The sequence below is a fragment of the Streptococcus sanguinis genome (genome assembly GCF_900475275.1).
In the GTDB taxonomy this organism is placed as follows: Bacteria; Bacillota; Bacilli; order Lactobacillales; family Streptococcaceae; genus Streptococcus; species Streptococcus sanguinis_N.
Genome location: NZ_LS483364.1, coordinates 1,787,476 through 1,845,146, shown reverse-complemented (window position 1 = coordinate 1,845,146; position 57,671 = coordinate 1,787,476). Strand labels below are relative to the sequence as shown.

Sequence of the window (57,671 nt, the reverse complement as noted above, 5' to 3'; positions counted from 1 at the left end):
GTGCAGGAAAAGGGCAGCATGCGAGAGGTCGTCTCTGCTCCCAAGAGTGACTATACCAAGCTCTTGCTCAGTCAGTACAGGGAGGATAAAGATGAGGATTAAGCAAGAACTAGACTCTATGGCCCCCTGCAGCAGCTACCAAGGTAGTCTGTCCATCACGGATAATCTGGCTATCCAGTACACTCTGCTCAAAGGACAGGCCTCCCAGCCCTTGCTGACTATCTGTGCGGCAGTCCATGGCTGCGAGTATGTCGGTGTCAAGGCACTGATGGATTTGGCGCATGAGTGGGACTTTAACTTTCAGGGCTCTGTCCTCCTCCTGCATGCAGTCAATATCAGTGGCTTCTGGGCTCGGGAGACGACGCTTGTACCTGAGGATGGCCTTAATCTAAACAGGATTTTTCAAGACCAGGAGCCAGTTTCCAGCCTCAGCTATCAGATTCGGTCTGTGATTGAGAGTCAGGTCTTTAGCGTCAGTGATTTCCTGATTGACCTGCACAGTGGCAATCGGGAAGAACTGCTGACACCGCATGGTTACTACTCTCTACGGGCCAATCCCGAGGTGGTCGAAAAGTCCTATCAGATGCTGCAGGCTTCTGGGACACCGATTATCTACCAATCTCAGGACTGTGGCAATCTTTATCACGCTGCCTCGGTAGATTATGGACTGCCTAGTATCCTGCTGGAGCGGGGAGAAAACGGCACCTGTCTGCCAGAGGATGTACTGGCCATGAAAGAGTCAGTCAAGCAAGTCGCCCGCTATCTTTTTGAAGGGACCATGCCCTATTATAAGCAGGCGCCACTGATCTTTGACGACAGCTACTATCTGACCTGTCAGAGGTCGGGCTGCTGGATGTGCTTTGTTCGGCCTAATCAAACAGTACAGGCTGGTCAGGTCATCGGCGAAATCTGTGATATTTATGGCAATATTTTAGAAAAGGTGACTGCCAAGGAAGACGGTCTGGTCCTCTACCAGAAGGCGACCTTGGTCGTCCACCAAGGCGAAGTGCTGCTGGCCGTAGCTAGCAAGAAGCCTGAAAGCTACCAGACATCTGAAAGGGAGGCGCATGATTAAATTTATTATCAAAACTATTCTGCAATTCGTCCTCATCCTGCTCTGCGTCAGCTTTATCTCCTTTTTACTGGTTTATCTAGCACCGGGAGATCCGGCTGAGAGCATTCTCAACGCTCAGGGTATTCCTTTTACCAAGGAACTGCTGGAAATCAAGCGGGCAGAGATGGGTCTGAATGGCAGCTTTATGGAGCAATATCTGGCCTGGCTGGGCAGGATTGTCCATGGCGACTTTGGTGTGACCTATAATTCCGGAGCTTCGGTCTGGGAGCAGCTGATTTTCTATTTTCCCAATACAGTCTACCTAGCTTTTTATACCCTGCTAGCGACTCTGGGAATTTCCCTGCCGACAGCTCTCTACACATCCTACCATGCTGGAAAGCCGGTTGACCGCTTCTTGATGGCAGGTCTGGCTTTTCTGAATGCCATTCCTAGCTTTGTTATGGGGATTATCCTGATTCTGATCTTTTCTGTTCAGCTGCACTGGCTTCCCATTCAGGCAACGGCTAATGAGCTGGGTCTAGTCTTGCCAGTCATGACACTGGCCATGATCATGTCCACTCGCTATATCCCACAGCTGCGGACTGCTTTGATTGAAGTGCTGCATTCGCCAGAAGTCGAAGGTGCGCGTGGTCGGGGGATTCGAGAGGGGCATATCCTGTTGCATGACGTGATTTACAATGTCCTGCCCTTTCTTCTGACCTTGGTCAGCCTTTCTCTGGGCTCGCTCTTGGGCGGTGTGGCTATTATTGAGCATCTCTTTTCCTGGCCGGGCATCGGCAAGATGCTGATAGGAGTCGTCGCCAAGCGGGATTATCCCCTCATTCAGGGGGCGGTCCTCTTTATCACAGCGGGAGTCTTGACTGTAAATCTAGTCTTTCAGCTGCTTACGATTTGGCTCAATCCTCGCGTCCGACTGGCTCAGGAAAATCCCAAACTGCTGCCGCGCACGAAGAAATTAAAAGCAAGCAAGGAGGGTTCGTATGGATAAGAAAATCAATCGAAAACTCCTGGCCTTGGGCGGCCTCATCGTCCTGGCTCTGATCCTATCCTCCTTGGCCCCTCATCTCTTGGGTGATAGTTTAACCAAGGTCAATTTGGGCCAAGCCCTGCAAGGGCCGAGCAGCAGTGAGTGGTTCGGAACGGACGCTCTAGGACGGTCTGTCTTTGCGCGTGCAGTGAGCGGAGGTGCGGAAACAGTCCTGCCAGCCCTGATGATTCTGATGCTAATTGCGACGGTAGGCTCCTTTATTGGGGTAACCAGCGCCTTCATCGGCGGGAAATTCGACCAGTTCATCTTGCTGGTTATCACGGCTTTTCAGTCTTTCCCCTCTATCATTTTGGTCATTGCCATCGTCAGTATCTTGGGCATCGGTCTCCAGCAAACCCTCATCGCTATCTGCTTGACGGCCTGGACCAAGTATGCCTACCTGATGCGCTCTATGACCATGCAGCTGAAAAATGAACCCTATATCCAGTCCTCGAAAATGTATGGCAATAGTTTTTGGACGACTCTGAAAAACTATTATTTCCCCAGTCTTTTTCCTCAGATTCTGACAACCATGAGCTTTGATATTAGCACCATTATCATGGAAATCGCTGGCCTCAGCTTTGTCGGGTTGGGAGCTCAGGCACCATCGCCTGAGTGGGGAGCCATGATCAATGACGGCCGAATTTACATCCAAGAAGCCCCTTGGATTGTGGTCTTCCCTTGTCTTTTGCTGATTCTGACCATTCTCCTCTTTACCAAGTTTGGAGATGCTCTCAACAGCAAGTACAACCGCATGAATTGATCATCAAAAAAATATAAACTGCAGCCTCTATCTCTTGGGACTGAAATCATAAAAAATATGAATACAAGAAAGTGATTCAATAAAAATGAGAAAAAAACTATTTTTATTAGTTGTCCTCTTGCTGCCTTTATTCTTGGTAGCCTGCCAGCAAAACTCAAATTCTTCCAAACAAGCCAATGAGAAAGACAAACTCACTATGGTCTGGGGAGAAGACTTTGGGGATGTCAATCCTCACCGCTACAATCCAGATCAATTTGTCATTCAGGATATGGTCTATGAAGGCCTAGTCCGCTACGGTGACAATGGTAAAATCGAGCCAGCCTTGGCTGAAAGCTGGGATATCAGCGAAGATGGTAAAACCTATACCTTCAAGCTGAGAAAGGCAAAATTCTCAGACGACTCTGACTTTAACGCAGAAAATGTCAAACGGAATTTCGATACCGTATTTTCAGAGGAAAATAAGAAAAACCACACTTGGTTTGACTTCACCAATCAGCTGGAAAGCTATCGAGTTGTAGATGACCATACCTTTGAGATTAAACTCAAACAAGCCTACAGTGCGACTCTCTATGATTTATCAATGATTCGTCCAATCCGCTTCATAGCTGATGCTGCCTTCCCTGACGGAGATGACACGACCAAGGACAACCTCAAAAAACCAATCGGAACCGGTCAATGGGTTGTCAAAGACAAGAAGCAAAACGAGTACATCACCTTTACCCGTAACGAAAATTACTGGGGTGAAAAGCCTAAACTGAAAGAAGTAACAGTCAAGATTATTCCAGACCCACAAACCCGTGCTCTTGAGTTTGAGTCTGGCAATGTTGACTTGATCTATGGGAATGGCGTTATCGGTTTGGATAACTTTGCTAAGTATGCCAAGGATGACAAGTACACGACAGACGTATCTCAGCCAATGTCCAGCCGCCTCATGCTCTTGAATGCCAAGCAGGAAATTTTCAAAGACAAGACTGTCCGTCAGGCGATGAACCATGCAGTTGATAAGAAGTCTATCGCGAAAGACATTTTCCGCGGCACAGAAACACCAGCTGATACCATCTTCTCTAAGTCTACCCCACACTCTGATGCCAATCTAACTCCCTATGACTACGACATCAAGCAGGCTGAAAAGATGCTGGATCAAGCAGGCTGGAAGAAAGGTTCTGACGGTATCCGTGAAAAAGATGGCAAGAAATTAAGCCTAAATGTTCCTTATATCTCTTCTAAGGCGACAGACAAGGACTTGGTTGAGTACTTCCAGGGCGAATGGAAGAAAATCGGAATCGACGTTCAGCTTAAAGCTATGGAAGAAGATGACTACTGGGAAAATATTAAGACGGGCGACTTTGATTTGATGTTGACCTTCTCTTGGGGGGCACCTTGGGATCCGCATGCTTGGATGACAGCTCTGACTTCACCAGCAGACCATGGCCACCCAGAAAATGTTTCCCTAGAAGCTCTGCCATCTAAGCCAGAAATTGATAAAATTATCAAGGCGACTCTGGTCGAACCAGATGAGGCAAAAGTCGATGAAGGCTACAAGAAAGTCCTCACCATGCTCCACGATGAAGCTATCTATATTCCAATCACTTACCAATCCGTTGTTTCCGTCTACCGCAAGGGAGAACTCGATGGTATGCGCTTTGCCCCAGAAGAAAATGCTTTCCCACTGCGCTATATTGAGAAAAAATAAAAGCTGGCTTCATAACTGCAAATTTTAATATAAAGGGAGTAGTGCTGCTAAGTTGAAAAGCTTAGCAGCCGCCCCTTTTCTTTTAAGGACTATGAAAAAAGATTTATTTAAAAAAATAGTTTCTTTCTTAGCTGCTCTGTTGATGATATCAGTATTGACCTTTCTCTTGGCCAAGCTATCCTCGGCGGATCAAGCAGAAAATTATTTAAGGGTATCTAAGATTCAAGTGACTCCTCAATCCTTGGAAAAAGCCAGAGACTATCTGGGCCTCAATCAACCTTGGCCCCAGCAGTATCTAGCTTGGCTGACTAAGGCCCTTGGTGGGGATTTTGGGACGTCTTATCTATTAAAGGTTCCTGTCCTGCCCTTGGTGCTGGAGCGTTTCCAGTCGACCCTTTCTCTGGGCTTGACATCCTTTGCTCTTATTTTGCTTACGTCCATTCCTTTGGGGATTTTTAGTGCAGTCTACAAAGGTTCTCTCTTTGATAAGGTCACTCGCTTTCTATCCTTTTCCAGCGTTTCCATGCCCAGCTTTTGGCTAGGCTACATGCTGATTGTGATTTTTGCTGTTCAGCTCAGATGGCTGCCCGTTTCGGGCAAGCAGGACCTTAGCAGCTTGATTCTTCCTAGTCTGACCCTAAGCATGTCATTGATTGGCCAATATACCGCTTTGATCCGTAAGGCTGTGCTGGAGCAGATGAACAGTGTCCATGTCGAAAATGCCCTCCTGCGCGGAGTCAGTAAGTTCTTCCTGGTCAAGAATCATCTCTTGAGAAATTCCCTGCCAGCCATTGCGACAGGTCTGAGCCTGACCTTGGTCTATCTCCTGACAGGCTCCTTGATTGTCGAAGAAGTCTTCTCCTGGAATGGTGTCGGCTCCCTCTTTGTAGATGCGCTCCAGTCTGTGGACCTGCCCATCATCCAGTGCTGTATGCTTTTATTTGGCCTATTATTCTTGGGAAATAATATTCTAACCCAGCAGCTGCCGCTCTGGATAGACCCTAGAGTCAGAAAAAGGAGGAGCAATGTCTAAACGATTTATTTTTTCAAGTGTCATTTTGCTGGCCCTCTTCATCTGCGCTCTCTTTGCTCCCTATCTATCGAGTTTCGACCCCCAGCACGTGGAGATTTCAAATAAACTAATGGCACCTGACGCTGTTCATCTATTGGGAACCGATCAGTTAGGCAGAGACGTTTTGTCTCGTCTGCTGCACGGGGCTCGTTATTCTCTCTTTTTATCCCTGACCATCAGTCTGCTAGAAGTGGTCATCGGTGTCACAGTTGGCTTGCTGATCGGATGGTACCAAGGAAAGGCTGAAGCGACCTTCTTATGGTTTGCAAATGTTATTTCCGCCTTTCCTAGCTTCCTGCTATCGCTAGCTACTGTTGGGATATTGGGACAGGGAATGACCAATATGATTCTAGCCATTGTCATCATAGAGTGGGTCTACTATGCAAGGGTAACAGCCAATCTGGTCAAGAGTGCCAAGGAGGAAGCCTATGTCATTTCTGCCCAGACCATGGGACTCTCCCAGATTCATATCCTCAAAACCCATATCCTGCCCTTTATCTACAAGCCCATTTTGATTATTGTGCTGATGAATATTGGGAATATCATTCTCATGATTTCTGGCTTTTCCTTTCTGGGAATCGGTGTCCAGCCCAACATTACCGAGTGGGGCATGATGCTGCATGATGCTAGAAGCCATTTTCAAACGGCAACTTGGATGATGCTGGCGCCCGGACTGGCTATCTTTCTGACTGTGGTCGCCTTTAATCTATTTGCCGAATGCTTTGAAGAGAAAGGCTGGAAACAGATATGGAAAAAATAGCTGTAAAGAAACTGACAGCCCAGATTGAGGGAAAGACCATACTGCAGGACATCAGCTTTGAAGTGGAGGCGGGGCAGTCTCTGGTCATCATTGGAGAGAGTGGTTCTGGTAAAAGCCTCTTAACCAAGATATTGATTGGCCAGCTGCCTTCATCCTTGAGCATGCAAGGTGAAGTTCACTATGGCTCCATGTCTCTAGAGCGCAATTCTCTCAAGGACTGGCAGCAGCTGCGGGGGAGACGAGTGGCCTATATGTCTCAAAATCCGATGGCTATGTTCAATCCTTTTCAGACCATTCAAAGTCATTTTTGGGAAACCCTGCGCAGCCATAGCAAGATTTCAAAGAGCGCTTGTCTGACTAAGGCAGTAGCTTCTATGAAAGAAGTCAGACTGGGAGAGCCGGAAGAGCTTTTGAAGAAATATCCTTTTGAGCTCAGCGGCGGTATGCTGCAGCGGGTCATGCTGGCTATCTTGCTTTGCCTGGAGCCAGAGACCATCATTTTGGACGAGCCTACTTCGGCGCTGGATATCCATAATCGCGAGCAGATTATTCTCATCTTAAAGGAGCAGTTGGCTAAAGGCAAGACCCTCATCACAGTGACCCATGATTATCATTTGGCGCGGGAGCTGGGAGGCAAGATGCTTGTCATGTATCAGGGGGCTATCATGGAGGAAGGGCCGGTTGCTAAGCTCCTCGAAAGTCCTTCGCAGGCCTATAGCCAAGACCTTATCTTAGGAAATCCATACGAACGGTTGGTGAGACAAGATGCTGGAATGTAGACATGTTTTTAAAAAATTCGAGGACAAAATGGTTGTCAAAGACTGTAACTTCACCGTCCAGAAGGGTGAAATGATCGGTCTGATGGGCGAGAGCGGCAGTGGCAAGAGCACGCTGGCTAAATTGCTGATCGGTCTAGAAAAGCCCAGTCAAGGCCAGGTCTTACTGGATGGCCTGCCCTACTCAGTCAAAAAGTCTGGCGTGAGAATTTTACTGGTCTTTCAAGACTCACTCCATTCGGTCAATCCGCATTTTACAGTCGAGCAGGTCTTGACAGAGGCCCTGCCAAAAGATGTGGCTAGAGAAGAGGTAGAATCCATTCTAGAAGACGTCGGTCTGGATAAAAGCTATCTAAATCAGCCTGCGCGCCAGCTCAGTGGCGGCCAGCTCCAACGGATTTGCATCGCCCGTGGCCTGCTCTTAAAGCCAGATATTCTCATCTTTGATGAGGCTCTGAGCGGTTTGGATCCCATTGTTCAGGGAAGGTTGTTACGCCTCTTATATGATTTGTGGGAGAAATACCAGCTGACCTATCTTTTCATCTCGCATGACTTCAAGCTGAGCTATGCTCTCTGCCATCGGATTTTGGTCATGGCAGACGGGGAAATCGTTGATGAGATAAAGGACTTTGAGCTTCCTATCCAGGCTCATCACCACGTGACAGAGAAGTTGATAGGCGACAAGGGACATTTTAGCTGACACATGCCCCAGCCAGCTAAACTATTTTAAAATTAAAAATAAAGGAACATATATGAAACGTACTTTTGAAACGAGAAAACTTTACTTCGGCTTTCCAGTCTTCTTTTTAGGCTATAAGGACGATGTGCACGGCTATAATATTTCGACTTCAAGCTCGGTTTATTCCTTGGGCAGCATGATGGTTATTGCCATGCGTACCAAGGGAAATGCCATTACAGAGATTACCAAGCACCAGCAATTCACAGTCAATGTCCCAGAGAAGGATCTGACCAAAGAGTCTGAAATTGCTGGCTTCAACAGCCGCAAGGACAAGTTTGCCCTGACTGGTCTTAGCTACACAATCGGCGAGACCGTGGATGCTCCGCTTGTAGACCAATGCCCTGTATCCATTGAGTGTCAAGTGCTGGATATGGTAGAATGCGGTGCCTTGACCAATGTCATCGCCCGTGTCACTCGGCGCGTGGTTGATGAGGATTTGATTGATGAAAATGACGCTTTCCGCAGTGACCGTTTTTCTCCTATCAGCTACATGGGAGACGGTGATGGACGGCTTTACCGCTATTTCAGCGACGAGTCAGTCAAGATGGGCTCTATTATCAAAGAAATCCGCAAACAGGAAGAAAAATAAAGAAACCGCTGGGATATTTAGGTCTCAGCGGTTTAGTTTTCTATCACAATTTTTTCTTCTAGGCCAAATTTCTTTAGGAAACGGCCTTGCTCTTCTTGGATTTGCGGCGTTGGATTTTTGACGTTCATGACCAGTTCTATCATTTCTGGATGGACCTCACGCACCAGCTGACGCAGAGCCCAGATAGCTGTAGTGACATGAATCGGATTTTGCCCCTTGTCGATAATTTCCAGCATTTTGGGAATGGCAGAGCGATCATTGGCATTTGCCAGAGCGATAATGGCATTGCGCTGCAGGATGTTTTTTCCCCGCCAGCTGCCGGCTACATGACCGAATTTCTCCTTAAACTGACCGTTGGAAAGCTCCAAGAAAGGCAGGAGCTCGGGATGAGAAAGGTCGGGATCAATCTCTGTTGCGAGCGGATTATCCAAGCCTTTATTGTAAGGGCAGCAGATTTGGCAGATATCGCAGCCATAGATGACCGTTTTAATCTTCTTGCGAAATTCCAGATCCATGACGCCCTTGTCCTGAGTCTGAAAGGATAGACAGCGCTTGGCATTCATGCTGCCGTCACCAATCAGGCAGGAAGTGGGGCAGGCTGTCACACAGCGGTTGCAGTCTCCGCAGCCGTAGTCGACGGGCTGATCAGGCTCGATGTCCAGATTGGTGATGAGCTCTCCCAAAAACATATAGGAGCCAAATTCCTTGGAGATGACCAAGCCGTTCTTCCCGATAAAGCCGATTCCTGCTCTTTGAGCTACGGCGGTATCAACCAAGGCACCTGTGTCCACCATGCCCTTGTACTCAAAATCAGCGGTCAGTTCCTCAATTCCCTTGGCAAGCCGGTCCAGCTTGTCCTGCAGGACATAGTGGTAGTCCAGCCCCCAGCTATTAGGGGTGAATTTCCCTCGCTTGTAGGCCGTTTTCTGAGGTTGCTGCTTGAGCTTGTGGGGGTAGGCGACTGCGATAGAGATAATGGTCTTGGCCGAGGCTAGACTGAGCTTGGGCTTGATCCGCTCCTCGATGCTTTTATGCTCAAATCCAGAATTTCGTCCTTCTTCTACAGCCAAGCGCAGCGACTTCTCCAGATAGTCAAAATCATCCGCTGTTGTAAAGCCAATCTTAGAAATCCCAATGTCTTTTGCTAAGTTAATAATTTCTTCTTTGATGTTCATCCTTACTATTATAGCGGAAAAATGCCAACTTGGCGAATGATTGAGAAAGGGAATTATCCTATAGAACTATACCTATAGTTTTATAAGACTTCCTTAGCCTATATACTGTATGATATAATGAAATGTGGAATTTTTTTATAGAAAATTTCGCAAAGTTTAGGGGAAATTTTATAAAGTTAAACAATGGGAGTTTACAAAATGAAAAAGAGATATTATGAATTTTTGAATGTTCTTGTTACGGATTGTAATCCAATCAAAAACTTAGATTTTTATAAGGCTGGTTTAGTTGAGTTATTTTTCATCTCACTGGTATTTATCGTTGCTATTTTCTTACGTGGTGAGATGCATCATCTGAGCATGATAGTCATGAATTTTACTATCGTTCACACGCTTATTTTGTTCCTGGCCTTTTTACTCTTCCAAAAGTTTTTTGATATTAAAGCCTTGCAGCTCATTCCGACCAGCTCTTACCTATTTCTGCATTTTGAATTGCTTTTTTGGGGCTCCATCTTTTTTGGTGAGAACCACTTAGCATTTTTTATGATTTTTATCATACTCAGCTTGTCTTATCAGTTGATTAATTTGCTCTATCAGATGGTGATCGTTTCAAAATTGAGATATTTTGAACAGAAACAAAAGATCAACATTTTGCAGATTCACGCCATCGTCCTGTGCTGCTTGTCAGCTGCAGTAGCAGTCATCACTCGCTTGTTTATGCTGTCAGGACTTTATATGATTATTGCCTTGGTAGGCTTGAGCATCGCATTGACGCCCTTGTATCTATTGGGCTATGCACAAGTTTTCACAGGCTGGAGAAATCAAGTGCCTGAAAAATGGTAGAATTAAAGGGGATTGTCGAAGAAACGATTTCCCTTTTTTTATTAAGAGGGAAGCTGGAAATATGAACGTATCCTCTAGAACTAGATTGTTTATCAAGAATGATTTAAAATGGATAAGAGTAATTAATGCTGAGAAGTTTAGAAGAAACAAAAATATCAATACAGGAGTTGCGAAATGAATAAAAGATAATACGACTTTTTAAATATGATTATTATAGACTATTCAAGTTGCCAACAGCTTATGCTATAATTTCTTTATTGGGTATCAATATTGTATTTTTTCAGCCGCTTTTGTTAAACTATACTAGAGTTTTCACAGGCTGGAGAAAACAAGAAGTAGATATAAAGAAGAGTGGAGTAGAATAAATGAAGACCAATATCATGCTTTTTCACGAAAATGGTAAAGTCTATTATTATGATATGGAAACCAATAAAATTGCTATAAGAAATATAGAGAATATGCCAAGTGAAGGGGCAGAAAAGACTAATAAGATAGCTGCAAAGATCTCGAAATATACAGTTGCGATTTCTTTAGTAGGTATCTCAATTGATAGATTGTATAGAAGCCATACGACACAAGGGATAAATATGATTGCAGTTATTTCCTTGCTCTCCTTATCAATTTATATTATCTTTTTAGTGAGTCGTTTTTTTGGAAAAAAGCAAAAGTACATTGATAGTCTTGAAGCTCAGACAATCGAACTCAACCAGAAAGAGTTGGAAGAAATGTGTCAGAAAGTTCAAAAAGCAATTAAAATGGCTATCATTTTCTTACTGCTTATAATTGCGGCAACTGTGTTTTCTTTCTTCTGGTTTGTCAAATTTTCTTCCATAGGACTTTTAATCGCTGGCTGTTTGTTCTTGATATTTGGTTCAATAATGATTCCTAATTTGAAAATCTTTGAAAAAAGAAAGGCTTTGAAAGAAATGAGAAGAAAATTAAGGGAGTCGGCTGATGAATAATTTTAAAAAATACAATTAGTAAAATACGGGAAAATCACTCTTATATTTCAATTTCTGACTTACTGACAATGGCTTTAATATGAGTTGATAATCTCATTAAGAGTATTGCAGACGTTGGAAAAGCTTTTAATTCAGGTATCAAATCAGTTCAAAAAGTGTTTGGGTGGTAATTTGGAATTAAAATTTAAATATTCGAATATAGCGGTGTTCCGTATTGTTAACTTTGAAAATAAACAATATATCTTAGATCCTACTTCTATAAGAGGCAAGTCATATTTTTTTGGATTGCTTCCTAAAGAAGTTACAGTGGATATGATTGAGTTATCTTCATCTAATGAGAGTTTTGAAATAAAATCTAAGACACCATTAGGAATTTCTACTGTAGCCATCTTAGTTCAGCCACTTGTGGGTATCTCTTATAGACTCATGAAAGAGGCATTTATTGGTTTGGGTATAATTCAACAACTTTCTTTGAAATTAGGTGTATTTGCTTTCTCTATGATTTTGTCATATCTTATGGCTATCTGTTATGAAAAAGTTGCAATACGAAAGTATAAATCAAGAATCCCTAAAAATAGCAGACGTTATAGGTTCGTTTTTGAACCAAAAGGCAAACGAATGATTGTTTGGTATTTCATATTTGTAATTAATATTATTTGTTTAGCTTTTTTTATGGGAACTGATAATGGCTCAGAAGGAGCTTTGTTGGTTATTAATGGAATAATATCTTGGTTCTATTTTGTAATGATGAGAATGCCACAAGTTCCCTCGTATTATAAGACACTATCATTAAATAAAATTGAAGAGTTGTAATAGAAGTGTAGAGTAGGGAGAAGAATATATAAAGACGTAGGGAAAGATTTTGATTCAGTAATTGAGTTAATCCAGAAAGTGTTTGGATGGTGAGCATGGAACTAAAATTTAAAGAAACAAATAAAACTTTTCATAAAATTGTGGAAGTAGAGGGCGAAAAATATCTTTTGGATATGACGACCGTTAGTCCTAAAACTTATTTCTGGGGCTCTCTTCCTAATGAAATCACTGCGAAAATGTTAAAGTTAGATAAAAGAGATACGAGTTTTGAGGGTTTGTCTCCAACTATGAGTAAAACGCTTGGTATAGCAATAGGTGGAGCTGGTTATAGGCTCGTGACTAATTCTTTTATAAGTTATGACATTAGTCATAATTTTCCCTTTAAATTAGGATTATTTGTCCTATTTATCGTTTTAGCTTATGTTATTTTTTGGTTCATTGTTTTAGGGGGTCGTTATAGGGTTTATCAAAAGCTTTCAAATAAAGAATCAAAGTATCAAATAACATTCAAACGCTCAAGGTCACGGCGTCAGTTAAAACTGTACAGACTTCTCCCTTTTGTTTTCGCTGTGTTTTTAGGATGTTTTGGATTTTATACATTCATTGATAATGGAACAGAGGGTTCCATTCTAATCATTAGCTGTCTCTTGTTATTGGGCTTCTTTTCGTTGATTTTAGGTATGTTGCCGCTCAGAGAAAGTTACGAAAAGCAAGATATTATTTTTGAAAAAATAGAAAAATTATAAACTGGAAGGTGATAAGATAAATGTCTATGTCTTTGAAAGAATTTAGGAAATTAAATGAATTCCTTGATTCATACATTAAATTACGTCAGAAAGTGTTTAGTTGGTTTCTTTAATGGTAAAGATAAATAGAAAAGATAAAGTAAATATCACTAATATAGAAAGAGAAAGATACCATGGTCCTTTGATTACAGATGGTGTCAGTTTAGGATACATTAAGATTTATCCATGGATAAATTTACCATTTTGCTCATTCTTCTTTTACTGGGCCCTTATAGGTGAAACAGGAAGTCGTCAGGGATGGATTAAAATTCTATTTTTGACTTGCATCATTCTTAATGTGGTAAGTATTTTATTTGCTTTTTCTAAGTTTCTAATCAATCGATTTAAATTTTTAACCTATATTCTGATTGCTTTGCTTACTTGGAGCGCATTAGTTTGGATCAATTTTATCGGAATGTTGATGTTTGCAATAGTAGGAGATTCAAAAAGTATAGAGGGAATATATCAATCCCCTCTCACTCCATTTTATGTAATATTGATGATGTTCCTTTTTATCTTTGCTTGTGGCCTCTATGCTTGGTATTATCTCCCAAAAAATCAGGGGAAAGTCTGGGCTTTTAATCAAGTAAAAGAGGGAGATAGAAAGAAAACATGGTGGAATAATTTTGCTATAGCTTTTGCTGGGGCAACAATCATTCCCTCCCTCCTAACGGGTTATATTCAGATTGCTTTTGGTGTTTTATTGGGAATTTTGTTGACCTTGACTTTGCCAGCTGTCATGGTAGATGCGGTTTATGCAGCTATTTATATAAGGAAGCATCCGAAAAGTGATGAACTGATTTGAGGTGTTTTTAGTAACTGACAAAAAGTTGAGTGGTGTTCCGAATATCTCCTATGTAGTTAAACAGTTATAGCGTTTATATTCTAGAAGTTTGCTAAGGTAGAGAAATAATTTTTCTCTGCCTTTATTTTTTTATAAATCTGAAAGCGCTTCATTGACAAAGTCTGCCAGATAGTTTATAATATAATAACAGTATAGAAAATGGCAAGGAAGCCTGATTTGATCGCAATGAAGCGAGTGTTTCAGAATCAAAGGGGTTTTCTATGCCATTTTTTTGCGCACTATTATTTTTTATGGAGGATTGTTTCTATGCGGACAAAAGGAATTGTGCTGCTTTGTAGTTTGGCTTTGCTTCTGGGAGCTTGTCAAGCGGGGAAGAATAAGACGACAACGGAGTCATCCTCGGCTAAGACAGAGACAACGGATAAGGACAAGGCTAAGACTTTGGATAAGGGCGTCTGGGAAGACAAGCTTTATGCCCGCCTGACTAAGCTCATCAAGGAGAATGGGAACACCAGCTCTAGCTATGATAAAAATAAAAAACCTTATGCCGTCTTTGACTGGGACAATACGACAGTCATCAACGACATTGGCGAAGCAACCTTTACCTATCAAATTGAAAATCTGGCCTTTAAGATGACGCCGGAAGAATTTGACCAAGCAGTGCGGACCAATATACCGAGCGACGATTTTGTTGAAGATTTCCATAACAAAGATGGTGAACCAGTGAACATTGACAAGATTGCGGCTGACCTGCTTTCTGACTACACGGTTATTTACAATAGCTATAAGGGAATGCAAGGAGACAAGTCTCTGGAAGAAGTCAAAAAGACCGATGAATACCAAGACTTTGCTGCTAAACTCCGCTATCTTTACGAAGCGATTGGTGACACCTTCAGCTCTGACATCAGCTATCCATGGGTGACCTACCTCTATGCAGGTATGACTTCTGAAGAAGTTCAAGCTCTATCTGAAAAGTCTATTGACCAAGCTCTCCAAGACAAGCTGACTTCTGAAACTTGGGAAAGTCCAGAAGGCTTGAAAGGTGAGTCAGGCCAAATCACTGTGACCTTCAAGCGCGGTGTTCGCTCGGTCAAGGAAATGCAAAATCTCTACAAGACTCTGATGGCTAACGGCATTGATGTCTATATCTGCTCAGCGTCTTATATCGATGTGATTATCCCTTATGCTAGCAATTCTAAGTATGGCTACAATATTCCTAAAGAAAATGTTACTGGTATGCGCCTGAAAAAGGATGATAAGGGTGTGATTCGGCCGGAATACGATACCAACTATGCTCAGACTCAGGGTGAGGGCAAGACAGAGACTATTAAGAAACTGATTGCTGTCAATCATGACAATCAAGAACCAATCCTGATTGCCGGTGACAGTAATGGCGACTATGCTATGCTCAAGGACTTCCCTAAACTGCAAATGGGGATCATCTTTAATCTCTTGAGAGATCCTAGCAAGGGAATCGGTCTTTTGCAAACTAAGGCAATTGAAACTTATGGCCAGGAAGATGCACTTTACTACCTGCAAGGCCGCGATGAAAATAAAGGTGTACTGCTCAACGGCAGGGAAACTATCAAACTAGATAGTAAGGAAGCCCAGCTAAGCAGATAGCAGGCAGTTCCCTGTCATAGAGAGGAATGGATGCAAAATATGAAAAAAATCATGTTTGTCGGTCCAGTCGGAGTGGGTAAGACTACTCTGACCCAGCGACTGAAAGGCTTGGAGCTAAGCTACTTTAAGACTCAGGCTATTGAGTTCTATGATGCCATCATTGACACGCCTGGAGAATTTCTCCAGCATCGTAAGTATTATAATGCTCTGAACGTGACAGCAACAGAAGCTGATGTGATTGGTCTCTTGGTGGCGGCTTCCAATCAGATGCAGACCTTTCCTCAAGGCTTTTCTTCCCTCTTCAATAAAGAAGTGATTGGCATTGTCACCAAGATTGATATGGCTAAACAGCCAGAGCAAATCGAAAAAGCACGGCGGCAGCTGAAAGCGGCTGGAGCCAAGGAAATTTTTGAAATATCAGCGACGGAAAACGAAGGAATTGACCGTCTCCAGGCTTATCTGGAGGCAGACTAGGGACGAAAAGCCGAATATGGTATACTAGATTCTAACAAGGAAACGAGGAAGGAATGTCTATTTATGAAAGTAGAGCACGGTGGAAATGCGGCAGCTTTGGCTGAGGAATTTGGTTTTTCTCTAGAAGACTGTCTGGATTTCAGTGCCAATATCAACCCTTTGGGGATTTCTCCGCGGCTGAAGGCTTGTTTGACCGAGTCCATTGATTGGCTGGTTCATTATCCAGACATCAGCTACAGTCGCTCCAGAGAGCTTTTGGCACATCATCATGGCCTAGAAAAGGACAATGTCCTGCTGGCAAATGGTGCGGTAGAAGTCTTTTATGAGCTGGCCCGCTTCTTGCGCCCAAAGACTGTCCTGACTCTGAGCCCTACTTTCATGGAATATGAAAAAGCCTTTTGGCAAGTACAGGCCAAGGTGGAGCGCTTTAGCCTCCCTTTCCCATCCTATGAATGGAATCTAGCTGATATGATGCCAGCCTTGGATTCACTGACTGCAGGAGACGCTGTACTCATCTGCAATCCTAATAATCCAACGGGTACCTTGATTCGGCGCACTGATCTAGAAAAGCTAGCTGAGAAGCTGCAGGAGCGGCAAATCTTTTTGATACTGGATGAGGCTTTTATGGACTTTCTGGACGATGAGGAGGACTATAGCTTTGTCTCCTGTCTAGCTACCTATCCAAATGCAGTAGTGGTGCGGTCTCTGACTAAGTTTTATGCTATTCCTGGTCTGAGATTGGGCTATGCTCTCAGCTGTCATCCAACTTGCTTTGATGAGATAGAGGGGAGCCGCGCTCCTTGGTCGGTCAATGCTATGGCGGATCACGCCCTGCCTGTCCTTTTGGAGGATCAGGCCTATCAGCAAGCTACCAAGCAGTGGCTTCGAGTAGAAAGAGATTTCCTTTTTCAAGGACTGACTGCATTTTCACAGATTCGGCTGGTCAAGCCTAGTGTCAATTATATCTTCTTTGAGTATCTAGGTCGGCTGGACCTGCGTCAGGAGCTTCGGCAGAGAAAGATTTTTATCCGTTCCTGTCAAAATTATCATGATCTGACAGACCGACATTACCGCATAGCTATCCGCAGCCATCAGGAAAATGAACAGCTTCTGGCTTGCCTGACAGAGGTCTTGGCGAAAGAGGCTCCTTATGACTAAGGCAATCGTGTCTTGTCCAGGTTCCTGTGGTGAGTTATTTCAAGGTTTAGTAGGAGAGCAGGAGGTTCTGCTCTCCTATGGGATTGAGAAGCGCAGTCGAGTGAGATTGGACGGAACTTCTTCTCTCGCAAGGCAAGCCCAAGGTGAAAAGGTACAGCGAGCTTTGGAGCTCCTGCCTGCGGCCAATGTTTTCTCTTTTGTTCAGGAGTCAGACCTGCCTATCAGCAAGGGCTATTCCAGCAGCACGGCTGATATGATTAGCTGCCTGCAGGCGGCCTCTCTGGGGCAGAAGCAGCTTCTAAAAGCAGCGGATTTGACGCGTCTCTGTGCCAAGATTGAGCCTACTGACTCGGTGGCTTTTGCGGACTGGACGGTCATTAATCCCCTGACTGGTCAAGTGGTCTGGCAGACAGACTGGCGACCGGAGCTCTATGTTTATATCTTGGAGCCTGTGGAGATGGTGACAACTCTTGACTTGGTTCGGATGAAGGACAGTCCTAGCTATCCGGCTGAGGAGTCTAAGCACTTGCTTCCTCTCTTTCAGGCGGCTTGTAAGGAGAAAAGCATAGAAAAGATTGGCCATTTGGCTAGCTACAGTGCTTTGTTGAACAACCAACGGCTGCCCAAGCCCTATCTGAAAGAATTACTGGCTTTGGTAAAAAAATACCAATGCTTAGGGCTCAATGTTGCCCATAGTGGCACATTAGTTGGTCTGCTGCTGAGCAGGGAACAGCTAGAAGTCTTGCCCAAGCTAGAGGCTGAACTAGCTCGCTCAGCTAGTGGGGCTTATTATCAGACTCGGACCTTGAGCAGGATTATTTTTGAAGGGGTGCAGCCGGTCAGGGAGGAGACAGACTAGTTTGAAAGACTTAGAAAAAATTATTGAGCAGATTCTTCCGATAGATAAAGACAAGCTTCAAGAAGGCCAGCGCTACTGTGATCAGCTAGGAAAGCCGCCAGGCTCCTTAGGGAAGCTCGAGACCATCTATGCTCGCTTGCATGCCATGTTTTCTGGTCCCATTGATTTGGAGAAGAAGATTGTCCTTGTCTACGTAGCGGATAATGGCATCGTGGCTGAAGGCGTTTCTGCCAATCCTCAGGAAACGACCTATACTGTTGCTCGCAATATTCTAGCAGGGAAATCAGGCTTGTGTGCTATTTCCAAACATGCTGGTTCAGACATCTGCCTGGTAGACATTGGCTGCAAGAAGGATATCTTTGAGGAAAATAAGGACAAGGTCTGTCATGGGACGCGCAATATGCTTGAGGAGCAGGCCATGACTCGCGAGCAGGCCATAACGGCAATTCTAGTCGGCTACAAGAAGACAGAGGCCTTGATCAAAGACGGCTACCGTCTCTTTGGAACTGGAGAAATGGGGATTGGCAACACCACCACCTCAGCTGCTGTTATTGCTGCAGTTCTCGGTCTTAAAGCAGAAGACGTCACAGGCTATGGAGCTGGTCTGACTCAGGATATGAAGGCTCATAAAACTGCCGTTATCCAGCAGTGTCTGGATTGTCACGCTCCTTATGGAGATATTCTGGATCTGACCGCTAAGCTTGGTGGGCTAGATATGCTGGCTATGGCAGGCACTCATCTCGCCTGTGCCAGCTATCAGCTGCCATGTGTAGTGGACGGTCTTATTTCTCTGACGGGGCTGCTGATTGCCCATCAGCTGACTCCTCATGTCTTGGACTATACCTTTGCTTCCCATGCTTCGACGGAGCCTGCTTACAAACTGGTTAGTGACTTTCTAGGACTGGAGCCTATGCTTTTGCTGGATATGCGGCTAGGTGAAGGCTCGGGCTGTCCTTTGGCTTTCTTTCTGCTGGAAAATGCTGTCTATACCATGGAGCACATGCCAACCTTTGCTGAAGGCAGCTTGAAAGAAGAAGATTATGTTGATATTCGCAAAAATGTGACTTAAAGGAGGAAAAATATGCAACTCTATACAAAAACAGGTGACAAGGGCTTGACCAAGCTAGTTGGCGGTCAAAGTGTCGCCAAGGATGCAGAACGGGTTAATGCTTACGGAACCATTGATGAGCTTAACTCTTGGATTGGTTATACTATTACCAAGCTGGACAAGGATGATAAGCTGAGAGATGAGTTGCTCCAGCTGCAGCATTATCTCTTTGACTGTGGTTCAGACCTCTCTACACCAAAGGGAGTTTACCCTTATAAGGTCGATCAGCAGCTGATTGACTGGATTGAGGAGAGGATTGATACCTACGCAGAAATTCCACCAGCTCTGGAAAGATTTATCCTGCCAGGCGGTGACGAGATTGCTTCCATGATTCATGTGGCTCGGACCATTGCAAGACGGGCAGAGCGTCATATCGTAGGAGCCATGTGGACTACAGAAATTAACAATAATGTCCTGATTTTTGTCAACCGTTTATCAGATTACTTCTTTGCCTTGGCTCGAGTAATCAACTTTACTAAAAACCAAGAAGACATCGCCTATGAAAGAGGTGCCAAGGTCTTCCACAATATCACCAAGGCGGATGTTGAGCGTTGGGCAAGCAAACGCCAGTGACAAAAAGAAACAGAAAAAGTTCTGTCTTTCCAAATAGACTCCTACTGAGTCTTGGAAGGACAGAACTTATTTTAATCTTCTAAAAAAGAAAGCCGCCTATACATCATTGTATCTTTATGCTAAGCTTCGTTGATTAGCACTAGCTTTCCAATTATTGACTCTGCTCCTTTGCAGAAAGACAAGTGAAATCTCATCTTTAGAAAATTAACGTACTTAAACGTAGAGTCAATAATGGAAACTAAGCTAAAGTGTTTGTTCCAAACTGACATCACTACCTTACATCGAGGCATGAAATCTACTAAAATTTAAGAATAAAGACCTGACTTAAAGCTGAAAAGCTTATCACAGTGGCGGGACCGCGCTGGATTTGCACCAGACTTCCATATCCTTAAAAGTACTAAAATCAATTTCCTAGTAACTAGATTGTAACACCTTTCACAGGGAATTACAAGGAAAATGAACTAAATTTTAATAAAAATTTAATTCTTCAAATAAGCTTGGCTTTGTAAGGAGAAGCGGCACTAAAAACTTCTTATATTAATGACTTTTTTATTGCCATGAAAGCGCTTTTGTGTTATAATTCAATATAGTACAAAGGGGTACTGAAGATAAATAAGCAATGAAGCTATATGAAAATGCTGTGACGTGTGTAGGAGAGCAGTCTTATTTTCATATAGTTTCTTTTTGTTTAAAAATAGATATAACAGAAAGGAGAAAAGATGTATAAGATTTCCTATAAGACTGAATTGCATGTGGGCAAGGGCGCTCTGCAGCAATTAAGCCATTATAAAAACGAGCATATTCTAGTCGTTGCCGATCCTTTTTTGAAGACATCTGGCACGTTGGATGCCATTTTAGCCAACTTTGATGACAGCAATGATATTGTTGTTTTCACGGATATTGTGCCTGATCCGCCAATCGAAACGGTTGTGGCTGGTATCAAGAGTGCAGGAGACAAGCCAATCAGCATTGTGCTTTCTATTGGTGGCGGCTCTGCTATTGATGCTTCCAAGGCTATGTATTATTTTGCCAAGAAACAGGGTGCTTTCTCAGAGGCCATTCTCATCGCCATTCCGACGACAAGCGGAACTGGATCTGAAGTAACGTCCTTTTCTGTCATCACGGATGCAGAGAGAGGTACCAAATATCCTTTAGTGACCAAAGAAATCCTTCCGGATGTTGCGATCTTAGATGCGGATTTGGTTCTGTCACTTCCTGGTAACATCACGGCTGACACTGGAATGGATGTACTGACCCATGCCATTGAAGCTTATGTATCGACCAAGGCTACGGACTTCTCTGATGCCTTGGCTGAAAAGGCAATCAAGCTGGTCTTTGAATACCTGCCTAAAGCCTACAAAAATGGTCAGGATGTAGAAGCGCGTGAAAAGATGCATGCAGCATCCACTCTGGCTGGTATGGCCTTTAACACAGCTTCTTTGGGTATCAATCACAGTCTGGCACATGCGGCAGGAGCTAAGTTTCATGTGCCTCATGGTCGTTTAAACAGTATTTTAATGCCCCATGTCATTCAATATAATGCTGGTATCGAATTCAACAACCGGAACCGGCAGGCGATAGACAAGACTGTAGCAAGCCGCTATCAGGATATTGCCAAACTACTGGGATGCAGTGCTTCAAGCCCTGTATCAGGAGTAAGACAGCTGGTTGAAGCCATCAAGAAACTGCAAAGAAAGCTGGAGATGCCAACTTCTCTAAGAGAATATGGTGTGAAAGCAGATGCTTTTGCTCAGTACAAGGTAGAAATTTCAGAAGCTGCTCTACATGATGGCTGTACTCCGACTAACCCTCGCGTCCCTACGGCAGAAGAACTGCTTAAAGTATTAGAGAAAGCGTTTTAATCCTCTGAATTGCTGTTATGCCAAAATTATTGTATAATGTTTAAGAGCATGCAGTACACTTCTGAAGGTTTAAAATCATGAAGAAGGTTTACTAAATTGGAAGAAAAACAAAGAATGATACAGGAATACGTTCCTGGGAAACAAGTGACCTTGGCGCACCTTATCGCCAATCCTGATGAAGTCATTTTTGAAAAATTAGGATTGCAGGCAGAAATCAAGGATGCGATTGGAATCTTGACGATCACTCCGAGTGAAGCGGCTATCATTGCGGTTGATATTGCGACCAAGGCTGCGGATGTTCAAGTTGGTTTTGTGGATCGTTTCAGCGGCTCTGTCGTGATGACAGGTGACGTTTCTTCTGTTGAGGCAGCTCTCATTGCCGTTTTACAAGGTCTGGAAGAGATTTTGGGCTTCTCCAGCACTGTCGTAACACGGACATAAAAAATCAAACTGTCGAGGGGAAGTATGAAAGGCAGAATACTAATTGTTGATGATGATCCAATTGTAAGATTAGATATCCGAAATATATTAGAGGCAGCTGATTATGAAGTGGTGGCTGAGGCATCCGATGGCTTTGAGGCTATTGATTTGTGTCAGAAATATCGTTGTGACTTGGTCATGATGGACATCAAGCTTCCGCTTCTGGATGGCCTGACAGCGGGTAAAAAGATACTCGAAGACGCTTTAGCCTACAGTGTGATTCTACTGTCAGCCTACAGCGATGAACACTATGTTCAAAAAGCTAAAACCAATGGGATTAGTGCTTACTTGGTTAAACCTTTGGATGCCAAGTCCTTGATTCCAATGGTAGAGATCTGCATTGAGAAGGGCCGCCAGCTTCAGCAGATGTCCAATGAAATGGTCAAACTGTCTAAAAAAATAGACGATCGGATTGTGATTGAAAAGGCTAAAGGCTTGCTGATGGCTCGTGATCATTTGTCAGAGCCAGAAGCTTTCAAGCGCATTCGGACAATTAGTATGCAAAAGAGAGTGCCGATGATTGAGATTGCCAAATTGCTGGTGCTCCAAGATGATGTGTAATGATGTATAAAGATAAGATAAAGCAGCTTTGTCGGGAACAGACAAATTTGGATGAGGCTGATATCGAGCATCTTGTCCAACAGGCTGACGAATTATTGAAAAACTCAGCTTATGCTAATGAAGATGTCTTCATTGACGTAAAGAATATCTTTTCGGAACATGCCATTGTCATCTTTCACAAAAAACCGGAAAGCAAGCTCAGCTTGTACGAAAACTCGGTCGTAGGTGCTATGGCTTATCTGGAAAATGAGCCAGGTGTTATCCGAACCTTGGAGACGGGCGCTCCCTCGATTGGGCTTTCGGCCAGATCGCAGGAGGGCTTAGCCATTCACCAGACGGTCTTTCCGATAGTGAGAGAAGAGCGCGTCATCGGAACGCTGATTATCGAAAAAAATGCTCCTCAGACTTTACCGGACCACTTTTCTTTGGATAAAGAGGACGACGGTTTTGGGTTGCGAAGCACTCCTGAGATTTCAGCGCAAGAGCAGTTTGTTTTATTTGATCATATTGACGAAGCTTGTCTGGTCTTTGACCAGCAGGGCTATCTCAAGTATTTCAATCAAGCAGCTGCCGATTCTTATCGCCATAAGCTGGGCTATATGGACTCGATTGAGGGAATGCACTACAGCAATCTGGTCTTAGACAGTCTGACTTTTGAAGAAATCCAGCAACTGGGACCGCAAGCCCCTCAAGAAAAACCTCACCAAGTTGAGGTACATTATGGAACATATTGCTTTTTGGTCAAACGCTATTTGCTGGCTGAAAGTGAAAATGTGGTCATGATCTGTAAGGATATTACAGACATCAAGGAAAAGGAAGCGCAGCTCTTAACCCATACAACTACCATTCGTGAAATGAACCATCGGGTAAAGAATAACTTGCAAACCGTTGTTTCCTTGCTGCGACTACAGGCTCAGCAAAGTTTAGGAGCAGACACCAAAAAAGCTCTTAATGACAGTATGAATCGTGTGCTCTCTATAGCGGCGACCCACGAACTCCTGTCTTCTCAGCAGGATGACAGCATTCAGATTGAGCATCTGCTGAAGAGAGTTATCGATAATGTTCAGCGCTGTTTTTCCGGGCATAGGGAAATAACCCTGACCTACAGCCTGGAACCGGAACTCTGTCTCGACAGCAGCCGAGCCACTTCACTGGCGCTAATCGTCAATGAATTACTGCAGAACAGCTATGAACATGCTTTTAAGGACAAAAAAATCCAGAAAAACCGCAAATCCGTTTGCAGGTTGGATTTAAAAATGATATAATAACTTTAAAAGTACTGGATAATGGTAGCGGTTACAATCGAGAGCACACCTTTGAAAATCATCTGGGTCTACTCTTGGTGGAGCGTTTTGTCCAAGGAAAGTTGTTTGGAACCTTGTCTATCCACTCAGACTGTGAGGGGACGACAACGACCATTCGTTTTAAAAAATAAATACTACCAGACTAACAATGATGTCAGTCGAAAAAAGCAATGACGCTTGAAGAATGTAAATGAACTCCGTTTGTTTGCATTGCTTTGAGCGTCTTTTTTTGGAGGTTTTTAGTATGTCAGATAAAATTTTGAGTGTGGGGCTCGATATCGGGACAGCCACTACACAGCTGATCTTGTCAGAGCTTACCATCGAGAATATTGCTTCTGTGTTTACTATTCCTCGTGTCTATATTACAGATAAAAAAGTTCTTTATAAAAGTGAAATTATCTTCACACCAATTTCGGATCAACTTTTGATCGAGGTGGATAAGATCAAAAACTTTGTTCTGAATGAGTATGCGAAAGCAGGCATTCAGAAAAAAGATATTCAGATGGGGGCAGTCATCATTACTGGTGAGACGGCTCGCAAGGAAAATGCCAGTCAGGTGCTTCAAGCACTGAGTGGCTATGCTGGTGACTTTGTCGTTGCGACGGCCGGTCCAGACCTTGAGAGCATCATTGCTGGTAAAGGGGCCTGCAGCCATCAGTATTCTCAAGAGCATCATACATCAGTAGTCAATATTGATATTGGTGGGGGGACTTCCAATCTGGCAGTCTTCCGAGAAGGAGATGTGATTGATACAGGGTGTTTTGATATCGGAGGTCGGCTGATAAAGATGGATCCGCAGACCCAGCGGATTAGCTATATTGCTCCAAAACTGCAGACTATCATTGCAGAGCAGGGGCTTCAGCTGGCAGTTGGTGAAACGGTCCATCGAGCTGATTTGGATCGACTGATTCAAGAAATGGTCTCCGTATTAGAACAGTCTGTAGGAATTGACAATCACAGTCCTTACTATGAGCTTCTACAGACCAACCACGGTCTCAAGTTGAACTATGATCTCCACTGCGTATCTTTCTCTGGTGGTGTAGCTGATGGAATATACTTGGAAACGACCTCGGCGGATGATTTCCGCTATGGGGATATCGGTATCTTGCTAGGCAGGGCGCTGAGCAAATCCAAGATTTTTGATCAAAAGAAAGTCATCCAGTCAGCTGAGACCATCCGGGCAACCGTTGTTGGAGCGGGCAGCCATACGACCGATGTCAGCGGCAGCACCATTACCTACATCTCCGATATCCTTCCTATTAAGAACATTCCAGTTCTCAAGCTGGCAGCTTCTGATGAGCATGAGGACAAGGAGGGGCTGCAGCAGATTATCAAGGACAAGGTGGCCTGGTTCACACTGGAAAATGAAGTCCAGCAGGTGGCTTTGGCAATCAATGGAGAAAAAAGCCCAAGCTTCGCCCGGGTTTTGGAATACGCAGAGGCTATTGTCAAGGGAATGAGAGAAAGCATTGAAAAGAAAATTCCGTTGCTAGTGGTGGTCAGAGAAGATATGGCCAAGGTTCTAGGTCAATGTCTCTTTGCTCAGTTGCCTAAGGATTATCCATTTGTTTGCATTGACTCAGTGGATGTTCAAAATGGCGACTATATCGATATTGGTAATCCAGTCATTGAAGGATCGGTCTTACCGATTGTCGTGAAAACATTGGTGTTTAATTAAACTTTTATTTACACAAAGGAGGAAGTAATCCATGATTTTGAAAACAAAATTGTTTGGTCGGCTTTACGAATTTAAATCCGTAAAAGAAGTGCTGGCCAAAGCCAATGAGTACAAATCCGGGGATCAGCTAGCCGGAGTAGCAGCAGAATCTGCCGAAGAGCGTGTCGCTGCTAAGGTTGTACTAGCTCAGCTAAAACTGTCTGATTTGTTCAATAATCCGGTAGTGCCTTATGAAGAAGATGAGGTAACACGGATTATCATCGACGACGTCAATCTTCGTACTTACGAAAAGATTAAGAACTGGACAGTAGAAGAGCTGCGTGAATGGATCTTGGATAACAAGACTAAGAACGTAGATATTCAGTGGCTGTCTCGTGGGTTGACTTCTGAAATGGTAGCAGCAGTTGCTAAGTTGATGACCAACTTGGACTTGATTGTAGCTGCCAATAAGATTGTCATTACCAAACATGCCAATACAACGATTGGTATGCCGGGAACCTTCTCTTCTCGTCTTCAACCAAACCATACCACAGATGATCCAGACGGTATCATGGCTTCTACTATGGAAGGTTTTGCTTATGGATGTGGGGATGCTCTCTTAGGATTGAACCCAGTGGATGACTCAGTAGAAAGTACCAAACGTGTCTTGCATAAGTTTAACGACTTCATCGAAGAGTACAAGATTCCAACTCAGCACTGTGTGCTGGCTCACGTTACTACTCAGATCGAAGCCATGAATCAAGGTGCTCCGACAGGATTGGTCTTCCAATCTATCGCCGGATCTGAAAAAGGAAATGAAGCTTTTGGTTTTGATGCTAAAATCATTCAAGAAGCTTGGGATACAGCTCTGAAAGTGGGAACAGCTGCTGGACCGAATGTCATGTACTTTGAAACAGGTCAAGGTTCTGAACTTTCATCTGATGCTCACCATGGAGCAGACCAAGTGACTATGGAAGCTCGTTGTTATGGTTTTGCTAAACGCTTCGATCCATTCTTGGTAAATACCGTTGTTGGATTCATCGGACCTGAGTATCTCTACGATTCTAAGCAGGTTATCCGTGCTGGTTTGGAAGACCACTTCATGGGCAAACTGACTGGTATCTCAATGGGTTGTGATATCTGCTACACTAATCACATGAAGGCTGACCAAAACGACGCTGAAAATCTCTTGGTTCTTCTCGGAGCAGCCAATGTTAACTACATCATGGCGATTCCTCATGGTGACGATATCATGCTTAACTATCAAACAACTGGTTACCATGAAACAGCAACCATGCGTTCACTTCTCAATAAACGTCCGATCAAGGAATTTGAAGAGTGGATGGAAAAAATGGGCTTGATGGAAGATGGTCACCTGACAGAAATCGGCGGAGACGGCTCCATCTTTATGAAATCAAATTAGCAAGGAGGAAATCATTGTGGATGAATTGCAATTAAAAGAAATGATTCGCTCATTGTTAAATGAGATGGGCGGCGACTCAGCTTTTAAAGAAACAGCAGCGACTGACCAGAACAAAGCAGAAAAACCTGTGGTTTCTCTGCAGGAAGAAGTCAAACAAGACACTTCAGTAATTGAAGATGGCATTATTCCGGATATAACAGAAGTAGATATTCAGGAGCAGTTCTTGGTTCCAAATGCCATCAATGAAGAAGCTTACCGGAAGATTAAGAAATTTACTCCGGCACGTCTGGGATTATGGCGGGCAGGTGATCGCTACAAGACACAAAGTGTTTTGCGTTTCCGTGCAGACCATGCGGCAGCTCAGGATGCGGTCTTCTCCTATGTCTCAGATGACTTTATCAAGGAAATGGGCTTCATTCCTGTACAGACTAAGGCGACTACTAAAGATGAATACTTGACACGTCCAGATTTTGGCCGGGTCTTCCCTGAAGATCAGCAGGCGATTATCAAAGAAAAATGCAAACCTAATGCCAAGGTTCAGATTGTCGTTGGTGACGGTCTTAGCTCATCAGCTATCGAGGCTAATGTCAAAGACTTCTTGCCAGCTCTGAAGCAAGGTCTGAAAATGTTCGGACTGGAATTTGGTGAAGTGCTCTTTATCAAGCATGCTCGGGTTGCAGCTATGGACCAAATCGCAGAGCTGACTGGTGCAGAAGTTATCTGTATGCTGGTCGGTGAGCGTCCGGGTCTGGTAACAGCTGAGTCTATGAGTGCTTATCTGGCTTACAAGCCAACAGTTGGTATGCCAGAAGCGAAACGGACCGTTGTTTCCAATATTCATAAAGGCGGAACACCAGCCGTTGAAGCTGGAGCCTATGTAGCAGAAATCATTAAGAAGATTCTTGATAATAAGAAATCAGGAATTGATTTGAAATAATAGGAGGTAGTGGCTTTGAAAAATGATCGATTAGGCGCAAATGTATTAAGTGCCCTTCTGATTTCAAACGTGGATGCAGGTTTGGCAGCTTCTTTGGAGCTTAAACCACATCACAGAAGCCTGGGAATTATCACTTCTGACTGTGATGATGTCACTTATGTAGCCTTGGATGAAGCTACCAAGGCTGCAGATGTCGAAGTAGTCTATGCTCGCAGTATGTATGCTGGTGCAGGAAACGCTTCAACTAAGCTGGCTGGTGAAGTCATCGGTATCTTGGCTGGTCCAAACCCAGAAGAAGTTCGCAGCGGTCTGGATGTAGCAGTCTATGAAATCGAAAATGGGGCTAGCTTCTACAGTGCCAATGATGATGACAGCATTCCTTATTTTGCTCATTGTATCTCTCGTGCGGGCTCTTACCTGTCAGAGGGTGCTAATGCAGAAGAAGGAACAGCAATTGCTTACTTGATTGCTCCACCGGGTGAAGCTATGGTGGCACTGGATGCGGCTTTGAAAGCGGCAGATGTGCAAGTTGGTGCCTTCTATGGACCACCGAGTGAAACCAACTTTGCCGGCGGACTTCTAGTCGGATCACAGTCAGCATGCCGAGCTGCCTGCGACGCATTTGCGAATGCAGTCATCGCAGTAGCAAATGATCCTAAAAGTTATTGATTAGGAGTTGATTAAATGGCAGATAGAGCACTAGGTTTAATTGAAGTAAAAGGTTATCTAGGTGCTGTAGTTGCGGCAGATGCGGCTTTGAAGGCTGCCAATGTATCATTGCTTAATATTGAAACGGTCAAAGCTGGTTTGAACACGGTTCAATTGATAGGCGATGTCAGTGCAGTCCGCTCAGCGGTTGATGCGGCAGTTGAGTTGGTACAGGATAAACCTTACTATCTGGCCAGCCATGTAATTTCTAGGTTGGATAACCAGACAGACCTTCTCTTTGTACCAAAGAGAAACAGCAAAACAGCTAAAAAAGAGATTGCTTCTACGGCGGAAACAATCCCTTCAGAAAAAATCGAAGAAAAGCCTCAGCCTGTAAAGGAAACTAAGGCTAAACCAGCAGAGAAGCTTGAAGGAGAGACAAGGACCTACACCAGAGAAGAACTGGAAAAACTAAAAGTCGTCGAACTACGCAGCCTTGCCTATCATCAAGAAGGTATCCGTCTCAGCAAGAAAGAAATCAAATTTGCCAACAAGAAACTTCTAGTTGAGACTTTGATGGAAACAATAGGAGAGGAGTAATTGCGGATGTTTTTAGAAGATAAAGATTTGGTATCGATTCAGGAAGTAAGGAATTTGATTCGGGATGCAAAGAAAGCCCAAGCAGAACTTGCTAAAATGAGCCAAGAGCAAATTGATACCATTGTAAAAGTAGTAGCGAAAGCTTGTTATGATGAGCGTGAACGCCTAGCTAAAATGGCGGCTCAGGAAACTGGCTTTGGCCGCTGGGAAGACAAGGTGTTGAAAAATGCTCTTGCTTCCAAAGGTATTCTTGAAGAAATCAAGGATATGAAAACTGTCGGGGTTCTTCGCGAAGACAAGGAAAAGAAAGTCTTGGAAGTTGGAGTTCCAGTCGGCGTCATCGCTGGCTTGATTCCATCAACCAACCCGACATCAACAGTTATGTATAAGGCTTTGATCGCTTTGAAGGCAGGAAACAGTATCGTCTTCTCTCCTCACCCAAATGCTCTTAAGAGTATTGAGGAAACAGTGGAAATCATCAAGAAAGCTGCTAAATCAGCTGGATGTCCGGATGGAGCCATCAGTGCGATTCATCGGGTATCCATCGCTGCTACAAATGAGTTGATGCGACACAAGGATACAAATCTGATTTTAGCGACTGGCGGAAATGCCATGGTCAAAGCAGCATACTCATCTGGTACACCAGCAATCGGTGTAGGTCCTGGTAATGGTCCAGCCTTCATCGAAAGAACAGCAGATGTGCCAAAAGCAGTTCGTCAGATTTTGGATTCTAAGACTTTTGACAATGGTGTGATTTGTGCATCTGAGCAGTCTATCATCGTCGAAGAAGATATGAAGGAAAAGGTTGTAGCAGAGTTCAAGAAACAAGGTGCTTACTTTGTTCCAGCAGAAGATGCTAAGAAACTGGGTGCCTTCATTATCCAACCGAGTGGTGCGATGAATCCGAAGATGGTTGGTAAAACACCGCAAGTGATTGCTGAGTTAGCTGGTATTTCAGTTCCAGCTGATGCTCGGGTTTTGATTGCAGAAGAAACAGGCGTCGGCAAGCAGTATCCATATTCTATGGAAAAACTGGCTCCAGTCTTAGGCTTCTACACTGTCAAGGACTGGTTGGAAGCTTGTGAGCTGAGTATTAAGATCTTGCATCATGAAGGTGCAGGCCACACTCTTGCTATCCACAGTCAAAACGAAGAAATTATTCGTGAATTTGCACTGAAAAAACCAGTATCTCGTCTGCTGATCAATACGCCAGCAGCTCTGGGTGGTGTCGGTGCAACGACTGGTCTCTTCCCAGCCTTTACTTTGGGTTGTGGAGCAGTGGGTGGCAGCGCGACATCTGATAATGTCAGCCCGCTCAATCTCTTCAATATCCGTCGTGTAGCTTACGGTACATCAGAACTGTCAGACCTGCGACAAGCAGAAAATATGGCAGTGGAAGAACCAAAATCAGTAGCAGTTGACGGATCAAACGAAGAAGAACTGGTAACCTTGTTGGTTCAACGCGTATTGGAAAAACTAAAATAGTCAATATTAAACATTATAATTGGAGGATACAATCATGGCAAACGCAAATGCATTAGGAATGGTAGAAACAAGAGGACTTGTCGGCGCAATTGAAGCAGCTGATGCAATGGTCAAAGCCGCTAACGTAACTTTAGTTGGTAAAGAACAAGTCGGCGCTGGATTGGTAACAGTCTTGGTTCGTGGTGATGTCGGCGCAGTAAAAGCAGCGACAGATGCTGGAGCAGCTGCAGCTGAAAACGTTGGTGAATTGATTTCAGTTCACGTAATCCCACGTCCACATGCTGAAGTAGAAGTAATCTTGCCTCATCAAGAATAAGATTACAGACTTTTGTATAAATTTAAAAATAAGAAAATAATTGGAGGAAATAAACATGGCAAACGCAAATGCATTAGGAATGGTAGAAACAAAAGGACTCGTCGGCGCAATTGAAGCAGCTGATGCAATGGTCAAAGCCGCTAACGTAACTTTGATTGGTAAAGAACAAGTCGGCGCTGGATTGGTAACAGTTTTAGTTCGTGGTGATGTCGGCGCAGTCAAAGCAGCGACAGATGCTGGAGCAGCTGCAGCTGAAAATGTTGGTGAATTGATTTCAGTTCACGTAATTCCACGTCCACATGCTGAAGTGGAAGTCATTCTGCCCAAATAATCTGGGACAGATAAATATTTGCTGAAAGGGCCTGTATTGTAGTGTTCAGGCTTGATACAGGCCTCTGATGCAAATAGAATACTCAGTGAAAATGAAGCTTATGAGCAGCAGCTCGATACTAGACAGAAATGTTGATTTTCGGAGAGTATCAGATTGATTTTCACAGAGTATCAACGGAGTAGAAGGATGTGAATACATGTCAGTTTTTACAGAAGCTAAGATTAGAAAGCTTTATAGAGAATCCGTTCTCGCTGATAACGGTGTCTTTGAATTAAACAAAGATGAAAAACTGACGCCAGCAGCCAGAGGTTTTCTCAATGATCACCATATTCGAATTATCTGTTCAGGTCAGACCAAAGGGAAAACAGCTTCAGCTGCTGATGCTATCAGGGTGCCGATTACAAACCTTGAGGACTCTGCTGTGTATCCACGACTATTTAGACTGACTAAACTTTATACTTGCTTTTTGAAGAACCAGAGAGAACTGCATCAGGCATTTCAGTATGAAAAGTGTGAGCAAGTTGGCCAACTATTGAACATAGTAGAACAAATCGTTGGCCAGCATATTCTGGATGATATTTCTGATTACCAGACAGACCTGCCTAGCAATGCAGAATTGCAGGCCATTCGGGTCAGTCGACAGCTCGATCAAGAGACGGTTATGATGAGTTACCAAGAACCGACTTGGCAGTTGAATTGCTATGAAACATATATCGAAACGACCCTCCTGCGCAAAGAATTGGAGCAGGCTGCTGATGGTGACAGAGATCAATTTGCTTGTAAGGTTTCTCAATTATTAAAATCAATTGAAGTCTTGCTCTGGTTGATAGCAAGCTAATAACAAGAGAAAGAAGAACAGCAATGACTTTAGAAAATTTGGTAAATAAAGTAATTGATAAAGTTCAGGAAGAATTGCAGGGGTCATTTGAGGTAGAAGCGAGCGGACGTCATGTCCATTTGAGTCAGGAAGATTTGGAAGCCTTGTTTGGTCCCAACTATCAATTAACAAAAGCAAAAGACCTATCACAGCCAGGCCAGTTCGCTAGTCAAGAAAGACTGACAGTTGTCGGTCCAAAAGGCGCTTTTCACAATGTGGTTATTCTGGGACCTGTTCGCAAACATTCTCAGGTAGAAGTTTCCCTGACCGATTGTTTGCAGCTGGGCACCAAGGCTCCCATTCGCGAAAGCGGCGATATCGAAGGAACACCGGGTGTCATCTTGGCTCATGGGGACAAGGCAGTTTGTCTGGATAAGGGCCTGATTGTAGCTAAGCGTCATGTTCATATGACACCGGAAGATGCCGAACGTCTGAATGTAAAAAATCACGAGATTGTACAAGTCAGAGTAGAAGGAGCTCGTCCGCTGATATTTGATGATGTGGTCATCCGTGTTAGTCCTAAATTTGCGACCTATATGCATATTGACTACGATGAAGCCAATGCTTGTGGTTTCAAAAAAGGAACACGCGGACGGATTATTAAAAAATAAGTCCTATGAGCAAATAAAAGGTAGGTAAAGAATGGAAAATCTAGATCATTTAGTAGATTTGATTACAGACCGCCTGATGGAAAAGTTGAAGAAAAAGCCTCAGAAACCCTCAGTATACGTCATTGGAGGCGATAAGATTCCTGACTTATTAGAAGGGGAAGGCTTTCAAATTGTAAAAGATTCTTGCACAGCAGAGATTGTTGTTGTCGAGACACTTGGCTTTGATGCTTTTCTGAGACTCTCATCCCTTTGCCCTTTAGCGGTAGAGGAAGCAGTCATTTTAAAGAGTCTTTTGAAAGGCAAAAAAGTCCTCGTATCAGACAGCGTCTTTGCTATTCAGCAGTACAAGCAATCTTCTAAAGTGTACTTGTATCAGGAACTGCAGGGACAGCGAGAAAAGCTGATTCGCTACGGTCTGCAATTTTATAAAGAAGGCCAACTCTTAGCACTCCTAGAAAGCGATCAGGCTGAAGAGCCTCGCCCGGAAGTAAAACGGGCGGTGGCAGAAGAAGTCAGCCAGAAGACTAAGGCTCCGAGCAAGCCGGTTTTGCTTACAGAGAAGAGGCTGAGAGAAATGGGCTTACCTGAAAATGGAAGCTTTAAGATAGAAAAAGGAATGATTGTGACAGCCTTGGCGAGAGATTATCTAAAACGTCAAAAAATAGAAATCATAGAATAAAGGAGTGGGTAGAGATGTTTGTTGGTAAAGTAAAAGGAAGCCTTTGGGCGACTAGAAAAGACGAAAATTTAAATGGTTTGAAATTTTTAGTGGTCGAACGGCAGCTAAATGAACATCAAAGTGACCCAGCTCTGCTTATTGTGGCCGACTGCATCGGTGCAGGCGAAGGAGACCAAGTAATGGTAACCACTGGCAGTTCTGCCCGTATGAGCCTAAATAAGACGAATATCCCTGTGGATATGGTCGTTGTGGCTATCATTGACAAGGTTGACTATCACAGTGATGAAGAATATTAGAAACTAAGGTAATGTTATGAGTATCAATGAAATTATCATTTATATCATGGTTCTATTCATGCTGATCGGTGCAGTGGATAAATGTATCGGTGGCAAACTAGGACTAAGTGAAAAATTTGAAGAAGGTATCATGGCTATGGGAGCTTTGGCTCTGTCTATGGCTGGGATTATGGTAATCGCTCCCCTCTTGGCGGATGTCTTGAAACCGATTGTCGTGCCTTTGTATGGCTTGGTGGGCGCTGACCCGTCTATCTTTGCGACAACCTTCATTGCCAATGATATGGGAGGAGCTCCTCTGGCTCTCAGTCTGGCTCAGGATCCAGCAGTAGGAAATTTTGCTGCCTTTGTACTGGGCTCTATGATGGGGCCAACCATCGTCTTTACGATTCCAGTTGCCTTGGGTATTATCGAAAAAGATGACCGTCCGCTTTTGGCTCGTGGAATCCTATACGGTTTGGTGACTGTTCCGATTGGCTGTCTCCTCGGAGGAATTTTCGTGCCAGGTCTGCCTTTTGGAACCTTGGTTGTCAATCTTATCCCGATTATCATTGTATCTGCTCTGATTTTCATAGGATTGCTTTTGGCACCTAATGCCATGATTAAAGGTTTTGAAGTGTTTGGTCAGATTATTGTTATCTTGGCAACGCTTGGTTTGGCCTTTGGTGCAGCGCAGCTTCTGACTGGAAATGAATGGCTCATTAGCATCTATCCAAAAGGTGCTGAGACACTGAAAGAAGCCTTTGAAGTTGTCGGAACGATTGCTGTAACCTTGGCTGGAGCCTTTGGTCTGGTAGCTGTCTTTACCAAGGTAGCCAACAAACCACTTTCTGCTATCGGAAAATCCCTAGGGATGAACGAAGTTGGTGCAGCTGGTTTGGTAGCTTCTCTGGCTAATAACATTGCCATGTTCCAGATGATGAAGGATATGGACAAACGCGGTAAGATTATCAACGTAGCCTTTGCTGTATCTGCTTCCTTTGTTATCGGAGATCACCTAGGCTTCACAGCCGGTCAAAAACCGGAAATGATTGTGCCGATGATGATTGGTAAATTTGTCGGCGGTATCACAGCGGTATTACTGGCTTTCTTCTTAACGAAAAAGGAAGCTTAGACTTGGAGGTATGAAGTATGGCAGATATTAATCGTTCTGACCTAGAAACATTGGTTCGTAAGATTTTATTGGAAGAATTAGCCACTAAAGATGGCGGGAAGAAAGTCAGTAAGGCAGGAGTGGCTTCTATCGCCCTGCCAGGTCTAGATGTTCGTCCAGAAGATCGCTTGGATACAGGTGATGCGAGTCATCAAGTTTATACACGAGACTTGCTGACTTTAGACGAAAGCCCACGATTGGGCTTGGGTCTGATGACCATGGAAAAGACAACTTTCCCTTGGCATCTGGACTATGATGAAGTGGATTATGTCATTGAAGGGCGTCTTGATATTATCGTTGGTGACGAAGTCATGACAGCTGGTCCTGGCGAAGTACTCTTTATCCCTAAAGGCAGCGACATTCAATTCTCTGTTAGAGATAAGGCCCGCTTTATCTATGTGACCTATCCGGCTGACTGGCAAGGCTAGTTTGTTGGAAGATTGAACTATCAGATTTACTAGAATGGCAGGACAGCGGCCTGCTGTCCTGCCATTCTGTAATGATGGAAAATAAAAAAACAGATAGAAGATGAGCAACCCTGCGAAAAGTTTATCATCTGTTATCTGTCTCTGCGATTGTTATTTCTGAAGGGAAAGGCCTGTCAAGTATATTTCTTGTAGGCTTAGCTTGGCATTCCTAAAAAGTTGGTTAGGCTCTTTTTGAGAATGCAGAATTTTTTCCTTTATAAAAAACAACCATATTCATTCTAACAGAAAACCTTAGAATAATCTATTCTTTTGACCCCAAAAAAGTAAAAAAATGGAATCAGAAAGAGGCGTATAGTTATGGTGCTCCTCTTATCTGATTTCCTTACCCCCTAAAATTGTAAGCGCTTCAAAATATATGTCAGCGAAAGGAGCTGTCTTATGGAAAACAAATGCAATATTACAGAATTTGTCGGTGTTAATCCGATAGGCGATACAATTGGACTTGTCATTGCCAATGTGGACCAGCAGGTGCTGGATGCTATGAAGCTAGAAAAGAGCTATCGCTCAATTGGTGTAGTCGGTGCTCGTACTGGTGCAGGTCCTCATATCATGGCCGCAGATGAAGCAGTCAAAGCAACCAATACAGAAATTGTTAAAATCGAACTGCCTCGTGATACTAAGGGCGGTGCTGGACATGGAAGCTTGATTATCTTCGGTGGTGAAGATGTATCAGATGTCAGACGAGCTGTGGAAGTAACCTTGAAGGAAGTGGATCGAACCTTTGGCGATGTTTATGCTAATGATGCAGGGCACATTGAACTCCAATATACTGCGCGTGCTAGCTATGCTTGTCAGACTGCCTTTGGTGCTGAATATGGCCGTGCTTTTGGATTGATTGTCGGAGCACCTGCAGCCATTGGTGTTGTTATGGCGGATACAGCTGTTAAGGCTGCCAACGTTACTGTTGTCGGCTATGCTTCTCCAGGAAATGGTGGTACCAGCCACTCAAACGAAGCCATCCTCTTTATCAGTGGGGATTCTGGAGCAGTTAGACAATCAGTTATCTCAGCGCGTGAAGTTGGACTGGCACTTTTAGGCAGTATGGGTGACGAGCCAACCAACTCACAGCCATCTTACATTTAAGAGTGAGAGGGAGGAAACGGTATGAGATCCAAACGTTTTGAAGTATTAAGCGAACGCCCTATCAACCAAGATGGATTTGTAAAAGAATGGGTTGAAGAAGGTTTAGTGGCTATGGAAAGCCCCAATGACCCTAAACCCAGCATCAAAATTCAAAATGGGAAAGTAGTTGAGTTAGACGGCAAACCAAAAGAAGAATTTGACCTGATTGACCAGTTCATTGCCAACTACGGGATTGACTTGAGCTGCGCTGAAGAAGTTATTCAGATGGACTCACGAGAGATTGCCAATAAAATATTGACACCGAATGTGCCTCGGACAGAAATCATCAAGCTAACCAAGGCCATGACTCCGGCTAAAATCATTGAAGTAGTCAATCAGATGAATGTCGTGGAAATCATGATGTGTCTGCAAAAGATGCGGACCCGTAAGCAAACAGCTACGCAAGCCCACGTCACTAACGTCAATGATAATCCAGTTCAGATTGCTGCAGATGCAGCTGAAGGAGCTCTGCGTGGTTTTGCAGAGCAGGAAACAACGGTTGCCGTAGTGCGTTACGCTCCTTTTAATGCCCTGTCTCTGATGATTGGCTCCCAAGTGGGCCGTCCTGGGGTACTGACTCAGTGCTCCTTGGAAGAAGCGACAGAACTAGAATTTGGTATGCGTGGCTTTACGGCCTATGCTGAGACCATCTCTGTTTATGGTACAGAAGATGTCTTCACCGATGGAGATGATACACCTTGGTCTAAAGCATTTCTGGCTTCAGCCTATGCTTCTCGGGGACTCAAGATGCGCTTCACTTCTGGTACAGGGTCTGAAGTACAGATGGGACAAGCCGAAGGCAAGTCCATGCTCTATCTAGAAGCTCGCTGTCTTTATGTCACGAAAGCGGCTGGTGTTCAAGGAACGCAGAATGGTTCAGTTAGCTGTATAGGTATTCCAGCAGCTGTTCCGAGTGGTATTCGGGCGGTCGTTGCTGAAAACTTGATTGCCAGCATGCTTGACTTGGAATGTGCTTCATCAAATGACCAAACCTTTACTCACTCAGACTTACGTCGCTCTGTTCGGACTTTGATGCAGTTTGCGCCAGGTACAGACTTTATCAACTCTGGCTACTCTGCTACGCCAAACTATGACAATATGTTTGCCGGCTCTAACTGGGATGCGGAAGACTTTGACGACTACAATGTCCTGCAACGTGACCTACGGGTAGACGGTGGTCTTCGTCCTGTACGAGAAGAGGAAGTTGTGAAGGTTCGGAACAAGGCAGCACGCGTTATGCAAGCTCTTTTCAAAGGCTTGGGCCTGCCGCCGATTACCGACGAAGAAGTCGAAGCAGCGACCTATGCTCATGGCTCTAAAGATATGCCAGAGCGGGATAAGGTTGAAGACATCAAGGCTGCTCAAGGTATTCTGGAACGCGGAGTTCAAGGGGCTGATTTGATCAAAGCCTTGGCTAATAATGGCTTCCCAGAAGTTGCCAATGAGCTGCTCAATTTGTTCAAGCAACGTGTAGCAGGGGATTTCCTGCAAACATCTGCTATCTTTGATCAGGATTGGAATGTTATTTCAGCGGTGAATTCACCGAATGACTATGTTGGTGTCGGTACAGGCCATCGTCTGGTCGGCGAAGAATGGGAAAAAGTCAAAGACATTCCTAAAGCGATTGACCCGCGTGATGTATAGGAGGAGCTAAGATGACAGAGATAAATGAAACTTTACTGCGCTCCATTATTGCAGAAGTGATGAAAGAGATGAGCGTCAATACCAACGAAACAGTTGCTGAAACAAGCGAAAAGCCTGTTACAAAGCCTGTGTCCAATGAAAAAGCTGTCATCCGTACAGTTGGTGTGGCTAAGCCTAGCCAGTCAACGGATGAAGTCGTTATTGCAGTTGGACCTGCCTTTGGGGAACAGCAGGTGAAGACGATGGTGGACATTCCTCATACGGAAGTACTGCGTCAGCTGGTGGCTGGTATCGAAGAAGAAGGGCTCAAGGCTCGCATTGTCAAGGTCTATCGTTCTTCTGACGTTGCCTTTGTAGCAGTAGAAGGAGACCACCTGTCTGGTTCTGGCATTTCTATCGGTGTTCAGTCTAAGGGAACAACGGTTATTCACCAACGTGATTTGCCACCGCTCAGTAATCTGGAACTCTTCCCGCAGGCACCTTTGTTAACTCCTGAAACCTATCGTTTGATTGGTAAAAATGCTGCTAAGTATGCCAAGGGTGAAACACCAAATCCGGTGCCAACCCTTAACGACCAAATGGCTCGTCCTAAGTATCAGGCTTACTCAGCCTTGCTGCATATCAAGGAAACGAAACTGGTTAAAAGAGGAAAACCAGCTGATGAATGTCAGGTGATTTGATGCATATGATGTCTACAAGGAGAAATCAGAATGAGTGAATCAGTAGAAACATTAGTAAAACAAATATTAGCCGAGCTAAGCGACAGCGGCTCAACTAATCAAGGAGCAGCCAATCGTCCTGTCAGTTCTGATGAAGCGACAGCGGCTGATTATCCTATTTCTAAAAAACACCCAGACTGGATAAAGGTTGGTCAGGATAAGAAATTCGAAGATATTACACTGGAAAATATCTTGTCTGGCTATGTAACTGCAGAGGATTTGCGGATTAAGCCAGAGATTTTGATTAAGCAAGGCGAAATTGCTAAGAATGCCGGCCGCGAAGCAATCCAGTATAACTTTTCTCGGGCTGCGGAACTGACCAAGGTTCCGGATGCGCGTGTGCTGGAAATCTACAATGCCCTGCGTCCTTACCGGTCTTCCAAGCAGGAATTATTGGACATTGCCAATGAATTGGAAAACCAATATGGAGCTGTTATCTGTGCAGGCTTTGTCAGAGAAGCCGCTGAAAATTATGAGCGCCGCAAGAAGTTGAAAGGTGACAACTAATCCGGTTTTACCAAGGCTATTTTGGGTTGAAAAAAGATTATAGCCACTTCTTTTATAAATGCTGCTCAAAATAGCCTAATCTTGGTGGAGGTGAAAATGTGAAACGAATCATTGGAGTAGACATAGGAAATTCTTCGACCGAGTCTGCCTTAGCTGAAGTGCAAGATGATGGAAGCATTCACTTTCTTGCCTCAGCCATTGCGGATACAACAGGTATCAAGGGGACCAAGGAAAATGTCCACGGGATTTATCAATCTCTGAGAAAATTGATGGAGCAAACACCGCTTGAGTTGGGACAAGTTGATTTGATTCGGATCAATGAAGCGACGCCTGTTATCGGCGATGTTGCCATGGAAACCATCACAGAGACGGTCATTACTGAGTCTACCATGATAGGTCATAATCCCCGTACTCCTGGCGGTCTGGGATTGGGGATTGGACTGACAGTGGATATTCTCGACTTGGTTCATCATCCGATTGATGGGAAATACATCGTGGTAGTGCCGAAGATTATTGATTTTGACTTGGTTGCCCAGCTGATCAATGCCTATCTAGCCAAGGGCTATCAGATTACCGCTGCCATTTTGCAGGCGGATGATGGGGTTCTGGTCAACAACCGCATTAGCCAGAAGATTCCAATCGTGGATGAGATTCTCTTTATCGACAAGGTTCCTTTGGGCATGCAAGCTGCTGTTGAAGTGGTAGAGCAAGGAAAGGTGATTTCCCAATTATCCAATCCCTATGGCATTGCGACGGTCTTCGGCTTGAGCGCAGAAGAGACGAAAAGCATCGTTCCCATTGCCCGTGCCCTCATTGGCAACCGCTCGGCTGTCGTAATTAAGACACCAGCAGGTGACGTTCAGGCTCGGACGATTCCAGCAGGCAGTATCCAAATTATCGGCAAGGAGCATACCTTAAAGGTGGATATTTCCAAGGGCGCCGATGAGATTATGGAAAAAATCGTCTACGCCGGCGAGATTAGCAATGTTGTCGGAGAAGCAGGGACCAATGTTGGTGGCATGCTGGAGAAAGTGCGCCAAACTATGGCTAACCTGACCGAGAAAGAGCCTTCTGATATTTATATCCGTGACTTACTGGCCGTCAATACATTTGCTCCGATTTCTGTGCGCGGTGGTGTGGCTGGAGAATTTTCTATGGAGCAGGCTGTCGGCATTGCCTCTATGGTAAATTCTGACAAGCTGCAAATGTCCATCATTGCCCAAGAAGTCGAACGAGAGCTGGGTATTACCGTAGAAATCGGTGGAGCAGAAGCTGAATCAGCTATCCTCGGGGCTCTGACTACACCAGGGACGGATCGCCCCTTGGCTATTTTGGACTTAGGAGCAGGCTCGACAGATGCTTCCATTATCGATAGCAGGGGTCAAATCTTGGCTGTCCATCTAGCCGGTGCCGGTGATATGGTAACCATGCTGATCAATTCGGAGTTGGGACTGGAAAATCATCATCTGGCAGAGGACATCAAACGATATCCTTTGGCTAAGGTAGAAAGTCTTTTCCATATCCGGCATGAAGACGGCACTGTTCAATTTTTTGACAAGCCGCTGTCTGGAGATTTGTTTGCCAGAGTCGTCATCGTCAAGGAAAATGATGAATTTGTTCCTATTGATGACGGAGACTACTCTATCGAAAAAATCAAACTCGTTCGACAGTCTGCCAAGGAAAGAGTCTTTGTTACCAATGCAGTTCGGGCTCTCAAGCGTGTCAGTCCTACTCAGAATATTCGAGACATTCCTTTCGTTGTCATCGTGGGTGGCTCAGCTTTGGACTTTGAAATACCTCAGCTAGTGACTGAAGCCCTCTCTCAGCATGCCATTGTAGCTGGTCGAGGTAATGTGCGTGGCTTGGTAGGGCCTCGAAATGCAGTAGCGACCGGACTGATTTTGACCTATGTCAGAGAGAAATGGGGGGCCGACTATGGAATTAGCTTATACTAGAAAGCCCACCATTAGGCTGATAGCTACGGACAATGCTCCTGCGGATAAGGTGGCACAAATCGGCTACGGTATCGAAGAGGAAGGTATCCCATTTAGTCTAATCAGCCCAGATGAACTTAGCGATCCTGTATCACTAGCGCATGTGGCTGCCAATCAATCCCAGCTGTTAGTAGGGATTGCCTGTGACGGACGAGATGCAGTCCTCCATTATCGTAACTTGCCGCTTGAAAAATTTATCTATCGCATCAAAGATTATTCCGCTATACCAGACCACGTTTTGCGCCTATTTGGCTCAAATGCAGCGCGTTTGGTCAAGGGAGTCCCGTTTAAAAAATCTGACCTGTTAGAAGCATCTTTTTGACTTGTTCCGATCAATTCAAAAAGATGTCCGTATCAACTACTGAAAAGAGGTGAAATGGATGGCTAGAGATAGAGAGAAAGACGAGCTCAGCAGTCCAGAACTATCAAGCTGGGAAGGAAACTCAGAATTGCAGGACAGCATTATCCAAAAAGTTCTTGCCAGATGCCAAACCTTACTGGATAAAGAGCCTGTTCTTTTCACAAATATCTATCAGGATGCCTGGGAATTGGTAACAAGGGCCAGACGCAAGGCTGAAGAGCTGGGACTAGCTGTTGTGATAACGGTGGTTGATCCAGCAGCACAAGTCGTGATGACCTATCGTATGGAAAATGCCTTGTTAGTGAGTAACGATATGGCTTATAAGAAAGCTTACACAGCTGTTGGCATGAGGATGCAGTCCAAGGATTTAGCACCTTTAACTCAGCCTGGCCAGTGGCTCTACCAGCTGGAAACGATGACTGACAATAAGGTTGTTAGTTTAGCTGGTGGCATTCCTATTTATTGCCAGTCAGAGATGATTGGCGGTATCGGCGTCAGCGGAGGAAGTTCTGAAGAAGACCAGTCCATTGCTGAGTATGCTGTAGGACTGTAGAGAAGCAATCTAGCAAATTAAATAATATCAGAGGAGAGAATACCGCTTGCAATCCATGCTTTGGAGCTAGGGATTTTCTCCTATTTCACGAGCATATTTCTCTTATACTTTCTTAGACTCTATATTGCGCTGTAGAAGCAATATAGAGGAGAGAGTATAAAGTATTTCGAAATGAAGGAGTATGGAGTATGGAAAAATATCTAGGTGAATTTTTAGGCACCATGGTTCTGATGGTTTTTGGGAATGGAATCGGAGCGTCTATCAGTCTTAATAAGAGTCTCGCAAAAGGTTTCTCTCCCAACTGGTTTACCGTTGTATTTGGCTGGGGCTTGGCAGTGACCTTGGGTGTCTATACGGCAGGATTTTATAATACTGGCGGTCACCTTAACCCAGCTGTCACTATTGCCTTTGCGGTGGGTGGCATCTTCCCTTGGGAACAAGTGGTGGGCTATATCATCGCTCAGATTCTAGGGGCTTTTGTCGGAGCGGCTATTGTAGTGCTCTTCTATTATCCCCATTTCAAAGAAACCAAGGCAGAAGAAGGCAACTCAGTTGGCGTATTTGCTACTGGACCAGCCATCCAGAATCCAGCATTTAATTTGCTCAGCGAGATCGTTGCGACTTTCTTCTTCATCTTTGCACTTTTGATGATAACGCACGGCGAAATCACGCCTGGACTCACTCCACTCTTAGTTGGCTTCCTCATTATGGCGGTCGGCTTGTCTTTGGGTTCGACGACAGGTTTTGCCCTCAACCCAGCTCGGGACTTCGGTCCGCGCCTTGCTTATGCCCTCTTGCCAGTTCCGAATAAAGGAGATGCAAACTGGGCTTATGCTTGGGTGCCAATTGTAGGACCGACTATCGGCGCTGTCTTGGCTGTCTTGGCAGTCAATGTTATGTAATATATAAAATAGTAAATAAGCTAGCCGACCAGTTGAAGCTAGCTTATTTATCTAACAAGTAGCAATGGAAAATTTCAGTTTTCAAAAAACGTTATTTGAAAAAATCACTGTTTTCATTGCTCAGGAGAAAAATATGTCTAAAAAAATTTTTGCGATTAATGCGGGCAGTTCGTCATTGAAATTTCAACTGCTCAGTATGCCCGACGAAAGCCTTTTGGTGAAAGGGATTTTTGAAAAGATTGGCTTAAAGGAAGGTATTTTTAAAATTGAATTTGAAGGTCAAAAAGAAAAGGAACTGTTGGTTATTCCTTCGCATCAATTTGCCGTGGATTACTTGCTGAACTTTCTTTTGGAGCGGAAGCTGATTGCTTCTCTGGACGAGATAGATGGAGTCGGTCATCGCGTAGCTCATGGCGGAGAATCCTTTGATGATTCTGCTTTGATAGATGAGCAAGTGCTATCCATCATTGAGAAGCTGTCTTTCTTGGCTCCTAGTCATAACCCTGTCAACTTGGTAGGGATTCGAGCTTTCCAAAAGGCTTTGCCGGAGACAGGACAAGTGGCTGTGTTTGATACAGCTTTTCATCAAAGCCTTTCAGAAGCTTATTATCTTTATCCTCTTTCCTGGGATTACTATCATAAATACGGTTTGAGAAAGTATGGTTTCCATGGAACGAGTCACAAGTATATTGCTCAAAAGGTACAGGAGATTTGGGAAGGGCAAGGAGAAGCTGCGGAGCATTTGAAGATTATCAATTGCCATTTGGGCAATGGTGCTAGTATCTGCGCCATTAAAAATGGTCAGTCTGTCAATACTTCGATGGGATTCACCCCCTTGGCTGGCCTGATGATGGGCTCCCGCTCAGGTGATATTGACCCTATGATTCTCCCTTTCCTGCTAGAACAGGAAAAATTATCAGCTCAGCAATTAAGTGATGTCCTCAATAAAGAATCCGGTCTGCTAGCGATCTCCCAGCTTAGCAATGATTTAAGAGATGTTTTGGAGGCTTGTGACAGAGGCGATGAAAAAGCTAGTCTAGCAGTTAATATGTTTGTCAACCGTATCGCTCAGACTATTGCAAGCTACATCACAGATTTAGATGGTCTGGATGCCTTGGTCTTTACCGCTGGAATCGGGGAGAATTCAGCCTTGATCCGTAGCTTGGTCGTTCAAAAGCTCAATTGCTTAGGACTTTCTTTAAATCAGGCAGCTAACGAGCAAGGTCAGCTCTTTATTCAAAATTCTCAGTCGCAGGCTAAAATTCTCATTCTTCCAACCAACGAAGAATTGATGATTGCCCAAGACACCATGCGCTTGCTGGAATTTAAGTAGCCAGAAGAGCGGTAGAGTGTCCAAGGAGTGATAGACACTATCGGAAAAAGGTCTCTTTATCAAAAAAACACTTGTTTATCCTTGTGCTGTTTGGACTCGAAAAGACAGAGTAAAACCTCTGCCTTTTCTTTTTTTATCCTCTAATCTCCTGCTATCTCCCAGTTCTGTAAGCACAGTCTGATGGAGCTTTTTTGCTTTTTTCATTCTTGAAAGATATAGGAAAACATGCTATAATGAAAAGAACATTCTAAAAATCAGAAAGATTATTATATAGTAAGGAAAAAAATGGCGAATATTTTAAAGACTATCATTGAAAATGATAAAGGTGAATTAAGAAAATTAGAAAAAATGGCTGACAAGGTCTTGGCTTATGAAGACGAGATGGCTGCCTTGTCTGATGAAGAACTTCAGGCAAAAACAGAAGAATTCAAGAAACGCTATGCTGATGGTGAAACTCTAGATCAGCTCTTATTTGAAGCTTTTGCGGTTGTCCGTGAAGGAGCTAAGCGAGTGTTGGGCCTTTTCCCTTATAAGGTTCAGGTTATGGGAGGGATTGTTCTCCATCATGGTGACGTTCCAGAGATGCGTACCGGTGAAGGAAAAACCTTGACAGCGACGATGCCAGTTTACCTAAATGCCCTTGCAGGAAAAGGTGTGCACGTTGTCACAGTCAATGAATACCTGACTGAGCGTGACGCGACCGAAATGGGTGAACTCTATTCTTGGCTGGGCCTTTCTGTTGGTATCAATCTGGCAGCTAAGTCTCCATCTGAGAAAAAAGAAGCATACGCTTGTGATATTACCTATTCAACCAATGCTGAGATTGGCTTTGACTACCTGCGTGATAACATGGTAGTTCGAGCTGAAAACATGGTACAGCGCCCACTCAATTATGCCTTGGTCGATGAGGTGGACTCAATCCTGATTGACGAAGCTCGGACACCGCTGATTGTTTCAGGACCGGTTTCTTCAGATACCAACCAGCTTTATCATATGGCTGACCACTATGTCAAATCTCTGGATAAGGACGACTACATCATCGATGTTCAGTCTAAGACGATTGGTCTGTCTGATTCAGGGATTGACAAGGCAGAAAGCTACTTCAAGCTGGACAATCTCTATGATATTGAAAATGTTGCCCTGACTCACTTTATCGACAATGCCCTGCGAGCTAACTACATCATGCTCCTTGACATTGACTATGTGGTCAGTGAAGATCATGAAATTCTGATTGTCGATCAGTTTACCGGTCGGACAATGGAAGGACGTCGTTACTCTGACGGTCTCCACCAAGCGATTGAAGCTAAAGAAGGTGTGCCGATTCAGGAAGAAACAAAGACTTCTGCTTCCATTACTTATCAGAACCTCTTCCGTATGTATAAGAAGCTGTCCGGTATGACAGGTACAGCTAAGACGGAGGAAGAAGAGTTCCGCGAAACATATAACATTCGTGTTATTCCGATTCCAACCAACCGTCCGGTAGCGCGTATTGACCATTCTGACCTGCTTTACCCAAGTATTGATTCTAAGTTTAAGGCAGTTGTTCAGGATGTTAAAGAGCGTCATGAAAAAGGCCAGCCAGTTCTGGTCGGTACCGTTGCGGTTGAAACCAGTGATTATATTTCTAAGAAATTGGTAGAAGCTGGGGTTCCTCACGAAGTCCTCAATGCGAAAAACCACTATAAAGAAGCACAAATTATCATGAACGCCGGCCAACGTGGTGCGGTTACTATTGCGACCAATATGGCCGGACGGGGAACCGACATCAAGTTGGGTGAAGGTGTTCGCGAACTGGGGGGACTCTGCGTTATCGGTACAGAGCGCCATGAAAGCCGCCGGATTGATAATCAGCTGCGTGGACGTTCAGGTCGTCAGGGTGATCCAGGTGAGTCACAGTTCTATCTATCACTGGAAGATGAGCTGATGCGCCGCTTTGGTTCAGAGCGCATTAAAGCCCTCTTGGATCGAATGAACCTTAGTGACGAAGATTCTGTTATCAAGTCTGGCATGCTGACCCGTCAGGTAGAGGCAGCTCAGAAGCGTGTCGAAGGAAATAACTACGATACACGGAAACAAGTCTTGCAGTATGATGACGTAATGCGTGAGCAGCGGGAAATTATCTATGCTGAGCGCCACGATGTCATTACTGCTGACCGTGACCTCAGTCCTGAAATCCATGCTATGATTAAACGGACGATCAACCGTATCGTTGATGGTAGCAGCCACTCTGATCAGGATGATAAGATTGAAGCGATTTTAAACTTTGCTAAGTATAACTTGGTTTCAGAAGATTCCATTTCTGACAGTGATTTGGAAGGCAAGTCTGATCAAGAAATCAAAGATTATCTGTTTGAACGTGCATTGGAAGTCTATGACAGTCAGATTGCTAAGCTGCGAGATGAAGAAGCTGTGCGTGAATTCCAGAAGGTCTTGATTCTGCGCGTGGTGGACAGCAAGTGGACTGACCATATCGACGCCCTTGACCAGCTGCGCAATGCTGTTGGACTGCGCGGTTATGCACAAAATAACCCAGTTGTCGAATATCAAGCAGAAAGCTTCCGTATGTTCAACGACATGATTGGCTCTATTGAATTCGATGTAACTCGTCTGATGATGAAAGCGCAGATTCATGAGCAAGAGCGCCCTCGGACAGAGCGGGCTATCAATACCACAGCTACCCGCAATATCTCTGCCAAGGCGCCAAATATGCCTGAGAATGTAAACCTGTCTAATGTAAAGAGAAATGACCCTTGTCCATGTGGTTCTGGCAAGAAGTTCAAGAACTGTCACGGCCGCAAAAAGTAAAACATAAAAGAAGGAGAATAGATGACCTTTAAAGCAACTAGTCAACCCATTGATGTGGCAGAAGTTCGCCAACTTGCTAAGCTAGAAGGCGACATGTTAGCTCGCAAGGAAAAGCGTGACCGAGAGTTGGAAGCAATTCTGCGTGGCCAAGATGACCGCATTCTCTTGGTTATCGGTCCCTGCTCTTCAGATAATGAAGAAGCGGTGTTGGAGTATGCCAAGCGTCTATCTGCTCTCCAAGAAGAAGTAAAAGACCGCATTTTCATGGTCATGCGGGTTTATACTGCTAAGCCTCGGACGAACGGAGATGGCTACAAAGGGCTTATTCATCAGCCTAATGCGACAGCCGCTCCTAGTCTGATTAACGGCATTAAGGCAGTCCGCAATCTGCACTATCGGGTTATTTCTGAAACGGGCATGACCACAGCTGATGAGATGCTCTATCCAGAAAATCTGCCTCTGGTAGATGATTTGATTTCTTACATGGCTGTGGGAGCTCGCTCGGTCGAAGACCAGCAGCACCGCTTTGTGGCTAGTGGAGCAGATCTGCCGACTGGTTTGAAAAATCCGACTTCTGGTAATCTCAATGTCATGTTTAACGGTATCTATGCAGCTCAGAACAAGCAGAGTTTTCTATTCGCTGGTAAGGAAGTCGAAACGTCTGGCAACCCTTTGGCGCATGCCATCTTGCGCGGTGCTCTGAATGAATACGGCAAGAATATTCCCAATTACTATTATGATAACCTGCTGGATACCATTGCTCAGTATGAAAAAATGGGCTTAGAAAATCCCTTTATCATCATTGACACCAATCATGATAACTCTGGTAAGCAGTATCTGGAGCAGGTTCGTATCGTTCGCCAGACTCTGATTAACCGAGACTGGAATGAAAAGATTAAGGCTACCGTACGGGGCTTTATGATTGAGTCTTACCTGGAAGACGGCCGTCAGGACGAGCCAGAAGTCTTTGGTAAGTCCATTACTGACCCTTGTCTGGGCTGGGCTAATACAGAACAGCTGGTTCGTGAAATTTATGATACATTAGGAAAATAGTATGGCATTTATCGAAAAAGGTCAGAAGATTGACATTGAGCAGATTAAGTCCAGAACCAGACTGACTGGTCAGGCCTTGACTCATAAAAACAAGCGAGACCAAGAACTAGCTGAGATTCTCAGTGGGGAAGACGAGCGTATTCTCTTGGTGATTGGTCCTTGCTCATCAGACAATGAAGAGGCTGTGCTGGAGTATGCCCGCCGCTTGTCAGAGCTGCAGAAGAAGGTCGCAGATAAGATTTTTATCGTCATGCGCGTCTATACTGCTAAGCCGCGGACCAATGGGGATGGCTATAAGGGCTTGGTTCACCAGCCGGATACTTCTAAAGCACCTAGCCTTATCAATGGTTTGCAGGCTGTTCGTCAGCTGCACTACCGTGTCATTACAGAGACTGGTCTGACGACGGCTGATGAGATGCTCTATCCGTCCAATCTTGTGCTGGTAGACGACTTGGTCAGCTATCATGCTGTGGGAGCTCGCTCAGTTGAAGACCAGGAGCATCGCTTTGTAGCGTCTGGGATTGACGCTCCGGTCGGCATGAAAAATCCAACTTCTGGCAATCTGGGGGTTATGTTTAATGCTGTCTATGCAGCACAAAATAAGCAGACTTTCCTTTTTCATGGTCAGGAAGTAGAAACCTCTGGGAATCCTTTGGCTCATGTTATTCTGCGTGGGGCTACCAATGAATACGGTAAAAATATCCCAAATTTCTACTATGAGAATATGCTGGATGCCATTTCCTACTATGAAAAGATGGGCTTGGAGAATCCTTTCATCGTCATCGATACCAATCACGATAACTCTGGCAAGCAGTATCTGGAACAGATTAGGATTGTACGTCAGACCTTGCTGAATCGGGATTGGAACGAAAAGATTAAGAGAGCGGTTCGTGGTTTTATGATTGAGTCTTATCTGGAGGACGGTCGGCAAAATGAGCCGGAAGTCTTTGGTAAATCTATCACAGACCCTTGCCTGGGTTGGGATAATACAGTTCAGCTCATTGAAGAAATTTACAACACTTTAGATAAATAAGGAAAATTGAAAGGGACAGTCTTGACCTGTAAAGAGGACTAACTGTCGGGTGAAGACGAACTCAGCTGGCGGCCCAGCTGAGTTTTGTCACCTTTCCAGAGAATGATATGATAAAAGGACACGGAATTGACATAGAAGAGCTGGCTGCCATTGAGCGAGCCTATCTGAAAAATGCCCGCTTTGCAAAGAAGGTGCTGACCGAGGCGGAGCTTTCTCGTTTTGAGGAGTTATCCGGTAAGCGGAAAATCGAATTTCTAGCTGGCCGTTGGGCTGCCAAGGAGGCTTTTTCTAAAGCTTGGGGAACTGGCATCGGTAAGCTCAGGTTTCAGGACTTAGAGATTTTAAATGACCGTCAGGGAGCGCCTTATTTCAGCCGGTCACCTTTTACTGGCAAGGTTTGGATTTCGCTCAGCCATGCTGTTGGCCTAGTTACAGCCAGCGTTATTTTGGAGGAAAATGATGAAAGCTAGTCTGCATAGACCTAGCAAGGCAGTGATTGATTTAGCTGCCATTGCTTTTAATATTAGACAACTGAGTGCCCATCTGCCTCAGACGACTGAGAAGTGGGCTGTCGTTAAAGCCAATGCTTATGGTCATGGAGCTATTGAGGTTTCTAGGCATATTGAGCCCCTTGTAGATGGATTTTGTGTGTCTAATATCGATGAAGCCTTGGAGCTGCGCTCAGCTGGTATCGGCAAAAAAATTCTGGTGCTAGGAGTATCAGATCTGTCTGCGCTTCCGCTGGCTAGAAAGGGAAAGGTCTCTCTGACTGTAGCCAGTCTGGAGTGGTTGGATTTAGCTTTAGCTGCGGAAAAAGACTTAACAGGATTGAATTTTCATATCAAGATTGACTCTGGTATGAGGCGGATTGGTTTTCGAGATAGTCAGGAAGCTCAGGAGGCAGTCCATCGCTTGCAGGCTGCTGGGGCTGTCGCAGAGGGAATTTTTACCCACTTTGCAACGGCAGATGAAGTGGATCACTATAAGTTTGAAGCCCAGCTGGCTCGTTTCCATCAGATCTTATCTGAGCTGGACAGTGTTCCTCCTCTCGTTCACGCTAGTAATTCTGCCACCTCTCTCTGGCACAGTGAGACTGTTCTAAATGCCGTCCGGCTGGGGGATATCATTTATGGCCTCAACCCTAGCGGAACTGTTTTAAAACTTCCTTACGAATTCAAGCCGGCTCTGTCTCTGGTCTCAGAATTGGTACATATCAAGGAAGTAGAGGCTGGAGCAGATGTTGGCTATGGAGCCACCTACACCAGCGAGTCTCAAGAGTGGATTGGCACCATTCCTTTGGGTTATGCGGATGGCTGGACACGCGATATGCAGGGCTTTGATGTCTTGATTGATGGTCAGCGCTGCCCTATTGTTGGCCGCGTTTCCATGGACCAAATTACAGTGCGCCTGCCTCAGGCTTATCCCCTTGGCACGCCGGTTGTGTTGATTGGAAATAGCGGAGCGGAGACCATTACGGCGACAGACGTGGCAGAAAAGCGCGGCACCATTAACTATGAGGTGGTTTGCTTGATTAGCGACCGTGTACTGAGGGTCTATAAAGACTAAGAACATTAATGCAGGGAACCGCTTGAAGTACTTGATAATGTTCTAGCTTGGTCCCGCCTGTCTGTGATTTTAGCTCCGCAGCATTATCAGAACTGAAAGAGGAATTATGAATTTACACCAACCTTTGACGGTTCTGCCTGGTGTGGGACCGAAATCAGCAGAAAAATTTACCAAGCTGGGTCTAGAGACCTTGCAGGATTTACTGCTTTATTTTCCTTTTCGTTATGAGGATTTTAAGAGTAAGAATGTCCTAGACCTGGAGGATGGAGAAAAGGCGGTTGTTTCTGGTCAGGTAGTGACTCCGGCTAATGTCCAGTATTATGGCTACAAACGCAACCGCCTGCGCTTTACTATCAAGCAGGGAGAAGTCGCTCTGGCAGTTAACTTCTTTAACCAGCCTTATCTGGCAGATAAGATTGAAGTGGGAGCTAATATAGCCGTCTTTGGCAAGTGGGACAAAGCCAAGGCCAGTCTGACTGGCATGAAACTGCTGGCTCAGGTAGAGGACGACTTGCAGCCTGTCTATCGGCTGGCTCAGGGAATTAGTCAGGCCAGTTTGGTCAAACTGATTAAGACTGCCTTTGACCAAGGATTGGATTTGCTCTTAGAGGAAAATCTGCCCCAGCCCCTGCTGGAACGCTACCAGCTAGTGAGCAGAGTGGAGGCTGTGCGGGCTATGCATTTTCCAAAGGACTTGGCGGACTACAAGCAAGCTCTTCGGCGGGTTAAATTTGAAGAACTCTTTTATTTCCAAATGCAGCTGCAGGTCTTAAAGAGAGAAACCAAGGCTGTCAGCAATGGATTAAAAATTGATTGGCAGTCGGATGCTGTAGCCGAGAAAAAGCAGAGCTTACCTTTTGAGCTGACTTCGGCTCAGGAGCGCAGTCTGACAGAGATTTTGCAGGATTTGCGGTCGCCTGGACACATGAATCGTCTGCTGCAGGGGGATGTGGGAAGTGGAAAGACTGTTGTCGCTGGTTTGGCTATGTATGCTGTTTATACAGCTGGCTTTCAGTCAGCTCTGATGGTTCCAACAGAAATTTTGGCTGAGCAGCATTTTGACAGTCTAGCTCAGCTTTTTCCAGAATTGAAGCTTGCCCTGCTAACTGGTGGGATGAAAGCAGCTGAGCGCCGGGAAACCTTGGCAGCGATTGAAAACGGTCAGGTGGACATGATTGTCGGAACTCATGCCTTGATTCAGGAAGCAGTCCGTTACCATGCATTGGGCTTGGTCATTATTGACGAGCAGCATCGCTTTGGGGTGGAGCAGCGCCGGATTTTACGGGAAAAGGGAGACAATCCTGATGTCCTCATGATGACGGCGACACCAATTCCCAGAACCCTTGCTATTACAGCTTTTGGTGATATGGATGTGTCCATTATTGACCAGATGCCGGCAGGACGCAAGCCTATCATCACTCGCTGGGTCAAGCATGAGCAGCTGGAAGTCGTCCTCGACTGGCTGAAAAAAGAGCTCCACAAGGGCGCTCAGGTCTACTTTATTTCTCCCTTGATTGAGGAATCTGAGGCGCTGGATCTTAAGAATGCCATTGCCCTAGAAGAAGAACTGACAGCCTATTTTGGTCGGCAGACCCAAGTGGCTCTGCTTCATGGCAAGATGAAGAACGAGGAAAAAGAGGCGATTATGCAGGACTTCAAGGAAGGACGGACTGATATTCTGGTCTCTACCACGGTCATTGAGGTCGGAGTCAACGTCCCCAATGCTACGGTGATGGTCATTATGGATGCGGACCGCTTCGGGCTCAGCCAGCTTCATCAGCTGAGAGGCCGTGTCGGCCGAGGGAACAAGCAGTCTTATGCCGTCCTTGTTGCCAATCCTAAGACGGAGTCGGGCAAGCGCCGCATGAAAATCATGACTGAGACGACCGATGGTTTCCTGCTGGCTGAGGAGGATCTGAAAATGCGAGGCTCTGGAGAAATCTTTGGCACTCGGCAGTCTGGTATTCCTGAGTTTCAAGTGGCAGACATCGTGGAAGATTATCCGATTTTAGAAGAAGCCAGAAAGGTTGCCAGCCAGATTACAGCTGATCCGAACTGGCGGACAGATCCTAATTGGCACTTGATCGCTCTTCATTTGGACAAGCGAGATTACCTAGATTAAAGGTTCTTTGAATTAAGTTTCCTGCAAGTTATTTATAAGTGGGCTTTAAGTTTGAGGGATTATACTATTGTCAAATCAAAGAAAGAGGTAGGACCAATGACAATGTAAACATCCCTTAAAGTCCTGTAACCAAAGCTTGAAGACTAGAAGACTTGCGAGGTATGAGCCACTCAAAGAATAAGAATAATTTAGAATTTTTTCATCATAAATCTCCTAACAAATCACAAGCTTCACCCAATTGGTGAAGTTTTTTTGTATTTAATTGAAAAGACTTGTTCGTTTCAAATAGTAGATAGGGATTGCTGTCGGACTTCTTTGACTATAAGCTTTCACTAAGAAATCTATAAGAGATTCTTAAGTTTAGGGCTGTATCCTTATATCCAAGTAAGAACAAAAAGATTAAGTACCAAACTTGAGGTCAAACGCTCCAAGAGTTTCGTTTTTGCTCTTAAAGAATGAATGATAAGCGAGGTAAAAGCTATGAAAGTTACAATCAAAGTCCACTATCCGAAGACATTTAAGCAAGCTAAGAAAATGGAGGTGACCTATGGTAAGTGATTATATTTTTGAAATTTTAGAGTCTCTGTTTGAGGTTATCTTCTAAGGCCAGTGATTCAATGAAGTTTTCCCAATGTTAGAATATGAAAGAGTCAAAAAAGTGCTAAGCAACCTTAGCACTTTTTGATTTAAAGAAAGTAAATAGGGACTTTTTCTCTCAGCCTTCCATATAATCTCGGAGTTCTTGGTCTTTGAGTCCAGCATTCAGGGCGATGAGCAGTTTGATTCTGGCTTTTTGAGCATTGAGCTCTTTGACGAAGAAGATACCAGCCTGGTGCAGCTGGACGCCGCCTCCTTCATAAGCATAGACTGGCTCAGCAATTCCGTTAAAACAGCGAGAGACCAGAGCGATTGGCAGTCCGGCTGCTATCATATCAGCCAGTTTGTCAGCTACTTCCTTGGGGAGGTTGCCAGCACCGAACGCCTCTATGATGAGGCCGTCTATCTTGTCTAAATCCAGCATGTCCAGAAGCTCTGTCTTCATACCCGCATAAGCTGGAATGATGGGCACCAGACCAGAGATGCTGTTTAAGTCAAAGCGGACCCGAGGCTCCGCTGTCTTAAAATAGAGAATTTCCTGCTTCATAATCAAGCCGAGCGGTCCGTGAGTCGGTGTCTGGAAGGTGCTGACATTGGTCGTGTGGGTCTTGGTTACATACTTTGCAGCATGTGCCTCGTCATTCATAACGACAAGTACACCTTTATCACAGGCTTTTTCATCACTTGCAACCCGCAGGGCTGTCAGGTAGTTATAGACTCCGTCGCTCCCCAGCTCATTGGAACTGCGCATAGCTCCGGTCAGAACGATTGGAATCTTCGGCAACTGCATAGTATCCAGAAAGTAAGCCGTCTCTTCTAAAGTGTCCGTCCCATGAGTAATGACTACTCCGTCAAATTGGTCAGCACTGGCTTTGATTTTTTGATAAAGCTTGAGCATGTGCTGGGGCGTGATATGAGGACTGGGAATATTAAAAAAGTCAATGACTTCCGTCTCTATTCCCTCAAGCGGAACGGTCACATGGTTCATAGGGTTATCAGCATTGGTGACGACAGCACCAGAGCCGTCAGCCTGCATGGAAATGGTTCCTCCTGTATGCAGGACCAATATTTTCTTCGTCATAAATCCTTTTTCTCCTTGTAGTTATGATGCAGATTCGAAAACTTACATTCTGTTTTCATAGAGTTTTCAATTCTGTTGCATAGATATTACTCCAGCTTTTCTTTTCTGCAATTCATGTGATTGTGTGTCGTTTTTGTGTTATAATTTATTGTATCATAAAAGGAAAGAATGAGAAAATCAATGGAAGTAAAGGCCGTCTTTTTCGATATCGATGGGACACTGGTCAATGACAGTCGAACGGTTTTGAAATCTACAGAAAAGGCTATTCAGAGTTTAAAGGAACAAGGAATATTAGTCGGTTTGGCAACCGGCCGAGGTCCTTTCTTTGTCAAACCTTTTATGGAGCAATTGGACTTAGATTTTGCTGTGACCTATAATGGCCAGTACATTTTTTCAAGAGACAGAGTGATTTCTGCGAGTCCCATTGACAAGCAGAGTTTGCGGGATTTAATCGCCTATGCTAAGAAGCATCGGAAAGAGATTTCCTTGGGAACGGCTGAGGCTATGCTGGGCTCCAAGATTATGTCCTTCGGCATGAGTCCTTTCTCCCAGTGGACTAGCCGCTTCATCCCTAAGAGAATGGCGAGAACAGTCAGTCATGGATTTAATAAGGTCATCAGCAAGGCCTTGCCCCAGCATGAAAAGGATCTCCTTCAGTTGATACAGGAGCCGATTTACCAAGCATTGATTTTGGCCAGCCCAGAAGAAAGCCGCAAGATTGAAGCAGACTTCCCTGATTTGAAATTTACCCGCAGCAGCCCCTATGCGGTCGATATTATCAATAAAGACACGTCTAAGCTAGAGGGGATTCGCCGAGTCGGTAAGGAATACGGTTTTGACATTCATCAGGTCATGGCCTTCGGTGATTCTGACAATGACTTGGAAATGCTATCGGGAGTTGGCCTGTCCATTGCTATGGGAAATGGAACCAACTCGGTCAAGGAAGTGGCCAAGCATACAACCACCAGCAATAGTCAGGATGGGATTCACAAGGCTCTGGAGCATTTTGGTATCCTAGCGAGGGAAAAGGTCTTTACCAGCAGCGACCATCACTTTAATAAGGTTAAAGAGTTCCATAGTGTCATGGATGAAAGCACTCAGGAAGAGCCGATTGCTTGGTCGCCTCAGGACGCTCGCTATCGGGCAGGCTTCAAACTGGAAGAGCTGGTCGAATTTCTGCGAGCAGCTAGTAATTCAGAGGAAGACTTTAACAGTTCTGTAGCCTATCTCCATCAAGCGCTTGACAAGGCTGCTGACAAGGTTCGTTCCAAGAGTCAGGCTGAGGTTTCTCTAGTCGGTCAGGTAGATGCCTTGATTGATACTCTTTACTTCACTTATGGCAGCTTTGTCCTGATGGGAGTGGATCCAGAGCAGCTGTTCGATATTGTCCATCGGGCTAATATGGGCAAAATTTTCCCAGACGGGAAGGCTCACTTTGACCCCGTCACCCATAAAATTCTCAAACCAGACGATTGGGAAGAAAAATACGCTCCCGAAGGAGCTATTAAAGAAGAACTGGAACGACAGATTCAGGCCTACCAGCGTACCATAGAGCAGAAAGAAGAAAACTAGAGCAGTCATTGAACTGCTCTAGTTTTTATAAAGTTTTTTCTGGGTCTCTGACCACCAGCAAGTCAACCTTGGCGTGGCGCAGGATATATTCGGAGGAAGAACCGACTAGCAGCCGTTCAAAGGCATTGAGACCGGTAGCACCGACCATGATCAGATCTACCTTGTGCTCTTCTGGGATATCTGTTGCCAAGAGAGTCTTGGGATTGCCCATCTCAATAACAATGTCAACATACTTGATACCGGATTTTTGAGCCTTTTCTTTCAACTCAGCTGTCAGCTTTTTGGCATCTTCTTGTAAGTCCTCATAGACATCTGCATCAAAGGTTGAGACACTTTGCAAAGCCCGGGTGTCAATGACGTGGGCGATGGTGAGACGAGAGCCGTTTCGGAGAGCCACGTTAACGCCTTTTTCAAAGGCTAGTTCGGATTCGTGAGAACCATCTACAGCAACCATAATGTTTTCATATTTCTGAGTCATAGAGCTACCTCCTCTAAAATGGTCGGCAAAGGACGTCGCATCATTTAAAGAATGATTGGGCTGACCAAAAATCAATCAGTCCATAGCGTCCGAGTGATTTGCAACTATTTTCTTGTTTCTATTGTAACCCTTTTCAGAAAAAAAGTAAAGATAAAATGGAAATGCTGTCAGAAAATTGCAAGCAGAAAAAGATTCCTTTACTTTGAGGGGTTAGAAAAGGAATAGTGCTCTTTATCTTATAAATCGCTTCATAATCGCGTGAAAAGTGAGCTTATTTTTTTTGTTGTCAATCGCTTTTTCTGGTGGTATAATGATAACATTCTGATGAATAGAGGAAAAATAAGAATGAAAGAATTTGACAAGTCCAGCAAGCTGGAACATGTTGCCTATGATATTCGCGGTCCGGTTTTGGATGAAGCTATGCGCATGCGGGCCAACGGTGAAAAGATTCTCCGCCTCAATACAGGAAATCCGGCTGAATTTGGTTTTACCGCTCCTGATGAGGTCATTCATGATTTGATTATGAATGCGCGTGACAGTGAGGGTTACTCTGACTCCAAGGGGATTTTTTCAGCCCGTAAGGCTATCATGCAGTATTGCCAGCTTAAGAATTTTCCTAATGTAGATATTGATGACATTTATCTGGGAAATGGTGTCAGCGAGCTGATTGTCATGTCCATGCAGGGATTGCTTGATGACGGTGATGAGGTGCTGGTGCCAATGCCAGACTACCCACTCTGGACGGCTGCAGTCAGTCTGGCTGGTGGGAATGCTGTTCACTATGTTTGTGATGAGCAGGCAGAATGGTATCCAGATATTGACGATATCAAGTCAAAAATCACATCTAATACCAAG

58 protein-coding genes, 1 pseudogene and 1 riboswitch (2 of these 60 only partly in view) are annotated in these 57,671 nt (G+C 44.5%); of the genes and pseudogenes, 56 read left to right on the top strand and 3 right to left on the bottom strand.

Annotated elements, in window-relative coordinates:
• The 10 genes from DQM55_RS09210 to DQM55_RS09165 all read left to right on the top strand — a co-directional run.
• Positions 1-102: the end of an ABC transporter ATP-binding protein gene (locus DQM55_RS09210; protein ID WP_111676360.1), read on the top strand. Its footprint begins 669 nt before the window's first position; 102 of the gene's 771 nt are visible here — the last part of the coding sequence; its start codon lies beyond the left edge, outside the window; the stop codon is at positions 100-102.
• Positions 92-1,075 carry a M14 family metallopeptidase gene (locus DQM55_RS09205; RefSeq protein WP_111676358.1) on the top strand — a complete coding sequence of 328 codons (984 nt, stop codon included), beginning with the start codon at positions 92-94 and terminating at the stop codon, positions 1,073-1,075. Before DQM55_RS09210 ends, DQM55_RS09205 begins: the two co-directional genes overlap by 11 nt.
• Positions 1,068-2,063 (top strand): ABC transporter permease, encoded by a 996-nt coding sequence (locus DQM55_RS09200; protein ID WP_111676356.1) that lies wholly within the window; start codon positions 1,068-1,070, stop codon positions 2,061-2,063. Before DQM55_RS09205 ends, DQM55_RS09200 begins: the two co-directional genes overlap by 8 nt.
• Positions 2,056-2,865, top strand: a complete 810-nt coding sequence (locus DQM55_RS09195; RefSeq protein ID WP_111676354.1) for an ABC transporter permease — start codon at positions 2,056-2,058, stop codon at positions 2,863-2,865. Before DQM55_RS09200 ends, DQM55_RS09195 begins: the two co-directional genes overlap by 8 nt.
• Positions 2,866-2,950: 85 nt before the next feature.
• Positions 2,951-4,558: a nickel ABC transporter substrate-binding protein gene (gene nikA, locus DQM55_RS09190; RefSeq protein ID WP_111676352.1), complete on the top strand. Its 1,608-nt coding sequence runs from the start codon at positions 2,951-2,953 to the stop codon at positions 4,556-4,558.
• A gap of 91 nt (positions 4,559-4,649) precedes the next feature.
• Complete coding sequence (locus DQM55_RS09185) at positions 4,650-5,591, top strand: ABC transporter permease (protein ID WP_111676350.1); 942 nt, start codon at positions 4,650-4,652, stop codon at positions 5,589-5,591.
• Positions 5,584-6,390 (top strand): ABC transporter permease, encoded by an 807-nt coding sequence (locus tag DQM55_RS09180; protein ID WP_111676348.1) that lies wholly within the window; start codon positions 5,584-5,586, stop codon positions 6,388-6,390. The genes DQM55_RS09185 and DQM55_RS09180 overlap by 8 nt, the downstream gene beginning before the upstream one ends.
• Positions 6,378-7,169, top strand: coding sequence for an ATP-binding cassette domain-containing protein (locus DQM55_RS09175; RefSeq protein ID WP_111676346.1), 792 nt, complete (start codon positions 6,378-6,380; stop codon positions 7,167-7,169). The genes DQM55_RS09180 and DQM55_RS09175 overlap by 13 nt, the downstream gene beginning before the upstream one ends.
• A complete protein-coding gene (locus DQM55_RS09170; protein ID WP_111676344.1) occupies positions 7,156-7,866 on the top strand; it encodes an ABC transporter ATP-binding protein in 711 nt (236 codons plus the stop codon). Before DQM55_RS09175 ends, DQM55_RS09170 begins: the two co-directional genes overlap by 14 nt.
• A 52-nt stretch (positions 7,867-7,918) precedes the next feature.
• Positions 7,919-8,494: a flavin reductase family protein gene (locus DQM55_RS09165; protein WP_002901082.1), complete on the top strand. Its 576-nt coding sequence runs from the start codon at positions 7,919-7,921 to the stop codon at positions 8,492-8,494.
• 32 nt (positions 8,495-8,526) lie between these two features.
• Here DQM55_RS09165 and queG read toward each other — a convergent pair whose 3' ends face one another.
• Complete coding sequence (gene queG / locus DQM55_RS09160; protein ID WP_172454759.1) at positions 8,527-9,669, bottom strand: tRNA epoxyqueuosine(34) reductase QueG; 1,143 nt, start codon at positions 9,667-9,669, stop codon at positions 8,527-8,529.
• 183 nt (positions 9,670-9,852) lie between these two features.
• Here queG and DQM55_RS09155 point away from each other — a divergent pair, with 183 nt between their 5' ends.
• The 44 genes and pseudogenes from DQM55_RS09155 (at position 9,853) to recG (ending at position 53,088) form a co-directional block, all read left to right on the top strand.
• Positions 9,853-10,509, top strand: a complete 657-nt coding sequence (locus DQM55_RS09155) for a lantibiotic ABC transporter permease (RefSeq protein ID WP_172454758.1) — start codon at positions 9,853-9,855, stop codon at positions 10,507-10,509.
• A gap of 365 nt (positions 10,510-10,874) precedes the next feature.
• Positions 10,875-11,471: a hypothetical protein gene (locus DQM55_RS09140; RefSeq protein WP_111676338.1), complete on the top strand. Its 597-nt coding sequence runs from the start codon at positions 10,875-10,877 to the stop codon at positions 11,469-11,471.
• A gap of 114 nt (positions 11,472-11,585) precedes the next feature.
• On the top strand, positions 11,586-12,284 hold the full coding sequence (locus tag DQM55_RS09135) for a DUF443 domain-containing protein (protein ID WP_231909439.1): 699 nt from the start codon (positions 11,586-11,588) through the stop codon (positions 12,282-12,284).
• A gap of 95 nt (positions 12,285-12,379) precedes the next feature.
• On the top strand, positions 12,380-13,030 hold the full coding sequence (locus DQM55_RS09130) for a DUF443 domain-containing protein (protein WP_172454757.1): 651 nt from the start codon (positions 12,380-12,382) through the stop codon (positions 13,028-13,030).
• A gap of 112 nt (positions 13,031-13,142) precedes the next feature.
• The gene (locus tag DQM55_RS09125) at positions 13,143-13,874 is read left to right on the top strand and encodes a hypothetical protein (RefSeq protein WP_111676334.1); all 732 of its coding nucleotides are present in this window, start codon (positions 13,143-13,145) and stop codon (positions 13,872-13,874) included.
• 306 nt (positions 13,875-14,180) lie between these two features.
• The gene (locus DQM55_RS09120) at positions 14,181-15,497 is read left to right on the top strand and encodes an HAD family hydrolase (protein ID WP_111676332.1); all 1,317 of its coding nucleotides are present in this window, start codon (positions 14,181-14,183) and stop codon (positions 15,495-15,497) included.
• A 39-nt stretch (positions 15,498-15,536) separates the two neighbouring features.
• The gene (locus tag DQM55_RS09115; protein WP_111676956.1) at positions 15,537-15,971 is read left to right on the top strand and encodes a EutP/PduV family microcompartment system protein; all 435 of its coding nucleotides are present in this window, start codon (positions 15,537-15,539) and stop codon (positions 15,969-15,971) included.
• A gap of 63 nt (positions 15,972-16,034) precedes the next feature.
• Positions 16,035-17,129, top strand: coding sequence for a threonine-phosphate decarboxylase CobD (gene cobD, locus DQM55_RS09110; RefSeq protein ID WP_111676330.1), 1,095 nt, complete (start codon positions 16,035-16,037; stop codon positions 17,127-17,129).
• A complete protein-coding gene (locus DQM55_RS09105; RefSeq protein ID WP_111676328.1) occupies positions 17,122-17,988 on the top strand; it encodes a GHMP family kinase ATP-binding protein in 867 nt (288 codons plus the stop codon). Before cobD ends, DQM55_RS09105 begins: the two co-directional genes overlap by 8 nt.
• Position 17,989: 1 nt before the next feature.
• Positions 17,990-19,057 carry a nicotinate-nucleotide--dimethylbenzimidazole phosphoribosyltransferase gene (cobT, locus tag DQM55_RS09100; protein ID WP_172454756.1) on the top strand — a complete coding sequence of 356 codons (1,068 nt, stop codon included), beginning with the start codon at positions 17,990-17,992 and terminating at the stop codon, positions 19,055-19,057.
• Positions 19,058-19,069: 12 nt separating this feature from the next.
• Positions 19,070-19,669 (top strand): cob(I)yrinic acid a,c-diamide adenosyltransferase, encoded by a 600-nt coding sequence (locus DQM55_RS09095; RefSeq protein ID WP_002896396.1) that lies wholly within the window; start codon positions 19,070-19,072, stop codon positions 19,667-19,669.
• A 260-nt stretch (positions 19,670-19,929) separates the two neighbouring features.
• Positions 19,930-20,078: riboswitch (adenosylcobalamin (AdoCbl) riboswitch) on the bottom strand.
• 310 nt (positions 20,079-20,388) lie between these two features.
• Positions 20,389-21,531 (top strand): 1-propanol dehydrogenase PduQ, encoded by a 1,143-nt coding sequence (locus tag DQM55_RS09090; protein ID WP_002903897.1) that lies wholly within the window; start codon positions 20,389-20,391, stop codon positions 21,529-21,531.
• 96 nt (positions 21,532-21,627) lie between these two features.
• Positions 21,628-21,972, top strand: a complete 345-nt coding sequence (locus tag DQM55_RS09085; RefSeq protein WP_002898216.1) for a BMC domain-containing protein — start codon at positions 21,628-21,630, stop codon at positions 21,970-21,972.
• A gap of 24 nt (positions 21,973-21,996) precedes the next feature.
• Positions 21,997-22,572, top strand: a complete 576-nt coding sequence (locus DQM55_RS09080) for an ANTAR domain-containing response regulator (RefSeq protein ID WP_002910490.1) — start codon at positions 21,997-21,999, stop codon at positions 22,570-22,572.
• Positions 22,572-24,007: pseudogene (locus tag DQM55_RS09075) on the top strand (sensor histidine kinase). The gene DQM55_RS09080 and the pseudogene DQM55_RS09075 overlap by 1 nt, the downstream one beginning before the upstream one ends.
• A gap of 113 nt (positions 24,008-24,120) precedes the next feature.
• The gene (gene eutA / locus DQM55_RS09070; RefSeq protein ID WP_111676323.1) at positions 24,121-25,554 is read left to right on the top strand and encodes an ethanolamine ammonia-lyase reactivating factor EutA; all 1,434 of its coding nucleotides are present in this window, start codon (positions 24,121-24,123) and stop codon (positions 25,552-25,554) included.
• A 31-nt stretch (positions 25,555-25,585) separates the two neighbouring features.
• On the top strand, positions 25,586-26,956 hold the full coding sequence (locus DQM55_RS09065) for an ethanolamine ammonia-lyase subunit EutB (protein ID WP_002903902.1): 1,371 nt from the start codon (positions 25,586-25,588) through the stop codon (positions 26,954-26,956).
• 16 nt (positions 26,957-26,972) lie between these two features.
• Positions 26,973-27,893: an ethanolamine ammonia-lyase subunit EutC gene (eutC, locus tag DQM55_RS09060; RefSeq protein ID WP_111676321.1), complete on the top strand. Its 921-nt coding sequence runs from the start codon at positions 26,973-26,975 to the stop codon at positions 27,891-27,893.
• 15 nt (positions 27,894-27,908) lie between these two features.
• Positions 27,909-28,562: an ethanolamine utilization microcompartment protein EutL gene (gene eutL, locus DQM55_RS09055; RefSeq protein ID WP_009659835.1), complete on the top strand. Its 654-nt coding sequence runs from the start codon at positions 27,909-27,911 to the stop codon at positions 28,560-28,562.
• A 15-nt stretch (positions 28,563-28,577) separates the two neighbouring features.
• Complete coding sequence (locus DQM55_RS09050; RefSeq protein WP_111676320.1) at positions 28,578-29,141, top strand: BMC domain-containing protein; 564 nt, start codon at positions 28,578-28,580, stop codon at positions 29,139-29,141.
• A gap of 6 nt (positions 29,142-29,147) precedes the next feature.
• Complete coding sequence (locus tag DQM55_RS09045; RefSeq protein WP_111676318.1) at positions 29,148-30,626, top strand: acetaldehyde dehydrogenase (acetylating); 1,479 nt, start codon at positions 29,148-29,150, stop codon at positions 30,624-30,626.
• Positions 30,627-30,660: 34 nt separating this feature from the next.
• Positions 30,661-30,942 carry a propanediol utilization microcompartment protein PduA gene (pduA, locus tag DQM55_RS09040; protein WP_002898203.1) on the top strand — a complete coding sequence of 94 codons (282 nt, stop codon included), beginning with the start codon at positions 30,661-30,663 and terminating at the stop codon, positions 30,940-30,942.
• Positions 30,943-30,997: 55 nt separating this feature from the next.
• Positions 30,998-31,273, top strand: coding sequence for a propanediol utilization microcompartment protein PduA (gene pduA / locus DQM55_RS09035; RefSeq protein WP_002929465.1), 276 nt, complete (start codon positions 30,998-31,000; stop codon positions 31,271-31,273).
• Between the two features lie 196 nt (positions 31,274-31,469).
• Positions 31,470-32,111 carry a hypothetical protein gene (locus DQM55_RS09030; RefSeq protein ID WP_111676317.1) on the top strand — a complete coding sequence of 214 codons (642 nt, stop codon included), beginning with the start codon at positions 31,470-31,472 and terminating at the stop codon, positions 32,109-32,111.
• 23 nt (positions 32,112-32,134) lie between these two features.
• Complete coding sequence (eutD, locus tag DQM55_RS09025; RefSeq protein WP_002896361.1) at positions 32,135-32,761, top strand: ethanolamine utilization phosphate acetyltransferase EutD; 627 nt, start codon at positions 32,135-32,137, stop codon at positions 32,759-32,761.
• 31 nt (positions 32,762-32,792) lie between these two features.
• Positions 32,793-33,440 (top strand): ethanolamine utilization protein, encoded by a 648-nt coding sequence (locus DQM55_RS09020; RefSeq protein ID WP_111676315.1) that lies wholly within the window; start codon positions 32,793-32,795, stop codon positions 33,438-33,440.
• Positions 33,441-33,454: 14 nt separating this feature from the next.
• A complete protein-coding gene (locus DQM55_RS09015) occupies positions 33,455-33,736 on the top strand; it encodes a EutN/CcmL family microcompartment protein (RefSeq protein WP_002896356.1) in 282 nt (93 codons plus the stop codon).
• Between the two features lie 16 nt (positions 33,737-33,752).
• Positions 33,753-34,847, top strand: coding sequence for an ethanolamine utilization protein EutH (locus tag DQM55_RS09010; protein ID WP_002910474.1), 1,095 nt, complete (start codon positions 33,753-33,755; stop codon positions 34,845-34,847).
• A gap of 17 nt (positions 34,848-34,864) precedes the next feature.
• On the top strand, positions 34,865-35,314 hold the full coding sequence (locus DQM55_RS09005; RefSeq protein WP_002896350.1) for a cupin domain-containing protein: 450 nt from the start codon (positions 34,865-34,867) through the stop codon (positions 35,312-35,314).
• A gap of 411 nt (positions 35,315-35,725) precedes the next feature.
• Positions 35,726-36,457, top strand: coding sequence for a propanediol utilization microcompartment protein PduB (gene pduB, locus DQM55_RS09000; protein WP_260425614.1), 732 nt, complete (start codon positions 35,726-35,728; stop codon positions 36,455-36,457).
• Positions 36,458-36,478: 21 nt separating this feature from the next.
• Complete coding sequence (locus DQM55_RS08995; RefSeq protein ID WP_111676313.1) at positions 36,479-38,140, top strand: propanediol/glycerol family dehydratase large subunit; 1,662 nt, start codon at positions 36,479-36,481, stop codon at positions 38,138-38,140.
• Between the two features lie 11 nt (positions 38,141-38,151).
• On the top strand, positions 38,152-38,820 hold the full coding sequence (locus DQM55_RS08990) for a propanediol/glycerol family dehydratase medium subunit (RefSeq protein ID WP_111676311.1): 669 nt from the start codon (positions 38,152-38,154) through the stop codon (positions 38,818-38,820).
• 30 nt (positions 38,821-38,850) lie between these two features.
• Positions 38,851-39,366, top strand: coding sequence for a diol dehydratase small subunit (locus DQM55_RS08985; RefSeq protein WP_002903911.1), 516 nt, complete (start codon positions 38,851-38,853; stop codon positions 39,364-39,366).
• A 98-nt stretch (positions 39,367-39,464) separates the two neighbouring features.
• The gene (locus DQM55_RS08980; protein WP_111676309.1) at positions 39,465-41,321 is read left to right on the top strand and encodes a diol dehydratase reactivase subunit alpha; all 1,857 of its coding nucleotides are present in this window, start codon (positions 39,465-39,467) and stop codon (positions 41,319-41,321) included.
• Complete coding sequence (locus DQM55_RS08975) at positions 41,302-41,682, top strand: glycerol dehydratase reactivase beta/small subunit family protein (protein WP_002898186.1); 381 nt, start codon at positions 41,302-41,304, stop codon at positions 41,680-41,682. The genes DQM55_RS08980 and DQM55_RS08975 overlap by 20 nt, the downstream gene beginning before the upstream one ends.
• Positions 41,683-41,740: 58 nt before the next feature.
• Positions 41,741-42,274, top strand: a complete 534-nt coding sequence (locus tag DQM55_RS08970) for a GlcG/HbpS family heme-binding protein (RefSeq protein ID WP_111676307.1) — start codon at positions 41,741-41,743, stop codon at positions 42,272-42,274.
• Between the two features lie 188 nt (positions 42,275-42,462).
• Positions 42,463-43,176 carry an MIP/aquaporin family protein gene (locus DQM55_RS08965; RefSeq protein WP_002896339.1) on the top strand — a complete coding sequence of 238 codons (714 nt, stop codon included), beginning with the start codon at positions 42,463-42,465 and terminating at the stop codon, positions 43,174-43,176.
• A gap of 133 nt (positions 43,177-43,309) precedes the next feature.
• Positions 43,310-44,509: an acetate/propionate family kinase gene (locus DQM55_RS08960; protein WP_111676305.1), complete on the top strand. Its 1,200-nt coding sequence runs from the start codon at positions 43,310-43,312 to the stop codon at positions 44,507-44,509.
• Between the two features lie 285 nt (positions 44,510-44,794).
• The gene (gene secA, locus DQM55_RS08950) at positions 44,795-47,314 is read left to right on the top strand and encodes a preprotein translocase subunit SecA (RefSeq protein WP_111676303.1); all 2,520 of its coding nucleotides are present in this window, start codon (positions 44,795-44,797) and stop codon (positions 47,312-47,314) included.
• A gap of 21 nt (positions 47,315-47,335) precedes the next feature.
• Positions 47,336-48,367: a 3-deoxy-7-phosphoheptulonate synthase gene (locus DQM55_RS08945; RefSeq protein ID WP_002901054.1), complete on the top strand. Its 1,032-nt coding sequence runs from the start codon at positions 47,336-47,338 to the stop codon at positions 48,365-48,367.
• Between the two features lies 1 nt (position 48,368).
• Positions 48,369-49,400 (top strand): 3-deoxy-7-phosphoheptulonate synthase, encoded by a 1,032-nt coding sequence (locus DQM55_RS08940; protein WP_002913858.1) that lies wholly within the window; start codon positions 48,369-48,371, stop codon positions 49,398-49,400.
• Between the two features lie 107 nt (positions 49,401-49,507).
• Positions 49,508-49,870, top strand: a complete 363-nt coding sequence (gene acpS, locus DQM55_RS08935) for a holo-ACP synthase (RefSeq protein WP_061589257.1) — start codon at positions 49,508-49,510, stop codon at positions 49,868-49,870.
• Positions 49,860-50,966 (top strand): alanine racemase, encoded by a 1,107-nt coding sequence (gene alr, locus DQM55_RS08930; protein ID WP_331813035.1) that lies wholly within the window; start codon positions 49,860-49,862, stop codon positions 50,964-50,966. The genes acpS and alr overlap by 11 nt, the downstream gene beginning before the upstream one ends.
• Positions 50,967-51,072: 106 nt before the next feature.
• Positions 51,073-53,088 (top strand): ATP-dependent DNA helicase RecG, encoded by a 2,016-nt coding sequence (recG, locus tag DQM55_RS08925; protein ID WP_061589255.1) that lies wholly within the window; start codon positions 51,073-51,075, stop codon positions 53,086-53,088.
• A gap of 715 nt (positions 53,089-53,803) precedes the next feature.
• On the opposite strand, the gene DQM55_RS08920 is transcribed toward recG, so the two are convergent.
• Entirely contained in the window at positions 53,804-54,766 is a 963-nt protein-coding gene (locus DQM55_RS08920; RefSeq protein ID WP_111676299.1) for an asparaginase, read from the bottom strand.
• Positions 54,767-54,946: 180 nt separating this feature from the next.
• Here DQM55_RS08920 and DQM55_RS08915 point away from each other — a divergent pair, with 180 nt between their 5' ends.
• Entirely contained in the window at positions 54,947-56,338 is a 1,392-nt protein-coding gene (locus DQM55_RS08915) for a Cof-type HAD-IIB family hydrolase (RefSeq protein WP_111676298.1), read from the top strand.
• Positions 56,339-56,363: 25 nt separating this feature from the next.
• Here the strand turns inward: DQM55_RS08915 and DQM55_RS08910 are convergent, their stop codons facing one another.
• Positions 56,364-56,816, bottom strand: a complete 453-nt coding sequence (locus DQM55_RS08910; protein ID WP_002896311.1) for a universal stress protein — start codon at positions 56,814-56,816, stop codon at positions 56,364-56,366.
• Positions 56,817-57,161: 345 nt separating this feature from the next.
• Between DQM55_RS08910 and DQM55_RS08900 the strand changes: the two genes are divergently transcribed.
• On the top strand, positions 57,162-57,671 hold the start of the coding sequence (locus tag DQM55_RS08900) for a pyridoxal phosphate-dependent aminotransferase (protein ID WP_009659361.1). The gene runs 705 nt beyond the window's last position; only the first 510 of its 1,215 coding nucleotides appear in the window; its start codon is at positions 57,162-57,164; its stop codon lies off the right edge, out of view.

Coding starts and splice junctions, on each gene's coding strand:
- queG (WP_172454759.1), bottom strand. CDS start 9,669: ATGAACATCAAAGAAGAAATTATTAACTTAGCAAAAGACATTGGGATT.
- DQM55_RS09045 (WP_111676318.1), top strand. CDS start 29,148: ATGTTTTTAGAAGATAAAGATTTGGTATCGATTCAGGAAGTAAGGAAT.
- DQM55_RS08965 (WP_002896339.1), top strand. CDS start 42,463: ATGGAAAAATATCTAGGTGAATTTTTAGGCACCATGGTTCTGATGGTT.
- DQM55_RS09020 (WP_111676315.1), top strand. CDS start 32,793: ATGGAAAATCTAGATCATTTAGTAGATTTGATTACAGACCGCCTGATG.
- DQM55_RS09155 (WP_172454758.1), top strand. CDS start 9,853: ATGGGAGTTTACAAAATGAAAAAGAGATATTATGAATTTTTGAATGTT.
- DQM55_RS09090 (WP_002903897.1), top strand. CDS start 20,389: ATGTATAAGATTTCCTATAAGACTGAATTGCATGTGGGCAAGGGCGCT.
- DQM55_RS09015 (WP_002896356.1), top strand. CDS start 33,455: ATGTTTGTTGGTAAAGTAAAAGGAAGCCTTTGGGCGACTAGAAAAGAC.
- DQM55_RS08920 (WP_111676299.1), bottom strand. CDS start 54,766: ATGACGAAGAAAATATTGGTCCTGCATACAGGAGGAACCATTTCCATG.
- DQM55_RS09170 (WP_111676344.1), top strand. CDS start 7,156: ATGCTGGAATGTAGACATGTTTTTAAAAAATTCGAGGACAAAATGGTT.
- DQM55_RS09065 (WP_002903902.1), top strand. CDS start 25,586: ATGATTTTGAAAACAAAATTGTTTGGTCGGCTTTACGAATTTAAATCC.
- DQM55_RS09010 (WP_002910474.1), top strand. CDS start 33,753: ATGAGTATCAATGAAATTATCATTTATATCATGGTTCTATTCATGCTG.
- eutA (WP_111676323.1), top strand. CDS start 24,121: ATGTCAGATAAAATTTTGAGTGTGGGGCTCGATATCGGGACAGCCACT.
- DQM55_RS09115 (WP_111676956.1), top strand. CDS start 15,537: ATGAAAAAAATCATGTTTGTCGGTCCAGTCGGAGTGGGTAAGACTACT.
- DQM55_RS08995 (WP_111676313.1), top strand. CDS start 36,479: ATGAGATCCAAACGTTTTGAAGTATTAAGCGAACGCCCTATCAACCAA.
- DQM55_RS08990 (WP_111676311.1), top strand. CDS start 38,152: ATGACAGAGATAAATGAAACTTTACTGCGCTCCATTATTGCAGAAGTG.
- DQM55_RS09195 (WP_111676354.1), top strand. CDS start 2,056: ATGGATAAGAAAATCAATCGAAAACTCCTGGCCTTGGGCGGCCTCATC.
- DQM55_RS08910 (WP_002896311.1), bottom strand. CDS start 56,816: ATGACTCAGAAATATGAAAACATTATGGTTGCTGTAGATGGTTCTCAC.
- DQM55_RS09030 (WP_111676317.1), top strand. CDS start 31,470: ATGTCAGTTTTTACAGAAGCTAAGATTAGAAAGCTTTATAGAGAATCC.
- pduA (WP_002929465.1), top strand. CDS start 30,998: ATGGCAAACGCAAATGCATTAGGAATGGTAGAAACAAAAGGACTCGTC.
- recG (WP_061589255.1), top strand. CDS start 51,073: ATGAATTTACACCAACCTTTGACGGTTCTGCCTGGTGTGGGACCGAAA.
- alr (WP_331813035.1), top strand. CDS start 49,860: ATGAAAGCTAGTCTGCATAGACCTAGCAAGGCAGTGATTGATTTAGCT.
- DQM55_RS09120 (WP_111676332.1), top strand. CDS start 14,181: ATGCGGACAAAAGGAATTGTGCTGCTTTGTAGTTTGGCTTTGCTTCTG.
- DQM55_RS09130 (WP_172454757.1), top strand. CDS start 12,380: ATGGAACTAAAATTTAAAGAAACAAATAAAACTTTTCATAAAATTGTG.
- DQM55_RS09180 (WP_111676348.1), top strand. CDS start 5,584: ATGTCTAAACGATTTATTTTTTCAAGTGTCATTTTGCTGGCCCTCTTC.
- DQM55_RS09175 (WP_111676346.1), top strand. CDS start 6,378: ATGGAAAAAATAGCTGTAAAGAAACTGACAGCCCAGATTGAGGGAAAG.
- DQM55_RS09080 (WP_002910490.1), top strand. CDS start 21,997: ATGAAAGGCAGAATACTAATTGTTGATGATGATCCAATTGTAAGATTA.
- eutD (WP_002896361.1), top strand. CDS start 32,135: ATGACTTTAGAAAATTTGGTAAATAAAGTAATTGATAAAGTTCAGGAA.
- DQM55_RS09005 (WP_002896350.1), top strand. CDS start 34,865: ATGGCAGATATTAATCGTTCTGACCTAGAAACATTGGTTCGTAAGATT.
- pduA (WP_002898203.1), top strand. CDS start 30,661: ATGGCAAACGCAAATGCATTAGGAATGGTAGAAACAAGAGGACTTGTC.
- DQM55_RS08975 (WP_002898186.1), top strand. CDS start 41,302: ATGGAATTAGCTTATACTAGAAAGCCCACCATTAGGCTGATAGCTACG.
- DQM55_RS09095 (WP_002896396.1), top strand. CDS start 19,070: ATGCAACTCTATACAAAAACAGGTGACAAGGGCTTGACCAAGCTAGTT.
- DQM55_RS08960 (WP_111676305.1), top strand. CDS start 43,310: ATGTCTAAAAAAATTTTTGCGATTAATGCGGGCAGTTCGTCATTGAAA.
- cobD (WP_111676330.1), top strand. CDS start 16,035: ATGAAAGTAGAGCACGGTGGAAATGCGGCAGCTTTGGCTGAGGAATTT.
- DQM55_RS09200 (WP_111676356.1), top strand. CDS start 1,068: ATGATTAAATTTATTATCAAAACTATTCTGCAATTCGTCCTCATCCTG.
- DQM55_RS09140 (WP_111676338.1), top strand. CDS start 10,875: ATGAAGACCAATATCATGCTTTTTCACGAAAATGGTAAAGTCTATTAT.
- DQM55_RS09105 (WP_111676328.1), top strand. CDS start 17,122: ATGACTAAGGCAATCGTGTCTTGTCCAGGTTCCTGTGGTGAGTTATTT.
- DQM55_RS08915 (WP_111676298.1), top strand. CDS start 54,947: ATGGAAGTAAAGGCCGTCTTTTTCGATATCGATGGGACACTGGTCAAT.
- DQM55_RS09165 (WP_002901082.1), top strand. CDS start 7,919: ATGAAACGTACTTTTGAAACGAGAAAACTTTACTTCGGCTTTCCAGTC.
- DQM55_RS09185 (WP_111676350.1), top strand. CDS start 4,650: ATGAAAAAAGATTTATTTAAAAAAATAGTTTCTTTCTTAGCTGCTCTG.
- DQM55_RS08945 (WP_002901054.1), top strand. CDS start 47,336: ATGACCTTTAAAGCAACTAGTCAACCCATTGATGTGGCAGAAGTTCGC.
- acpS (WP_061589257.1), top strand. CDS start 49,508: ATGATAAAAGGACACGGAATTGACATAGAAGAGCTGGCTGCCATTGAG.
- secA (WP_111676303.1), top strand. CDS start 44,795: ATGGCGAATATTTTAAAGACTATCATTGAAAATGATAAAGGTGAATTA.
- DQM55_RS09050 (WP_111676320.1), top strand. CDS start 28,578: ATGGCAGATAGAGCACTAGGTTTAATTGAAGTAAAAGGTTATCTAGGT.
- DQM55_RS08940 (WP_002913858.1), top strand. CDS start 48,369: ATGGCATTTATCGAAAAAGGTCAGAAGATTGACATTGAGCAGATTAAG.
- nikA (WP_111676352.1), top strand. CDS start 2,951: ATGAGAAAAAAACTATTTTTATTAGTTGTCCTCTTGCTGCCTTTATTC.
- DQM55_RS09125 (WP_111676334.1), top strand. CDS start 13,143: ATGGTAAAGATAAATAGAAAAGATAAAGTAAATATCACTAATATAGAA.
- DQM55_RS08970 (WP_111676307.1), top strand. CDS start 41,741: ATGGCTAGAGATAGAGAGAAAGACGAGCTCAGCAGTCCAGAACTATCA.
- DQM55_RS08985 (WP_002903911.1), top strand. CDS start 38,851: ATGAGTGAATCAGTAGAAACATTAGTAAAACAAATATTAGCCGAGCTA.
- DQM55_RS09205 (WP_111676358.1), top strand. CDS start 92: ATGAGGATTAAGCAAGAACTAGACTCTATGGCCCCCTGCAGCAGCTAC.